Here is a 55,226-nt window from a genome sequence, read left to right as displayed (position 1 = left end):
CCGAAACTGCTTGTGGGCTACGGCCAGTAGACCGCGGCGGAGCCTTTGGAAGCGTTCGATGGCGCGTCTCCGCGTTAGCGATCCGCCAATTTGCATCCTGGCTGCGGCGCAATCTGGCCCAGCGCGCGGACGGTGACGAGTTCGCTCCCCCGTGTCCTGGCGATAAACATGTTCATCGTCGCGTAATGGTTCTGGTCGATCGTCACCGGCCCGGTCGGCGATGGAAAGACGAGCCCCGCCAGCGCGTCGATGATGGCCTCCTTGTCAACCTTGCCGGCGTTCTCGATCGCCGCCTTGAGCGCGATCAGCGTGTTGTAGTGGGTCATGACATAGTTCGACACCAGGACGTCGGCGCCGGCCTCAGAACGAACCTTGCCGACGAAGGCCTTGATGGCGGGATCGTCGCTGGTGGCGACCGAAGGCACCGCCGTATACATGTTCTGGCCTTTGCCGCGGAAAATGCCGAGATCGATTTCGGACAATCCAAGGAATGCGACCGTCGTCTCCTTGAACAATCCCTTTTCGTCGGCCTGCCGGATGAAATCGATGCCGTCGCCTTTCAGCGCGAACAGCAGCACCTTCGGCTTGGCCGCCGCCACCTGCGCGATCAGCGGGGTGAAATCCGTCTCGGTGCCCAGCGTATATTGCGTGCCGACGACCTTGCCGCCGAGCTTCTCAATCAACGGCTTTGCAATATCGAACATCTGGTGCGGCCAGACCCGGTCGGCGCCGAGCAGAAAATGGGTATTGCCGAAGGTCTGGTTCATGTAGGGCAGCAATTGGCCCATGTCCTGGTTGGGCACCGTCGAGAACGAGAAGACATAGCGGCTGCATTTGCCGCCTTCGAAGTTCGTGGCGTAGAGCAGCGGCGTTTTCTGGCTCTCCGCGATTGGCACGATCGCATTCAGGTTTGCCGAGGTGATGGGGCCAACTACCGCCACAACGCCATCAGTCTCGATCAACTTGCGCATCGCAGCCTCGGCGGAGGGCGGCCTTGTTTTGTCGTCGGCGTAGATCACCTCGACGGGTCTGCCGAGGATGCCACCCGCCGCATTGATCTCCTTGGCCGCGAGGTCGAGCCCGAGCTTGGCCTGCTGGCCGTAAAGCTCAACGCCGCCGGAAAACGGCAGCACCGCGCCGATGCGGATCGGTTCGGCGGCATCGGCGCTGCTGAGGCCTACGCCACATACCAGCAGCGCGAGCGCCGTGCGTTTGATCGACCGCAACGCCATACGCGTCCCCTCCGCAACCAAGAATCGGTTGCGAACGAGCCTACAAGGGATTCGTTAGGCCTGCAGCCGCGCGAACTCAGGCAGCGGCGAGCGACCGGTGCGTGAATTCACTTGCTTTCAACCGGCTTACCAGCGCCGAAAGTTCCTCGACCTCTCCCGACGTCAGGTCGGTCAGCGGCGAGCGCACCGGGCCGGAATCGCGACCGATCACTTTCATCCCGGCCTTGATCATCGAGACCGCATACCCGCGCTTGCGGTTGCGGATCGCGAGCAGCGGCATGATGAAATCGCGCAAGCCCGCCTGGACGGTTTCGCGGTCGCTACGCCGCACGGCCGCGTAGAATTTGGTCGAGAAGTCCGGCACGAAATTGAACACGGCTGAGGAATAGGTCGTGACGCCCATTTCGAGATAAGGCAGCGCGAAGGTTTCGGCTGTCGGCAATCCGCCGACATAGGTCAGCCGGTCCCCCATGCGCAGATAGATCCGCGTCATCTGTTCGATGTCGCCGACGCCGTCCTTGAACCCGACAAGGTTCGGGCAGCGTTCGCAAAGTCTTGCGATCGTGTCCTCGGTGAGGATGGCGTTGTCGCGGTTGTAGACGATGACGCCGAGGCTGGTCGCCTTGCACACCGCCTCCACATGAGCAGCCAGACCTGCCTGCTCGGAGAACACCAGATACGGCGGAAGCAGCAGGACGCCGTCGGCGCCGGCGTGCTCGACGGCAGCCGCCAGTTCCGTCGCCATCGCCGTGCCGTAACCGACGCCGGCCAGTACCGGCACGCGGCCGGCCGTCTGCTGCACGGCGGTTGCCACGACGTCGACGACCTCGGCGGGCGTCAGCGAGAAGAATTCGCCGGTGCCGCCGGCCGCGAACAGACCGGCCACCTCATAGCTGCACAGCCAGTCGAGATTCGAGCGATAGCGCGCCGCGTCGAATTTGTTGGCTGCGTCGAACGGCGTGACGGGAAACGACAGCAACCCGTTGCCGATCGTCAACGCCATTTCCTTCGGGGTCATTCTGCTCATCGCTGCGGTCCTCGCTGTGAAGACCTCAGGAGTAGACCGGGACTGATGCCGCCGCAGACCAATTGCTGGATCGAATGATCCATTGATTGGATGGTTCAGGCGCCAGAGCCTTTTCCGTCCCGATATAATCGGAACGGGGCTCTGGATTCTTGATTTGACGCGTTTTCTTAACGCGAACCGGTGTCCACTTCGCTGGAAAACGCTCTGCCCGCCAGATCGCGGGCGATCGCCGCGATCACCGGCAACAGCGGATTGTCGTTGTCGTCCCGCCAGACGAAGTAGAGTTCGGCCGCCCGCTGCTGGTCGTCCGCCAGCGGACGCAGGGCGACGCCCCTGAACTGCAGTTTCTCGGCTGCTTCCGGCACCAGGGCGACGCCGACGCCGGCTTGCACGATGGCCAGAATCGAATGGATCTGCGCGAGGTGCTGGACATAGACCGGCGCCAATGCTGCGCGCGAGAAAAGCTCCACCAGCAGATCATGGAAGTAACGGGCTTCATAGGGAGCATATGTGATGAACGGTTCGGCCGCGAGATCCCTGAGATCAATCGTCGTCGCCCCGGCGAGCTTGTGCCCGGCCGGCACCGCCGCGATCATCCGTTCGGCCTTGACCCGGAAAAACTGCAGGCCGGTGCGCGGGATCGGCGGCCGCAACAGGCCGATATCGATTTCGCCGGCACCGAGACGCTTGAGCTGGTCACCGCTGACCATTTCCTTGAGGATCAGCTCGACGTCAGGCAGTTGCTGGCGGCAGGCCGCGACCAGCTCCGGGACATAACTATAGGACGATGCGGCGGTGAAGCCGATATTGACCGAGCCGGCCTTGCCTTCCGCCACGCGCCTCGCCAGCAGCGCCGCGCTCTCCGTCAGCTTCAGGATCAGCCGCGCCTCAGTCAGGAAGCTTTGTCCGGCCGGCGTCAGCCGGACCAGGCGATTGCCGCGCTGAAGCAGTTTTACACCCAGGATCCGTTCGAGAATCTGGATCTGCCGGCTCAGCGGTGGTTGCGTCATGTTCAACCGGGCAGCGGCGCGGCCGAAATGCAGTTCCTCCGCCACGGCCACGAAGCAGCGCACCTGACTCAATTCGAACATCCCGCTCCCTTTATTCTCCGCCGCATACCGGCTCCGCCTCGCCTAGCCTAGCGCATGTCCGTGATTTGATCCAAAATTGGTATCGGACCATCCTCATTCTGGTTCGCTATTGGATCGGTCATCGCCTATCGTGCCATCAGCGCGGCCTAAGACCGCGATGCGCGACGCCGTAGAGCGCTTGCGCGAATTCGACCGGAGGAGAAACCAATGCTTCCACGTTTCGGGCGCCGCGCCGCCCTCGCCGCCGCAGCCATCCTGTTCGGCCAACTGCCGGGCATCGCTTCCGCCCAAAATTTCGACCGGCCGGTGCGCATCATCGTGCCGTTCGCACCCGGCGGAACCTCGGATATCCTGGCGCGGCTGATCAGCCCGAAACTGTCGGCGGCGATCGGTCAGAGCGTGGTGATCGAGAACAAGCCCGGCGCATCAGGCAATCTCGGCGCCGACACCGTCGCCAAGGCGACGCCTGACGGCACGACCCTGCTGCTGACCGATCTCGGTTCGCTCACGACGGCGCCCAGCCTGTTTTCGAACCTGACCTACAGTCTCGAAAAGGACCTCGCCCCCGTCACGATGGTGATGTTCGGCCCCTATGTGCTGGCCGTCCACGAATCGATCCCGGTCAAGACGGCGGCGGAGCTGATTGCCTATGCCAAGGCCAATCCCGGCAAACTCGCCGTTGCCAATTCCGGCGTCGGCGGCGCCAATCACATCACCGCCGTGGTGATGCAGAAGGAACTCGGCATCCAGTTCAAGCACGTGCCCTACAAGGGCGGTGCGGCAGCCACACGCGCCGTCGTCGCCGGCGAAAGCGGCGCCCTTATCAACGGCGCGTCGGCAACCCTTCCCTTCGTGAACAACAAGCAGTTGATTGGTCTCGCGGTCACCGGCGAGCACCGCGTCCCCTCCGCGCCCGATGTGCCGACCTTCAAGGAGGCCAAGCTGCCTGGCGGCGAGTTCGGCACCTGGCAAGGCATCGTCGTGGCAAGCGGCACGCCGCCGGCAGTGATTGCACGACTCAATGCCGAGATCGGCAAGATCCTGGAGACACCAGAACTCAAAGCCAAGATCGCCGAACAGGGCGGCGAAGTCCGCGCCGGCAGCACCGATGCGATGGCGACCTGGTTGAAGGATTCAACAAAGCGCTGGGGCGACATCATTCGCGAAGCCGGCATCAAGGGCGAATGACGCGACCGATAGGTGCGATGCGAGGCTTGCGATGAACGCCCGCCGGACGGATTGGCAGGACCTGCTCTTCGGCCTGTTCCTGATCGCTGTCGCTGCAATCGCGCTGGCGGCGACGCGCACTCTGTCGGGCGGCAATGCCGCCGACATGGGGCCGGGCTACATGCCGCGCGCCATCGCCATCATGCTACTGGGCTTCGGGCTCTGGTTCAGCGTCCGCGGGCTCCGCCGCCCCTTTGTCGGGATCGCGCCGGTCCGCCTGCAGCCGCTGCTCGCGATCACGGCGTCGGTTGCAGTGTTCGCACTGACAGCCACGCGCTTCGGCCTTGCGTTGTCGTCCTTTGCCGCAATCCTGATCGCTAGCCTCGCGACGCGCGAAGCGCGGCCGATCGAAACCCTGCTGTTCGCGCTGGGACTCTCGGCGGCCGCGGTGCTGCTCTTCGTCAAGGCGCTGGCCTTGCCGGTGCCGATCTGGCCTGGAGCATGGTTCTGACATGGAGCTTTTCGACAATCTGCTGATGGGGCTCTCTACCGCCCTGCAGCTGAACAATCTGCTGTTCTGCCTGATCGGCGTCGTCATCGGCACCGCGATCGGCGTGCTGCCCGGCATCGGGCCGATCCCGGCGGTCGCGCTGCTGCTGCCGTTCACCTTCGGCCTGTCGCCACCATCCGCCATGATCATGCTGGCGGGCATCTTCTACGGCGCGCAATATGGCGGCTCGACCACGGCCATCCTCGTCAACGTGCCCGGCGAAACGTCTTCGGTCGTCACCTGCCTCGACGGCCACGAGATGGCCAAACAGGGCAAGGCCGGGACCGCGCTCGCCATCGCCGCGATCTCGTCGTTCTTTGCCGGCACGGTAGCTACGGTCGTCATCGCCGTGCTCAGCCTGCCGCTGGCGGCGCTGGCGCTGAAATTCACTGCTGTCGAATATTTCAGCCTGCTCGTCCTCGGTTTGATCGCCGCCGTCGTGCTCGCGCACGGCTCCGTCGCCAAGTCGCTCGCGATGGTGCTGCTCGGCATCCTGCTCGGCCTCGTCGGCATCGACGTCAATTCTGGCGCGCCGCGGATGACCTTCGGGATCCCCGAGATCTCCGACGGACTCGACTTCGTGCCGGTCGCGATGGGGTTGTTCGGCCTTGGCGAGATCATCGCCAACCTCGAGCGTCCGGCGACGATGCGCGTCGTCAGCCAGTCGATCCGCAGCCTGATCCCGAGCCGGGCCGATCTTCGCGCCGCCTTCCCGGCGATGGTCCGCGGCACACTGCTGGGTTCCGTCCTCGGCGTGTTGCCGGGCGGCGGGGCGGCGCTGCCGCCGTTCTCATCCTATGCGCTGGAGAAAAAGCTCGCCCGCGATCCTTCCCGCTTCGGCAAGGGCGCGATCGAGGGCGTCGCAGGGCCGGAGGCCGCCAACAATGCCGGCGCGCAGACCAGCTTCATCCCGCTGCTCACGCTGGGCATCCCCGCCAATGCGCTGATGGCGCTGATGATCGGCGCGCTGATGATGCAGGGCATCCAGCCCGGGCCGCAGATCATGCGCGAACAACCGCAACTGGTCTGGGGCGTCATCGCCAGCATGTGGGTCGGCAATTTGATGCTGCTGGTGATCAACCTGCCCCTGATCGGCGTGTGGGTCTCGATGCTGAAGATTCCCTATCGCCTGCTGTTCCCGGCGATCGTGCTGTTCTGCTGCATCGGCACCTTCGGCATCGCCAACAATCTGTTCAACGTCTGGCTGATGCTCGGCTGCGCGGTGATCGGCTACTTCTTCATCAAGGTGGGCGTCGAGCCCGCGCCGCTGTTGCTCGGGCTCGTGCTCGGCCCGCAGCTTGAGGAAAATTTCCGGCGCGCGATGCTGCTGGCGGACGGCGATTTTTCGGTCTTCCTGCGCCGTCCGATCAGCGCCACGCTGCTCGCCCTGGTCGCGGTGCTGTTCCTGCTGATGATATTCCCCGCGATCCGGCGCAGCCGCCAGGAGGCGCTGGCGGAGTGACCGCAACATCACTCATTTCTCGCCTCGTTTCTTGCCTTGCGGATAGATGGTCTCACCGCGCTTGAGCATCGCGACAAACGTCTCGACCTTCTTCTTCCGTCCGGCTTCGGTTTTCATGTTGTGAGTCCGAAACGCCAGCGCGAAGCGGTTCTGCGCGCTGAGTTTCGCCAGCATGGCCTTTGCCTTGGGCTCCGCATCGATCGCGGCCTGCAGATCATCGGGGATCTTCATGTCCTTGCTGTTATAGGCGCGCGCCCAGCGCCCGTCGGACTTGGCCGCGTCGACTTCCTCTAAGCCGTGATCGGTCATCCGGCCTTCGTCGATCAGCCGCGCGACATTATCGACGTTGATCTGACTCCAGATGCTTTTCCTCGTGCGCGGCGTATAGCGCTGCATTAGCTCTTGTCGTCAAAACCCTTGCGCTGGCCATCGATCCATCCCCAGCACAGCACGACATCGATGGCCTGCTTGGGCGTGATCGATTTGAATCCTGAATCCACCTTGTGGATCTTGATCCAGATCTCGGCTTCCTTGTCGTGGTGCTTGCCGAGCCATTTGTAGAAACTCTCGGCGTCCTTGAATTCGCGGATCTTGTCGGGATTGATTTTAACGGGTGCCACCAGCGGACCTTTGATCGCAGAATCATTCGGTAGTTGAACGCTTCTATCATCGCGCACATCTACCGGGCTTCAGAAGCGGCGCAGCGCGCAGCCGGCCTTACTCTCCGTCGTAGATGTCATCCATAATGCCCCCAGGCAGCAGTAGCCGTGCGGTGACGAGCTTACACATCTCCCGGAGGTTTCCGGAATGTCGCGAAGCTTCCCTTTGAATTTACTAGGGAAATTACTGGGGAATCGCCCCGGAACGGCCTTTCGGCCTCGGCCAGCGCCCCGCCTGCCGGACACGAACACGTGAATAATATATCGTATACGATTAAATCGGACGCATTGACATTCGATGCTTTCGAGGCTTTATAGCGCGTACGCAACTAGATCGCATCCGATCTAACTCACAAAGGGAGAAGGACCATGACCAATGCAAGCAAGACCGCGAGCCCCGCCATGAAGCTCGAGGTCGTCGTTATCCCGGTTTCCGACGTCGATCGCGCCAAGGCGTTCTACGGCAGCCTCGGCTGGCGGCTCGATGCCGACTTCGCCGACGGCAAGGACTATCGCGTCATCCAGTTCACCCCGCCCGGCTCGGGCGCCTCTGTCATCTTCGGCAAGAACGTCACCGCGGCGGCCCCCGGCTCCGCACAGGGGCTCTACCTCGTCGTCTCCGACATCGAAGCCGCGCGCAAGGAATTGCAGGGTCGCGGCGTCGATGTGAGCGAAGTGTTCCACGCTGCCGACGGCGTGTTCACCGCCAAACATGAACCCTTCCTGCTTGGACGCGATCGCGCCAGCGGCCCGGATCCGGAGCGTCGCACCTACCAGTCCTATGCTTCCTTTAGCGACCCCGATGGCAATGGCTGGCTGTTCCAGGAAGTCACCGCCCGCGCCCCCGGACGGATCGAAGGCAACACGAATTTCTCGTCGGCGGCCGAAATCGCCAGCGCCCTTCGCCGCGCGGCGGCAGCCCATGGCGAGCACGAGAAGCGGAACGGCGGCCAGCACGATGTGAACTGGCCGGACTGGTACGCCGAGTACATCGCCAAGGAACAGGCCGGCGAGCCGCTGCCGCTGTGAGCAGCTTTTATCCCACGCGGACCGGCCGGGTCTCGGCCCGGTCCACGCGGGCTCGTGAACTTCCTCAACCCAAGGAGAATCGATATGAGCAACCATCTGTTGAAGACCCTGCAAATTGTAGCGAGCGCGGCGTTGATCGCGGCAAGCGTTTTGGCACTGCCCGCGGCGCAGGCGCAGCCGTCCGGCATCACGCGAACCGACCTGCAGCGGCATGATCTCAGCATTCCCGGACGCGAGGTCGTCCAGGTGCGCGTCGATTTCGCGCCGGGTGCGGCGTTCGGCAGGCATAGCCATCCCGGCGAAGAAATCGTCAATGTGCTGGAAGGCACGCTCGAATACGAGGTCGAGGGCAAGCCACCGGTTACCCTCAAGGCGGGCGATGTCCTGTTCATTCCGGCCGGTACCGTTCACGCGGCCAAAAATGTCGGCAGCGTCACCGGCAGCGAGCTCGCCACCTACATCGTCGAAAAGGGCAAGCCGCTTCTGACGTTGAAGAAGTGACGGCGACGGCTTCCCACGAGGAATACTGCGATGATCGACATAGCCCTCGCCCTCGCGGCAGGACTGCTGACGGCGGCGGCGCCGTGCATCCTGCCGCTGCTTCCGATCCTGCTCGGCACGTCCATCGGCCAACACGGCCGGTTGCGGCCATTGTTCATCGTGACCGGTTTCGTCATCGCCTTCTCCGGCTTCGCATTGCTGTTCAGCGCGTTCCCAACGGTGTTGGGGCTGTCGCATGACAGCTTGCGCAAGATTTCCATCGTGCTGCTCGGCGGCTTCGGCGTCTTGATGCTCTGGCCGCGGCCCTACGAATGGCTTGTAGCGCGGTTGAGCGGCCTGCTCTCGCACGCGGATGGCGCCGTGCGGGCTGCCGGACCGGGCAATTTCGGCGGCCTCGTTCTCGGCCTCTCGCTCGGCGTGTTGTGGACGCCCTGCGCCGGGCCGGTGCTCGGCTCCATACTCACGCTGATTGCAACGTCCGAAGACCTCGCGCGCGCCGGCGTGCTGCTCGTCACCTACGCAACCGGCGCGGCGATCCCGATATTGCTGATCGCTTATGGCGGGCAATACGCCACCACCCAGATGCGCAGGCTCGCGCCCTACACGCCTGCCCTGCAGCGCAGCTTCGGCGCGGCAGTACTGCTCGTCGCGTTCGCTTTCTACACGCAATACGACACCATCATCACGGTGTGGCTCTCGGACTTCTACCCGAACCACCAAACAGGACTATGACCATGCGCAAGTTACTCACCGTCATTGTGCTTCTGATCGTCGGCTTCCTCGTCGTCGTGCAGTTCAGCCCGTCGCTGACCCGCGGTGAGCAAACCACATCGGGCGAGCGCCGCACCGCGCCGGAATTTGCCGGGATTTCGGCCTGGCTGAATTCGCCGCCGCTGACGCTGGAAAGCCTGCGCGGCAAGGTCGTGCTGGTGCAGTTCTGGACCTATTCCTGCATCAACTGCGTGCGCACCCTGCCCTATGTGACGAAGTGGTACGACACCTACAAGGACAAGGGTTTCGTCGTGGTCGGCGTGCACACGCCTGAATTCGCCTTCGAGCGGGAGACGGCGAATGTCGAGACCGCCATCAAGCGCTTCGGCATCAAATACCCGGTTGCTCAGGACAATCAGTACCGCACCTGGCGCGCCTTCGGTAATCAGTATTGGCCGGCCGGATATCTGATCGACAGGTCCGGCACCATCGTCGCGACGCAGTTCGGCGAAGGCGGCTACCAGCAGATGGAGAACGCGATCGCCCGCCTCGTCGGCGAAGCCACGCCCTCCGCGCAGGCCAGTGATCCGGATCTCGCCGGCATCGAAACGCCCGAAATCTATCTCGGGTCGGAGAAGAACGACGGCGCCATCGTGGGCTCGCAGGATGCCGCAGCCGGAGAGCGATCCTACGCGCTGCCGGACAGCGTGCCGCAAGGACGCTTCGCGCTCGGTGGCGATTGGAAGCTGGTTGGCGACAGCGCCACCGCCTCGGCAGACGGTAGCGAGATCGTGCTCCGCTTCAACGCGCCCAAGGTCAATCTGGTCGCGGGCAGCCCATCGCCGCAAGCGGTCTCCGTCACCGTGGACGGCACGCCGCAACCGCCGGTCACCATCGATGGAAGCCGGCTTTATCCCATCTACAGCGGCAGCAGTGGCGAGCATGTGTTGCGCCTGATAGTGCCCAAGGCCGGCCTGAGCGCTTACAGCTTTACGTTCGGTTGATCGGCCAGATTCGGTCGCGCGCCGCTGGCGCAGGCCTGTTCGACGCAGCGGCTGGCGCGGAGGATTTTCTCCTCGCTGAACATCGGCCCCACGATCTGCAGGCCGATCGGCAAGCCGTCGACAAATCCGCACGGCACCGAGGCCGCGGGCTGGCGGGTGAGGTTGAACGGCCACGTCAATGGCGTCCAATCGAACCACTGGGGAAAGCGCGCCGGATCCGGCGTGTCGACGCCGGCGGCGAAGGCTGTGATGGGAATGGTCGGCGTCAGCAACAGATCATAGTGCTGATGGAAGTGATGCATCTGCTGGCTGAGCGTGCGCATGTCGACATAGGCCGCCTGCAATTCGCTCGCCGAAATATCCTGGGCGGCGATGACCAGCCGCAGCAGACCCGGATCGAGCGCCGCCAGTTGCTCGCCCTCGAAGCCCCGCACCACCGCAGCATGCGATGCGCCCCAGATCACTTCCAGCGCAGGCTGCGCCGCGGACAGATCCAGATCGACACTATTCACATCGGCGCCGGCCTTCACCAGCGCATCAATGGCCGGCTGCATGCCGGCGACGATTGCAGGCTCGGTGACCGGGAAGCCGAGATCGGGCGACCATGCGATCTTCATTCCCGCCACCCCCTGGTCGAGGCCGTCGAGATAGTCGATGCCGCGATAGGGAATGGCGAAGGAATCCCGCGCGTCAGGCCGCGCCAGCACGTTCAGCAGCAGCGCGCTATCGGCGACGTCGCGCGACAGGCCGCCATAGACCGCGAGCGTTCCCATCGGCCCCAGCAAATTCGGCACCACGCCGTAGCTCGCCTTCAAGCCAAACACGCCGCTGAACGCCGCGGGGATGCGGATAGAACCGCCGCCATCGCCGCCGGTGGCTAACGGCACGACGCCCGCCGCAACCAGGGCGGCCGAGCCGCCGCTGGAGCCGCCGGGCGTGCGGGAAGTATCCCAGGGGTTGCGCGTGATGCCGGTGAGCGGGCCGTGCGTAATCCCCTTCCAGCCGAATTCCGGAGTCGTTGTCTTGCAGAAGAACACCGCGCCGGCCTCACGCAGGCGCGCGACACCGGGCGTATCTTCGGCGCTGGGCGCCGTTGCGGTCGAATGCGAGCCGATGCGCATCGGCCAACCCGCGACATGTCCGGTGTCCTTGATCGCGACCGGCACGCCGTCGAGCGGCCCCATTGGCTCACCGCGACGCCAGCGTTTCGCCGACTCTGCAGCTAATCGTCTCCCCTGCGGCTCATCCAGCAGGCACGTGGCATTGAGAGCCGGATTGACCGCATGCAGTCGCGCCAGGGTCGCTTCCAACACATCGACCGGCGACAGGTCGCCGTTGGCGAAGCGCCGGGTCATCTCGCGGGCGGAAAGCCAGTTCAAATCGTCGGGCATCGCGCGGCCTACTCGGCCGCTTCACGCGCGGGGACGCTCGGCTCGATATCGCATTGCAGGATATCGGTGAAGCGGTTGAAGGCGCCACACAGCGAGATGCGCCAGGTCAGTTCGACAATCTGGGCTTCGGAGAAATGTTCGCGAAGGCGGGTAAAGATTTCGTCGCGGGTCTTGCTCCAGTTATTGTTCACCGCAACGGAATATTCGACCACGAGCTTGTCGACGTCGTCGAGTTCCGGATGGTCCTTGTAGTCGAGCAGCCGTTCGGCGCCCGCTTCCGATACGCCCTGGATCGCCAGTTTCGGCGCGTGGTGCGAAACGCAATAGTCGCACTTGTTCAACAGGGACACCGCGACCAGCGCGATCTCCAGATGCCGCTTCGACAAGGTGCCGCTCTCGGCGAGATCAACCAGCAGCGACCAGGTGTGCTTGAAGATCGGCGGCCGGTGCGCCATCACACCCGCCTGGTTCTCGAACGCGCCATAGGTCGTCATCTTGTCCCACAGCGGTTGCAGCTCGGCCGGGAGATCGGCTTTGGTCTTGATCGACACGCGTGACATGGATTTATCCTTAGTCGAGGATGGGAATTGCAGTGATGTTGCCACAAGCAGGAATCATTGGCGCGGGTCAGTCACGAATAGCAGCTCTGTCCGTGGCGAGTATTGTCAAACAGGACTCCACCCATGCGTCGTCCCGGCGAATCCCGGGACCCATACCGCGTGATCTCTCGGTGAAGCCTCGTTAGCAGAGACCATTCGCAAAACTTCTGCCTGTGGTTATGGGTCCCCCGATGCGCAATTGCGCATCTGAGCTCAAGGCCGGGACGACGGCGGTGTTTGTTGTTACACCACGGATCAAACACAGGTCCGCGTTCTCGCGGCCTGATATGCCCGAGCTTTGCCAGAAATTCCCTGCCCTCTCGTAAGAGCAACTGTGTTGGAAGTAGCCCGGTGCTCGGCCTGGACCGAGCGCGGTAGGCGCACTCGCTCAGCTCAGCGCGTGACGGCTGGGATCCCATTTCTGCCGTCGTGCGATCATGGTGTTGAGAATGACGATCAGCTTGCGCACGCAGGCGATGGAGGCCGTGCTGGCAGGACGCGAATGGCTCGCCGAGACATTTTCCGTCGCCGACATCCTCATGGCGGATGTGCTGCGCCTCGTCGCCCGGTTCGACGGCCTGGCGAAATATCTCGCCTGTCACGACTATGTCGCGCGCGCCGCGGCCCGGCCGTCTTTCGTAAAGGCGCACGCTGACCAGATGGCGCATTTTGCTGCGGCAGATGCCGCCTGAGATTTCTTCACAGCGTTTTCGAACCTCGTCGGCACCCAAGCGACGTCGTGTGACATCAGTCACAGCGACGCGAGGGGTGCTTGCGGCATTGATCTGCCCATCGACGGCGGAATGGTCCGCCCGATCTGAAAGGAGACGACAATGCAGAACATGGATCAGAAGAACTCGGAAATCCGCGAGTTGACGGAAGCAGAACTCGAGGCGATCAGCGGCGGCATCTTTGGCGACATTGGGCGCTGGATCCTTCGCCGCTTGAAAGGTGACGGCGACCTTCGCCGTGCGACCGACCGCCCGAACTGACATCATCTTCCAGCCTTACTCCCGCGACGCAAGCGGCGTTCGCGGGGGTCAGGCCGTGGGTTTTTGGCTGGCGGTGGGCGTCCGGCCGCATCTCGTCCGATTAAACTGTCAAACAGCTGATGATACGTGTCCGCGTTCTCGCGGCACGAAATGCCCGAGCTTTGCATTCAGTTTCGCCCTCTTCAAATAGAGGGCGCAGGGAAGACTGGGTGCGCGCTGCACCCGCGGTCTCGTGTGCGATTGTGCAACAAGATGGTGCACACGAGCATACAGGGCAGCGGGGAACACCCAGCCTTCCCTGCGCAATGGCTTTACGGCTTATGACGCGCTCTCCCCGGTGAGACGGCCTCTATTGCCACCGTCGCCTCTGGTCAGCGTTAGCCTCCCAAAAGCTTGACGCCGTTACGGGCGCCAGGACCACACGCTTTTGCCGTACGCCTCCGCCGCGCCCGTCAAGCACAACATCGGCGTCCATCGCAACCCGCCCAACGTTCGTGACGATGGCCGACGCCCCTCATGGCAGGACGGGATGGGCAAATATGTGCCGGTGATTTGGGGTGCCTGGAAAGGAAAATATTTTTGATTTACGGAAATTTTGGACTTGACATGAATTCTGACAATCAGAACTGATTTGCCCGTCGTCGGGTTGTTTTGTCGCAGGTCGCGATGCAACTTCGTTGTTGCGGACGAGACGGCGCAGCCGATGGCGGCGCCGGCCCACGGCTAAAGTCCGCGCGCCCCTCTGCGATTTCTCGGTTCGAATACATGTCGCGGGAGTTGCTTGACGGTGACCGGCCAGAAATTCAAGGGCCAGGTTTGTCACCGCCGGGCACGTCGTCTGCCGTCATCGGTGCCGCCATCAGCAGGCGACCAAAGCTCGGAACGGTCGATAACCGCTCCCACTCCTCGTAGCTCACAACCACCGCCTGCCGCTTACCGTGACGGGTAATGACAGCCGGCTCTCCCCGCATCGCTTCATCCACGAGCGCAGACAGGCTAGCCTTTGCGTCACGAAGTTGAATCTCGCGCATCGGAGCAGCTCCTATATGACCACAGTAGTCATATAACACTTGAGCGCCCTTTATTGCAGGGGCGGCGAAGGGACAGGCCGCCGTCAGCTCGCAGCCATAGGGCAGGTTAGTGAAGCGTAACCCGCCGCTTCGTCGTAGAACAATGCGGTGGATTACGCCTTCGGCTAATCCACCCTACGAGCTGACGTTATCGAGTTCATCGGGTGCTCAAATCATCGCCTTTCGCGCCACGACGAATGGCCGCGCGTCCTTGCCGCGCGAGGCGTGGCGCGCAAGTTCGATGATTTCAAATCCCGCCGACGCGATCTCGCGCTCCAGATCCTCCGCGGACAGGAACGTCACATGGGGCGCCTTGCCGATGAGCTGCGCCAAGGGCACCGCGATCCGCAGCAGCGGATTCATTTCCTTCAGGCATGGCGTCTTCGAAAGGAACAGCCCGCTAGGCCGCAGCAGCCGATGGATGCCTCGCAAGACCGCGGCGCGGTCGGCCACCAGATGCAGGACATTGAAGCCGAACGCGACGTCAAAACTTCCGTCGGGCCACTGCGCCGCCTCGGGCCGCGCCACCTCGAACGTGATATTGCCGCAGCCTTCGGCGTGAGCCTTCTCACGCGCGATCGCGATCATTTCGCCGGACAGGTCGGTCGACATGATGCGCCCGACCGATGGCGCAAGTCTAAGCGCCGTCGTTCCCGTCCCGCATCCGAACTCGAAAGCCGCCTCATTGCCGTTGAGATAATGTCGCGTTCGCTCCAGCGTGCGCTCATAGCCCGGCATATCGGCGATCGGATCGGCGGCATATTTGCGCGCGATGCGGTCCCAGAACTGCGCATCATTTGCGGTACGAAACATGGCGTCCCCCTATGCGGAGGCTTCTAGCATATAAGGACGGAGGAATTGGGAACTTCGGATGACAGCCCGTAGGGCGGGGATTGGAACTCGTACAGGGCGGGTTAGCGAAGCGTAACCCGCCGCTCCACTAATTTGTCACGGTGAAACAATGCGGTGGATTACGCCTACGGCCAACTCACCCTACGAGTTCTTCAAACTTTATGTCGAAGAGCCTTCGACGTTACGTCGTCTTGCGTTCGTTGCGCTTCGTTGAGGAGTCGATCAAACTCCAATCGCGTACTGTCACGCTTCGGAGTTATGATAATTCGACCCTTCTTTGCTGCATCCAATTTGCGATTAGAAGAATCACCCTTCTTAAGGAGATCATCGTAATCTTTTCTGCTATTCTGGGGCATTCGCAGTCTCCATACTTCGTTGATGGTCAGCTTGCTGCCTCAAAAAGAACCGCGAATTAAGCTTTGGATCAAAGTATAGCTTCCTCTTAGCCCAAACAAACCCCTCATGCTTGGTAATAATAGCAACATCTATTGGTCCACCGACCGATTCGCTAGGGCTGGTTACTTTTTCCTTCAAAGATTCCAGCATGACCAGCGTTTCGGCAAGCTCCGCTAGTTCATCAGTCGGCAGAGACCCTATGACACGCCTTAGTGGCCTCCCGTGCTTCTCAAAAACGTCAGCGGTCCACTTGTCAGTGTGACTCTTCACAGCCTCGTTTACTAGCGCTTCGAGATTTGGCGCGGTTGACCCGACCTTGCCGGCAAAATCATTCAGCACATCCCGGAGATGCGACTGAACAAGACTAAAAACATCAGGCCCGAATCCCATGGTGAACGTATCTGCCATCGCAGTAGTCGCGAACGCTTTGAAAAAACCAGAATCCCGCTGCGTAATCGCGTGATCTCCTTTCTCCAAGGAACAAAGCCAATCGCCAACAAAACCCAAGCAAGAGAATTCAACGTAAGACGGAAAAAAGTCTTCGGTACCGTACCCCGCAATCACGATGCCCGTTTGCGACAAAAATATCTGAGGCCTACGAAAGAGTGCATTAATCGCCAGATCTACGAGGTCCGTCTTGTCCAACGGTGCACTCTCTGAAAACACTTGCAGATTTGTTTCTGCCTCGGCTTCCAATCGCGCGAGGTGCTTAGCGCGAACTGCTGCGAGTTGTTCGACGGTTAAGGGTGGCGGCAACGGAAAAGCGTCCGTGATAGCGATAAAATCACTGAGCGCTGCTTTCTTCGCCTCTATAATCGCCGAGGGATCATCACCTGCTGCCTTCACACGATCGTCTTCGTTGATCGTATTCAAGAAGCGGATCATTATCTGATCGACGTTCTCGATAAGCAGTTCGTCAAGGTAACTTGCTGGATAAAGACCTCGATGGCCTTCAATGAAGCTCAGAAATTGAAGTCCATATTCACGAACTGTTCGGAATGAAGTTGACCCCAGCTGAGACCTGAACGTCTTGACGATAATCTCCCAAGGAATCCTCTGGAGATCAGCTGAATCATAGATCATCACGCCAATGGGCTCGCTATTCGAAATCTGGAATATCTTATTCGAGCCTTTAAAGTAGCGTTCTTCGTTCTTTCCGTTTTCCCAACGAGTTACAGTCGCCGCACTGTCCGACGCAAGCACGAGCGAGTGCCGGTTCATCACGCAAATTTCTGAGGTCACTTTTGCTCTCCGGCGAAATGTCGTGCCGAGCGGCAAGAAGAACCGATATATCTCAAGTTGTAAAGGCTCTCGCCCCTACTCCCACTCAATCGTCCCCGGTGGCTTAGACGTCACGTCATACACCACCCGGTTCACCCCCTTCACCTCGTTGATGATCCTTGTTGCGGTCTCGCCCAGAAACTTCATCTCGAAGGGATAGAAGTCGGCGGTCATGCCGTCGGTGGAGGTGACGGCGCGGAGGCCGACGACGTATTCGTAGGTGCGGCCATCGCCCATCACGCCGACGGTTTTCACCGGCAGCAGAACCGCAAAAGCCTGCCAGATCGCATCGTAGAGGCCGTGTTTCCTGATCTGATCGATATAGACGGCGTCGGCGTTGCGGAGGATGTCGAGCTTTTCCTTGGTGATGTCGCCGGGGCAGCGGATGGCGAGGCCGGGGCCGGGGAATGGATGGCGGCCCACAAAAATTTCGGGGAGGCCTAGTTCGCGGCCGAGCACGCGGACCTCGTCCTTGAACAATTCGCGCAAGGGTTCGACCAGCTTCATGTTCATACGATCAGGAAGGCCGCCGACATTGTGGTGGCTCTTGATGGTGACTGAAGGACCGCCGGTGAAGGAGACGCTCTCGATCACGTCGGGGTAGAGCGTGCCCTGCGCCAGAAAATCCGCGCCGCCGATCTTTTTCGCCTCGGCATCGAACACGTCGATGAACAGGCGGCCGATGGTTTTGCGTTTTACTTCGGGGTCGGTGACGCCTTCGAGTTCGCCGAGGAACTGTTTTGACGCGTCCACGTGCACCAGCGGGATGTTGTAGTGGTGCCGGAACAGGTCGACGACGGTCTTGGCTTCGTCCAGCCGCAGCATGCCGTGATCGACGAACACGCAGGTGAGCTGGTCGCCGACGGCTTCGTGGATCAGCACCGCGGCGACGGCCGAGTCGACGCCGCCGGAGAGGCCGCAGATCACCCTGCCCTTGCCGACCTGGGCGCGGATCTTTTCGATCGCCTCCTCGCGGAAGGCGCGCATGGTCCAGTCGCCGGTGAGGCCGGAAACTTTCCGGACGAAATTGCGGATCAGCTTTGCGCCGTCGGGCGTGTGCACCACTTCGGGGTGGAACATCAGGCCGTAATATTTGCGCGTCTCGTCCTGGATGATCGCGAACGGCGCGTTGGCGCTGACGCCCGCGACCGAAAAGCCCGGCGGCATTTTTGTGATGCGGTCGCCATGGCTCATCCAGACCTGGTGCTTCTCGCCCATGCCCCAGGTGGATTCGAACAGCTGGCTCGATGCCTTGACCTCGACATCGGCGCGGCCGAATTCGCGGTGATGGCCGCCCTCGACCTCGCCACCGAGCTGGGCGGCCATGGTCATCTGGCCGTAGCAGATGCCGAGCACGGGAACGCCGGAATCGAAGATCAGCTGCGGCGCGCGGGGCGAGCCGGCCTCATGCACCGATTCCGGACCGCCGGAGAGGATCACCGCTTTCGGCTTCATCTCCTGGAAGGCTTGCTCCGCCTTCTGGAACGGCACGATCTCGGAATAAACGCCCTCCTCGCGGACGCGGCGGGCGATCAGTTGCGTCACCTGACTGCCGAAATCGACGATCAGAATCTTGTCGTGCGCCGAGGCCACTGAAGGCGTCGACTCTGCTGCGGGCTGTGCTGCTGTCATGGACAGGAATTACGCGACGGGGGGCGTACTCGCAACCGCACAAACGGGGGACTCACATTCTTCTGCGGGGATGGACAGGCGCCATTATGTCAGTATTATTGACCTAATTTGGGTGACGGAAACGGAGGAAGCCATGGCAGGCCTGCCCCACGATGCCGCCGATCTCACCGCGCTGGGGCGGGAATGGATTTCTGCCTGGAATTCGCGCGATCTGGAACGCGTGCTGGCGATGTATGCCGAGGACAGCGAGATGACGTCCGACCGGATTCCACCGCTCGGCTTCGATGCCTCGGGCACGCTGCGCGGCAAGGATTCCCTTCGCGCCTATTGGGGCCTGGCTCTGCAGCGGCTGCCCGGTTTGCGTTTTGAGCTGATCGATATCTTTGTGAGCCCGGACAGCGTGGTGGTGTTGTATCAGAACGATCGCGGGGCGAGGATCTGCGAATATCTGCGGGTGAATGCAGAGGGCAAGATCAGGCAGGGGTCGGCCAATCATCTGGTGCATTGAATGACGGTGGCCGCGAACTCGGTGCACCTCTCCCGCTTGCGGGGGAGATCGGATCGCATCGCAAGATGCGATCCGGGTGGGGGCTCTCTCCACCATATGACTCGCGGAGGCACCCCCACCCCACCCTCCCCCGCAAGCGCGGGAGAGGGAGCGCACCGCCGTCGTGGATGCATGAGAGTCTAGGCAACGCACAGGACATCCCCCATGAAAATCCCCACCCTGCCCTTCACCGTTACCGACTGGAGCAAGGTCGAGCCGACGACGCACACGGGTGAGACCGGTCAGGCGATTTGGCGGACGCTCGATATCGGCGACTTGCGGGTGCGGATGGTCGAGTACACGCCGGGCTACCTCGCCGATCACTGGTGCGACCGCGGGCATGTGCTTTATGTGCTGGAGGGCGAGCTCGATAGCGAGCTTCGGGATGGGCGTAAATTCAAGCTGACGGCGGGGATGAGTTACCAGGTGTCGGATTTTGGCGATGCGGCGCACCGGTCGTCGACGACGACGGGGGTGAAGCTGTTTATTGTGGATTGAGGGGCACCGTCATTCCGGGATGGTCCGAAGGACCAGACCCGGAATCTCGAGATTCCGGGTTCACGCTTCGCGTGCCCCGGAATGACGGCGAGAGAGACTCACGCCTTCTTCAGCACCGACACGAAAAACCCGTCCGTTCCCGTCCGGCGCGGGGTCATCAGCCAGCCCTCCGACGTTTCCAGGGCAGCCTTGGCAAAATCTTCCGCCTTGTCCCATAGCACGCTCGCCGTCTGTTCCGGCGGCACCACCGAAAACTCCGGATGGCGCGCGACAAAACTGCGAACCTGCGCGCCGTTTTCCGGTGGCAGCACGGAGCACGTGATGTAGGCGATGCGCCCGCCCGGCTTTACCAGAGCGGCCGCGCGATCAAGCACTTCGGCCTGGTCCGTCAAGCGCACTTCGAGCGCGCCGGGGCGCATCCGCCATTTGGCGTCGGGGTTGCGGCGCCAGGTGCCGGTGCCGGTGCACGGCGCGTCGATCACGACCAGATCGGCTGAGGCGTGGATGTCGGCCAGCGGGTCGGCGTCGCCCTTCGGCGTGCGGACATCGGCGTTGTGGATGCCGGCGCGCGACAGCCGCTCGTGGATCGGCGCGAGCTGGCGCTTGTCGTGGTCGGTGGCGATCAAACGGCCCTTGCCCTGCATCATTGCCGCCAGCGCAAGCGTCTTGCCGCCGGCGCCGGCGCAGAGGTCGATCACCTGCTCGCCGGGTTTTGCCGCCGACAGCAATGCCGCAAGCTGCGAGCCTTCATCCTGCACTTCAACTGCGCCCTTGATAAAGTCTTCCTCGGCATGGATGCCGGGGTTGCGGGCATCGGCGCCGAGTTCGATGCGCAGGCCGATCGCGGACCATGGCGTCGGCTGCGCGCCGAGATGAGAAAGCCGCGGCAACATCTTCTCGCGGTTGGCTTTTAGGGTGTTAATGCGAAGGTCGAGCGGCGCCCGGCTGGCCATCGCGGTGGCCTCCGCGACGCGGTCCTCGCCGAATACTTCAGCCAGATGCCCATCCAGCCATTCCGGGTAATCGCCGGCGATGTGCGGCGGCGCATCGCTCAGGGAGCGCGAGGTCAGGGCCGTTCGTTCCGCCGCACTGAGCGGTTCGGGCGCAAAGCGCTCGCCGTGGCATAGATTGGAGATCGTCTCGGTGTCCATGCCGCGCTCAAGCCGAAGCATGCCGAGCACGCGGGCTCGCGGCGTATCCGCCTCCATCAGCCAGGCGCTCGAAGCGCGCCGGCGCAACACGTCCCAGACGAGGCCCGCGATCGCGGCGCGGTCGCCGGAACCGGCATAACGGTGCGCGGTGCCCCACTCCTTCAGCGCCTTGGCGGCGGGAACACGCTGGGCGTCGATGGTGTCGATCAGTTCGATGGCTGCGGACAGCCGGGCGGCGGGGGTCATTCAAAACTTTCGGTTCGAGAAGGGCGCAAGCCTTACTCTTTGAGCATGATCTTCTTCGGAAAACCGGTTCCCACTTTTCCGGATCATGCTCTCAAATCAGCAACAGCATCTTCAGCGCGAAGTAGATCCACATCGCCAGCAGCACAAGGACGCCGGCGAACCAGGCCAGCGAGCGGGTCCGGACATCGTTGGACGTCACGAAAATCCCGGCATGGGCAAAGCGCGTCACGACGAACACCCAGGACATCAGCAGGATGAAGAAATCGGCCTTGCGCAGCGGCAGCGCCAGCGCGATCAGGATGTAGAACAGGACCGGGATTTCGAACTGGTTGCTGTAACAATTGCCGATCTGGGTGGCCTTTTCGGGCCAGTTCGGCTGCCGCAGCGCGATGTCCTTCAGGGTGGTTTCCCTCGCTTTCAGGGCACCGGTCCGCGCCGTGGCCATCCACAGCAGCAGCGCAAAGGTGAGCCCGACCTGGGCAAAGACAGGCAGCAAGACCAGTTGAATCGACATCAGGACGCCCATGGGAATCTCCCCGCAGGGCGTTCGCCGCCCGGCCAACCAATAGCGGGCGTGCCGCCCTGTGACAAATCAGCAGCCGCGTCCGCTTGAACCGCAATCGGCACCGCCGTGACCAAAAGCTGGAGGGTTCAGGTCATTCCGGCTTCGGACGGCTCCGACGCGACCTTCGAGATGGCGCCATGAACATCACCTCACCGCTCTGGACCGGCGCGGCCCGCGTGGCCGAAGTGCCCGGCGATTCCATGACCTCCCTGCTCAGAATGGTCGGCGCCGGAACCGGCTGGTTCGACGACAGCATCGATGGCGGGCTTGGCATTGTCATGTCGACGCTGGCCGGTGTCGCCGCCGCGCTGGCGGTGGCCATCGTGCTGTCGGTCTATTTCCGCAGCGGCTACCGCAGCCCGCGCGACCTTTTCAAGCACGGCCTCGCCGCTGTTGTCGTGATCGCCCTCGTCGCCTTCGTGGTCTACGACGTCAGGCATGCCGCGCTGGCCTATCTCGGCATCAATCCGGCAAAACCCGCCGTGGAATTCGAAATCCGGCTGCCGAAGGCGGCGCTGACGGCAATTGCCGATACCCAGGTGGAACTGCTCACCGACCGGAACCAGAAGCTGGCCAAAGTGCAGGATGCGCTGGCCTCGACATCGGACGGCCGCAGCGTGCTCACGGGAACCGTCACGCTCGACTACCGCACCACCGAACGCATGGTGGTGATCAATCTGCCCGGGAGAGCGCAAACCCAGTTCAAGCTGCGGCTGCCGGCCAGCCCGACGCATTCCGACAAGTTCGGGCCGTGGCATCTGGCCGACGGCATCACGCTGGCCAGGGGCGACACCGTGACACCAGAGACGCATAACGCCTTCGCGATCCGCTACCGCGTGCTGTGAGCGGATGTAGCGCCGTCATGCGCGGCGCCCGTTGAAAACATCGCTCCATCCCCGTCATTGCGAGCGAAGCGAAGCAATCCATAGCGCAGCATAACGGATGGATGGATTGCTTCGTCGCTTTGCTCCTCGCAATGACGAAGTAGGCAACCGCATTTCAAACAATTTTTCAAACAAGCCTGCAAACAACCTTGCGCGCGCCGTCTATCGTGCGGACGATCACGACTTAAATTTCATCATTCCGTCGCCGACAAATCTATAATCAGGGACGAAAGGATTTTCGCATGAGCCAATTCCGCCTGACCCAGATTTCCGATACCCACCTCGCCCGCCGCCTCGCAAAGCTCACCGACAATTTTCATCGTGTGGCTGCGCATATCGACGCGACGCGGCCTGATCTTGTGATCAACAGCGGCGATCTTGCTTTCGATGCGCCGACCAGTCCGAACGATCTCACCTTCGCCAAATCGCTGCACGCCGAGCTTCCGGTCGCCTGTCGCTATCTGCCCGGCAATCACGACATCGGCGACAATCCGACCGCGGTTGGACCGGTGCCGTCGCATCCGGCGAGCGAACAGCATCTGCAAAGCTATCGCGCTGTAATCGGCGAAGACCGCTGGCGCTTCGACGAAGCCGGCTGGTGTTTTGTCGGGTTGAACTCGCTGATCATGAACACCGGACTTGGCAGCGAGGCCGAGCAGTTCGACTGGCTGGCGTCGGAGCTGTCACGCACGAACGGCAGGCCGGTCGCGCTGTTCGTGCACAAGCCGCTTTATCTCGACGCGCCCGACGATCCCGAGCTTGAGGCTTCAGCGATCCGCTACGTGCCGCAGCCGGCGCGGGCGCGGCTGATCGAGATGTTCGGCGCGGTCGATCTGCGCCTGATCGCCTCCGGCCATGTCCACCAGCGCCGCGATTTCACCTATGGCCGCGTCCGCCATGTCTGGGCGCCATCGGCCGGCTTCATCATTCCCGACAAGCGGCAGGAGCGGATCGCGCTGAAGGAAACCGGGCTGGTGGAGTATCGCTTTACGCCGGACAGTTTTGAAGTCCGCCACGTCCGCGCACCGGGCCAGATCGATGTCGACCTGGACGAGTTGCACCAAAAAGCGCCGGCCAGCTAGCCCGTGAACCCGTGAATTCAGAATGGTCGACGGCCGTCCGCTTTGGTGGTCGTTCCGTTTCGCGCGGCCGGCTGATCCTCGGCGCGGGCTAGGTTCGTCCGCTGTCGTCCCCTCGCTGGATATGCCTTTGCCTCCTTCTTGTGCCAAATCTGGCTAAAAACCGGTAATGACAACGTTGTCATTCTATCATACGGTGGATCCGACACCTTGGATCGCCACAGATGGAGCGACACATCCCCCTCGGCATCTCCCACCCCTGCAGCCAGTTCGATCGGTGGCGCGTGATCTTCGGTCCCGGTGCGGACGGGACCGTGAGGCCGGTCCTGCACACCCGTTTCGGTTGAGAGAACGGCGATGAACTTCCTGCCGCTTTGGCGCTATCGCGACCAATTGATCGATGGGACGCTCGTCACGCTCGAACTGACCGTCATAGCCGCCTGCTTCGGCCTCTTGATCGGCACCGCCGGCGCCGTCGCACTCAAGGGGCGCGTGAAGCCCACGCGCTGGCTGGTGCGCGGCTACATCGAGCTGTTCCGCAATACGCCATCGTTGATCCAGCTCTTCATCGTGTTCTTCGTGCTGCCGAATTTCGGCTTGAAGCTGCCGGCGTTCGAGGCGGCGGCGGTGGCGCTGTCACTCTACTTCGGCGCCTATTCGGTCGAGATCATCCGCTCAGGCCTCGACTCCGTCCCAAAAAGCCAGATCGAGGCCGGCCAATGCCTCGGTCTCAGCGGCTGGCAGGTGTTTTTCCATATCCTGCTGCCGCCGGCGCTGCGCAACGCCTATCCGGCGGTGACCAGCCAGTTCGTGCTGCTTCTGCTCGGGACTTCGCTCGCCTCGCAGGTCGCCGCCGACGAGCTGTTCCACGTCGCAGGCTTCATCGAGAGCCGCACCTATCGCAGCTTCGAAGTCTACGCGATCATCTGCGCGGTCTATTTCGCGATGGCGATGTCGTTCAAGATCCTGTTCGCGGTGGTGGGCGCCCTCGCCTTCCGCTGGCCCCGGCGGCGTTGAGGCAGGCCGCCGCATGCGATCCTTCACCTTCATCGATTTCGTCTCGCTGCTCTCGGCGCTGCGCTGGACGGTGGTGCTGGTCGTCCTCGCGCTCGGCTTCGGCGCGCCGCTCGGACTTGGGCTGGCGACGGGCCGGATCAGCCGCCTCGCCCCACTGCGCTGGATCTCGGCCGCAGCGATCCAGGTGATCCAGGGCGTGCCGCTGCTCGGCCTGCTCTTCTTCTTTTATTTCGGCATGCCGGTGTTCCTTGGCATCCAGGTGCCGGCGCTCGTCGCGGTTACGGTGGCCTACACGCTCTACACCGCGGCTTTCCTGGGCGAGATCTGGCGCGGCGGGCTCGAGGCCGTGAAACAGGCGCAATGGGAAGCCGGTGCCTGCCTCGGCCTGTCGCGCTGGCAGCAATTCCGCCACATCGTCGGGCCGCAGGCGCTGCGCCTGTCGCTGCCGCCGACGGTCGGCTTCCTCGTCCAGCTCGTGAAGGGCACCTCGCTCGCTTCGATCATCGGCTTCGTCGAGCTGGCGCGCGCCGGCCAGGTGGTGAGCGCCGCGACCTTCCAACCGCTCCTCACCTACGCCGTGGTCGCGGCGATCTACTTCGCAACCTGCCTGCCGCTCACGCTGTGGTCCCGTTCCCTGGAGGCTCGCCTCGATGGCTCTCGTTGAAATCCGCGACGTCCACAAGAAGTTCGGCCGGACCGACGTGCTCAACGGCGTTTCGCTCGACGTCGAAGAGGGCGAGATCGTCACGATCATCGGCCGCTCCGGCTCGGGAAAATCGACGCTGCTCCGTTGCATCAACGCGCTCGAGACGGTAGATGCCGGCGAGATTCACGTCGAGGGACAAAGGGTCCACGCCAGGATGCCGGACTTGCGGCAGTTTCGCCAGCGCGTCGGCATCGTCTTCCAGGCCTTCAACCTGTTTTCCCACCTCAAGGTCGAACGCAACATCACGCTGGCCCCATTGCTCACCGGCCGCATCGGCAAGTCCGAAGCGCGCCCGCTTGCCCTGGATGTCCTCGCCCGCGTCGGCCTCGCCGACAAGATCGACGCCTGGCCGGAGCAGCTCTCCGGCGGTCAACAACAGCGGGTAGCGATTGCCCGCTGCCTTGCCATGGCCCCGCACCTCATGCTGTTCGACGAGGTGACTTCGGCGCTCGACCCCGAACTGGTCGGCGAGGTCTTGAAGGTGATGGAGGCGATGGCGCGCCAGGGCATGACGATGATCCTCGTCACGCACGAGATGGGATTTGCCCGCAACGTCGCCGACCGCATCGTCTTCATGCACCAGGGCCGCGTCTGGGAACAGGGACCGCCGTCGAAACTGTTCGTCCGACCCGAGACCCCCGAGCTCGCAAGTTTCATCGCCTCGGTGAAATGAGCACCTTCCAAGCAAACCGGCCATCGTGCCGCCACCAGGAGAGAGTTATGAGAAGATTGAAATCCCTCTTCGCTATCGCCGCCACGGCGCTCGCCGTCCTCGCAGCGCCAGGTCTTGCCAGTGCCGACAAGCTGAAGGATGTGCTCGGTGCCGGACGTCTGCGCGTCGGCATCCTTACCGACGCTGCACCCTGGGGCTTCAAGGACGACAAGGGTGAAATCGCCGGCCTCGACGCCGATCTCGCCAGGCTGATTGCGGCCGATATGGGCGTGAAGCTCGAACTCGTCCCGGTGACGGGCGCGGCGCGCATCCCGAGCCTGTTGTCCGACAAGATCGATGTCCTGATCGCAGGTCTTGGTGCAACGCCGGAACGCGCCCAGCAGATCATGTTCTCCCAGCCCTACGCGGTGGTGAATCTCGGCGTTTATGGTCCGAAGTCGATTGCCGCAGCGACCGGCAAGAAGGCCGAAAACCTCGAACGCCATACCGTCGCGGTGGCCAAGGGGACGACGCTCGACGTCTGGCTCACCGACAATGCGCCAAAGGTGAAGCTGGTGCGCTTCGAGGACACTCCCGCGGCGATCGCCGCCTATCTCGCCGGCCAGGCCGACAGCTTCGCCGAGAACAGCGCGATCGCGCTCAAGGTGAAAGAGCAGAATCCAACCAAGGAGGTCGAGCTCAAGTTCCTCATCCGTCAGTCGCCGGCGCATATCGGCTTGCGGCAGGGCGAGCAGAATCTGCTCAACTGGATCAACACCGCCCTCTTCACCAACAAGCTGAACGGCAAGCTCGGCGAACTGCAGCTGAAGTGGTTCAAGGAAGAGCAGTCACTGCCGACCTTGTGAGTTCAGGCGAACTTCTTTTTTCTCGAGGAGCTGCAAACATGATTGAACGTTATTTGGTCGGCCCGCGCATGAGCCAGGCCGTTGTCTGCGCCGGCATGGTGCATATCGCCGGCCAGGTGGCCGACGACCGCAAGGCGGGGATCGTTTCCCAGACGACCCAGGTGCTCGGCAAGATCGAGGCGCTGCTGAAGCAGGCGGGATCCGATCGCTCCAAGCTGGTCGCGGTCAACGTCTTCCTGCCGCACATCACCGACTTCGAGGCGATGAACTCGGTGTGGGACGCCTGGATCGATCCCGCCAATCCGCCTGCACGCGCCTGCGTCGAGGCGCGGCTCGCCGACCCCGATTTGCGCGTCGAGATGACGGCCGTCGCCGCCGTCTGAGACGCGCTTCGTGCACTCCTTCAACCTTCGGCCGGCGTCGGTGACGACGCGGCCCTGAGGCATCCAATGCATACCGGACTTTTCCACGAGATCGACTTCGACGCCGACCACAAATGGTCCGGCCACCTCAGCATCCCGTTCTCGATCGATCGGTCGCCCTATTTCCAGGTCAAGATTCCGATCTTCCGGATCCGCAACGGTGCGGGCCCGCGAGTTCTGCTGATGGCCGGTAACCACGGCGACGAATACGAGGGTGAGATCACGCTTGCGCGGCTGTTTCGCCGGCTCGATCCCGCCAACATGAAGGGCGAGGTGACCATCCTGCCTTTCGCCAATCTCCCGGCGGTGATGGCAGCCCGCCGACGCTCGCCGCTTGACGAGGGCAATCTCAACCGCGCCTTCCCTGGCGACTCCTCGGGCACGCCAACTTTCCGGCTCGCTCATTTCCTCGAACATGAACTCTTCCCCCGCCACGACGTGATCTTCGACATCCATTCCGGTGGAACGTCGATGGCGCATCTGCCTTGCGCCCTGATCGAGCGGCAAGGCCCGCCGGACATGTTCGCCCGCGCGCTCGGTCTCATGGAGGGGCTCGGAATGCCGTTCGCCTTTGTCGCCGAAAACGGCGCCGAAGCCCCGACCTCGATGGCAGCTGCCGCGCGGGCCAGAGCGATCGGCATCTCCGGCGAATTCGGCTCCGGCGGCACGGTCACGCCTCAGACGATGGCCCTGACCGCCCGGGCCGTGGACCGCCTGCTGCTCGCGCTTGGCATCATCGAAGCACACGTGCTCGGCCCACACGTACCCATCGAAGGACAAACCGAACTGCTGGCGCTGGAGAGCCACGCCCAGGCGGTGTTCGCGACACGGCGTGGCTGGTTCGAACCGGCGGTCGTGGTCGGCGCGCGGGTCAGGGATGGCGACGTGGCGGGCTGGTACCACGATTTCGAACGACCCGAGGCGCCGGAGGAAGTGCTGCACTTCCCCGCCGCCGGGATCGTGATCTCGCAACGTCTCCACACCGACTGCCAGAGCGGTGATTGCCTGGTCCAGGTTGGCCGGCCGTTGACACGGGATGAGGTTTCGGGCCGATGAGATTTTGATACGCGAAACGACTCTAGACAACACTAGCCCCTGGATTCGATGGCCGATCCGCCCCTGACAACCTTCGATGATGTCGTGCGAATTCCGGCACCGCCCGGGCGCGGCACTACGGTCGGACGACCGCCGCGCATCGAAGAGGTGGCGGAACGCGCCGGGGTCTCCCCGATCACGGTGTCGCGGGTGCTGCGTCATCCCGAGAAGGTCAATCGCGAGACCCGCGACCGCATTCTGGGGATCATCGAGGCGACCGGATACGCTTCCAACCCTCACGCGCGGGCGTTGCGTTCGGGCCGCTCCAACGTCGTCATGGCCTTCGTCTCCAACATCCTCAGCCAGCAGTTCGGCTTGGCCGTGCGCAGCTTCGCAGCGGCGCTCGAGCCGGAAGGATACGAAGTGTTGGTCGGTCAGACCTCATACTCCTATGCCCGGGAAGTGGCGATGCTGCAGTCGCTGCGCGGCATCCGGCCGGCGGCCGTGCTGTTTACCGGCGTGATCGAGCTCGAAGAGAACCGGGCCGCCCTGCAGGAGCTGGCCATTCCGGTGATCGAGACATGGGCCTATCCGCGTGATCCGATCGACATGCTCGTCGGATTCTCCAATGCGGATGCCGGAGCGATGGCGGCACGGCGGCTGGCGGCCGCCGGACATCGCCGCGTTGCCTTCATCGGTCGCAGCAGCGGCCGCGGCGCGCTGCGCCGCGACGGTTTTCGCGCAGCCGCTGGAAAACTCGGCATCGAGATCGTGCACGAGATCGCCGTCGGCGAGGTCACCGGTCTTGTCGACGGCCGCACCGCCTTCGGCGCCCTTCTCGCCCGCGGCGATCCGGTCGACGCCGTCTTCTGCGCCAACGATCTATTGGCGACGGGAGCGCTGATCGAAGCGCGCTCCCGCGGCCTGTCCGTGCCGCGCGATCTTGCGTTGCTCGGCTTCGGCGACAACGACGTGGCGGATCAGATGACGCCGGGCCTCACCACGATCGCATTTGATTCCGCGGCGATCGGCCGGATCGCCGGCGAACTTCTGCTGGCGCGTTTGGCCGGTTCGCCGCATGCCGTGCAGCAACACGCGGTCGAACTCTTCTTCGTCGAACGCGGCAGCATCTAGAGCCCCGTTCCGATGGAATCGGAACGGGGCTCTAGATTCTTGTCTTGACGCGTTTTCTTCACGCGAACCGGTATCCACTTCGCTCGAAAACGCTCTAAAGACCGATTCCCTACGCCTTGTCCGGCCCGACGCGCACCAGTTGCTTGCCGAAATTGGCGCCCTTGAGCAGGCCCATGAATGCGGCGGGCGCACTGTCGAGGCCTTCGGTGACGAATTCCTTGTGCTTGATCTTGCCTTCGCGGAACCATCCCGACATGTCGCGCAGGAAGTCACCGTGGCGCGCGGCAAAATCGCTGACGATGAAGCCACGGATGGTGAGGCGCTTGGTCAGCACCGCGCGCATCATCTTGCCGGCCCATTTCGGCGAGGTCTCGCCGAAATTGTTGTACTCGGCGATCAAGCCGCACACCGGCATCCGCGCGAACGCGTTGAGCTGCGGAAACACCGCATCGAACACCGCGCCGCCGACGTTTTCAAAATAGACGTCGATGCCCTTCGGGCAGGCGTCCTTCAGTTTGGCGGCGAGATCGGGATCGCGATGGTCGAGGCAATCGTCGAAGCCGAGCTCCTTTTTGACGTAGTCGCATTTGTCCTTGCCGCCGGCGATGCCGATCGCCCGCGCGCCCTTGATCTTCGCAATCTGGCCGACGGCCGACCCGACGGCGCCGGAGGCCGCCGCCACCACCACGGTCTCGCCCGCCTGCGGCTTGCCGATATCGAGCAAGCCGGTATAGGCGGTCATGCCGGGCATGCCGAGCACGCCGACCGCGGTCGAGATCGGTGCGAGCTTCGGATCGATCTTGGCGAGGCCCTTGCCGTCCGAGATCGCATGCGTCTGCCAGCCGGCGCGCGACAGCACGATGTCCCCTTTCGCGAAACCGGGATTGTTCGAGGCGATCACCTCACTGACCGTGCCGCCTTCCATCACGCCGTCGATCGGCACCGGCGCCGCATAGGACGGGCCGTCACTCATCCGCCCGCGCATGTAGGGATCGAGCGACAGCCAGATGGTGCGCAGCAGGACCTGGCCCTCGCCGGGCGTCGGCACTGAATATTCCTCGAGGCGGAAGTCGGATGGTTTTGGTTCGCCCACGGGGCGGGACGCGAGAACGATGCGTTTTGCGGATTGGGACATGGTTGGTTCCTCCGATTGTTATTTGTCGTCATTGCGAGCTATCGAGGCACCGTCATTCCGGGGCGATGCAAAGCATCGAACCCGGAATCTCGAGATTCCGGGTCTGGTGCTTACGCACCATCCCGGAATGACGGTTTCAAACTCTTCAATACCACCTGTATCGGAAAATATCAGGCCGCGATTTTCGCCAGCGCCGCCTCGAACGCCGCCGCAGCGCTTGGCAGATCCGAAAACGCCAGTCCGCTATCCGCGGTCTGCTTCTGGGCTTCCGTTGCGGTGGGACGCACTTCCGCAATCGGTTTTGCCCCATCAAGCAAGGCCGCCGGCGCAATCACGTGAAACTCATGGGTTTCGACCGGCTGATCCTTCAACAGGAAGACGCTGAGCGAGACGATGTCGGTACCCCGCCGATAGGAAATGTAGCGGTCGACCGCCACCGAACCGTCGCGCTGCATGCCGCCGAGTTTTGCAAAACCCTTGGAGTCGAGCAGCTTGTGGGCCTTGAAGCCCTTGATGCCTACCGACTTCGCTTTCGCGGTCTCTTCCGACAGATCGAATTTGGCGGCCATCGCCTTGCCGATTTCGGCGAGTTGCTGCGACATCGCGTGCTCGAACTCTTTTGCCTCGGTGCGCGGCTTCGATGCCTTGCCCGGCCTGGCCGCGTTGCGCTTTTGCAGCTCGGCGTTGCACCGCGCGATGATATCAGCCGCGGCTTTCCGCTCGGCGTTGACGAGCAGATTCTTCAAATCCTGATTTGAAAGCGCGGCAATCCTGTCGTCCGACCAATCGACCATGATGTTCAATTTCTTTCAAAAACAGCGCTGCTAGCGCATGAAGGCAGCGTCATTCCGGGATGGTCCGGACCAAGTCCGGGATCTCGAGATTCCGGGTTCGATGCTGCGCATCGCCCCGGAATGACGGGCCTTGACTAAACTCCGCCCGGATAGTTCGGGCTTTCGCGGGTGATGGTGACGTCGTGGACATGGCTTTCGCGCAGGCCCGCGCCGGTGATGCGCACGAACTGCGCCTTCTCGTGGAATTCGGCGAGGTTGCGCGCGCCGACATAGCCCATTGCCGCGCGAAGACCGCCGGCGAGCTGGTGCATGACGTTGCCGACCGGGCCCTTATACGGCACCTGGCCCTCGATGCCCTCGGGCACCAGCTTGAGCGTGTCCTTGATGTCCTGCTGGAAGTAGCGGTCCGCCGAGCCGCGCGCCATCGCGCCGACCGAGCCCATGCCACGATAGGCCTTGTAGGAACGGCCCTGCCACAAGAACACTTCGCCCGGGGTCTCGTCGGTGCCGGCGAGCAAGGAGCCGACCATGGCGATGTCGGCGCCGGCGGCGAGCGCCTTGGCCAGATCGCCGGAATATTTGATGCCGCCGTCGGCGATCACGGGGATGTCGGATTTCTTGGCGGCTTCGACCGCATCCATGATCGCTGTCAGTTGCGGCACGCCGACACCGGCGACGATGCGCGTGGTGCAGATCGAGCCCGGCCCGATGCCGACCTTGATCGCATCCGCACCGGCATCGATCAGCGCCTGCGCGCCTTCCTTGGTGGCGATATTGCCGGCGATGACCTGCACGGCGTTGGAAAGCCGCTTGATGCGATTGACGGCTTCCAGCACCCGCGAGGAGTGGCCGTGCGCGGTATCCACCACAATAAGGTCGACACCGGCGTCGATCAGCAGCTCGGTGCGCTCAAAGCCGCCCTCGCCGACCGTAGTCGCCGCCGCGACGCGAAGCCGTCCCTGCGCGTCCTTGCAGGCGAGCGGATGCGCGACCGCCTTTTCCATGTCTTTCACGGTAATCAGGCCGACGCAGCGATATTGCTCGTCGACCACCAGCAGCTTTTCGATGCGATGCTTGTGCAGCATCCGCTTCGCCTCGTCCTGGCTGACGCCTTCGCGCACCGTGACGAGGCCTTCATGCGTCATCAGCTCGGAGATTTTTTGCCTGGGGTCGGTGGCAAAACGGACGTCGCGGTTGGTGAGGATGCCGACCAGCTTGCCGGGAACGCCCTTGGAGGCACCGGTGACCACGGGAATGCCGGAGAAGCCGTGATCGGTCATCAACGTCATCGCGTCCGACAGCATGGCGTCGGGGCCGATGGTCAGCGGATTGACCACCATGCCGGATTCGTACTTTTTGACCTGCCGCACCTGGGCGGCCTGGCCTTCGGGATCGAAATTGCGGTGAATGACGCCGACGCCGCCGGCCTGCGCCATCGCGATCGCCATCCGCGCTTCGGTCACGGTATCCATTGCGGAAGCAATGATCGGGATGTTGAGCGGGATTGCGCGGGTCACGCGGGAGCGGATATCCGCCTCCGAGGGCAGGATGTCGGAAAGACCGGGTTTGAGCAGCACGTCGTCGAACGTGTAGGCTTCGCGGATAGCCTGAAGTCCCTGCGCCATTTGCCAACTCCTTTCGGCGGCCTTCCGCCGCATATTATTTAAGATGAACGTCGCCTTCGGCTGCGCGAGCGGCGCTGCCGTCGAATCGAAGCCCATCGGTGGGGTTGACGGTGGTCGATAGCATGGCAGGCGGCCGAATCAAAGCGTTTGGCCGCTATGCACAGGCTTTTCCCGAAAAGCCCTTAGTTAAAGGGCCTTAACGTTGATATCCCGGCGGCGGGCCGTGCTGGCGGATCGCCTCCACCACCTCCCGGTGCCGGCGGTCTTCCCGCCTCATGTGAACCGCGATGAGCGCATGCGCCGACGGCACCAGCAACAGGACGTGGAAAAACAGGCCGAAAACCAGGCAAAACACCAGCAGAACGAGGTTGAAGATCGCCGAAAATGGCTGTCCGTTCAGGAGCAGCCCAAGTGGCGGCAACAGCGCGGCGAGCAGGTAGATCATCGTCGGGTCTCCGGTGGCGCCAGTTGGCGGCGTCACGCAGGATTTAGGTGGTTTGCACGGTTCCGCAATGGCCAGCGCCCCCACTCAGATCTCATTCGATCAGGAGGTCGACTGGCACGCCGAGCGCCCGGGCGAACTTCTTCTGCAGTTCGGCCGGACCTTTACGTCGGCCGGTTTCAATCTCTGACAGGTAGTTCTGGCTAATTCCGACCGCCACCGCCAACTCGCCTTGAATCATGTCGCGCCATTCGCGGATAACCCGCACCGCATTGTCTCCGCTTGCGAGACGATCAGTCACGGCTTTCGGCAGAACGACTTCACGGCCTTCCTTGAGATTACGCGTGGAATTGCGGACGATCCGGCTCGCGGCAGCATCTTCCTGTGCCTCGGCGGCGAGAGCTACCAACTGATCATATTCATTGCGCGGCAGCACGGCGAGATCATCACCACTGGGCGTGCGGATAAACTGGACAGAGCTTTTTGCGGTACTGGCTTTCGCCATCGTGTCCTCTCAATCATAAATATCGCGGCGGTGTCCGACCGCGTGAATTGTGATGGTGTTGTCGCTGACCGTGAACACGACGCGCCAATCACCGGAGCGCAACCGCATTCCAGCGACGCCCTTGAGCGCTTTCACATCACCGACGCCGGTTTCCGCGAAAGCCTTCAATTTGAGATCGATCTGCGCGCGTGTCGTCGCGGTAAGTTTCCGCCATTGGCGGACAGCGGCCGAGGTAAACTCGATCTCTTTCACGAACCAAAAATCGCACAATGCGATGGAAAAATCAAGCCACCAATCGCATAATGCGATATCTTGAATCACGCAGGATTTAGGTGGTTTGCACGGTTCCGCAATGGCTTGTCCGACAGCGGGGTGATACAGCCCAATTCACCCCGCCTGCCCTCCCGCACCCCGATTCCCGATGGACAAACAGCGCCTGATCCCGCTCATCGTGGCCACCGCCCTGTTCATGGAAAACATGGACGCGACGGTCATTGCGACGTCGCTGCCGGCGATCGCGGCTGACATCGGCACCAGCCCGCTGACGCTGAAACTTGCGATCACGTCCTACCTGCTCTCGCTCGCGGTGTTCATTCCTGCCAGCGGCTGGACCGCCGACCGCTTCGGCGCGCGGATGGTGTTTTCCATCGCCATCGGTGTCTTCATGCTGGGATCGATCGGCTGCGCGATGTCGACGTCGGTCACGCATTTCGTGATCGCGCGCATCCTGCAGGGTCTCGGCGGCGCGATGATGACGCCAGTCGGACGACTGGTGCTGCTGCGCTCGATCGACAAAAGCGGGTTGGTGCAGGCGATGACATGGGTGACGGTGCCGGCGCTGATCGGCCCGGTGATCGGGCCGCCGCTCGGCGGCTTCATCACCACCTATTTCTCCTGGCACTGGATCTTCCTGATCAACATTCCGATCGGGCTGCTCGGCATCTTCATGGCGATGAAATATATCGACCCGATCCGCAGCGAAGACCCGGAGCGGTTCGATCTCTACGGGCTGGTGCTGGCGGGCATTGGCCTCGCCGGCATCGCCTTCGGCCTCTCGGTCGCCGGGCTCAATCTCCTGCCGTGGACGGTCGTCGCGGGCCTGGTTGCGGTCGGTTCGATCTCGATGGCGCTCTATGTGGTGCATGCGCGGAAGACGGGTTCGCCGGTGCTGGATTTTTCCATGCTGCGGCTGCAGACGCTGCGCGCCAGCATCTACGGCGGCTTCCTGTTCCGGCTCGGGATCGGCGCGCTGCCGTTCCTGCTGCCGCTGCTGATGCAGGAAGGTTTTGGGCTGACGCCGTTCCAGTCCGGCCTCGTGACGTTCTCCTCCGCGGTCGGCGCCATGGGCATGAAGACGCTGGCCGCGCGCATCATCCGCACCTTCGGATTTCGCAACATGATGGCGGTCAACGCCATCATCAGCTCGGTGTTTCTCGCCGCCTGCGCCCTGTTCACCGTGTCGACGCCGCTGACGCTGATCTTCCTCATCCTCGTGGTCGGCGGCTTCTTCCGCTCGCTGCAATTCACCGCGATCAACACCGTCGCTTATGCAGAAGTCGAACCGGCGCAGATGAGCCGCGCCACCACGCTTGTGAGCGTCAACCAGCAGCTGGCTACCTCGGCCGGCGTCGCCGTCGGCGCGTTCTCCGTGGAATCGACCATGCTGTGGCATCACGCCACTGAACTGGATGCAACCATGTTCGGCCCGGCTTTCATCGTGGTCGCGATCATCTCGGCGGTGTCGGCCTGGTTCTTCTGGCAGATGCCCGATGACGCCGGGCACGAAATTTCGGGCCGCAAAGCGGTCGAGATTTCCAGCCGCAAGGGCGCAGAAAAGGCCGCGACCAAAGCCGCCAGCGAAGGCCCCGAGGACACGCGCGATCAGCGGCTGGGATAGATCCGTCACACCCAGTTGATCCCGATACCGGAACATATCCGCGCGCAATCGTTTTTCCTTTCGTACCTGGAAAGGAAAGACACCATGAAACTCGGAACTATCGGATTGGCCGCAGCGCTGACATTTGCGAGCACACTGGCTATCGCACAAACTGGAACCGGCTCGACCGGTGGCAGCACGGCGACCGGCGGATCGACCACAAGCGGCACAACCACGGGGCCGTCGGTCAACAGCACGACGACAGGCAGTTCCACTACCGGCTTGAGCAACGATGCCGGCAGCGCCGCCGCCGGCGCGAACAGCGCGCGGAATCCATCAGGAAATCCCGCAATCAATACCTCCCCCAGCGGATCGCCGGTAACTCCTGCTCCGGGTTCGGGCGTGGGACGATAGCGCCGTGTCGTGACATACGGTTGTATGTGATTTTTATCACTGCGATCCATCGATACACTGGCAAGAATTTCCCTCCTGGCGAGATGGGCTCGCCAGAAATCAAGGAGGGAAACGTCTATGACCAAAGCGAACACGGAAGCTTCAACCAATCGTCTCGACGACACCGATCTGGAACTCGTGAGCGGCGGTGAACGCACCCTTTACGAGAACCTCCATCGGCTGTGGTTCGCGGCAAGCTGCGTCCTCTCAGGCAGCACGCTGACCGTGAAGGGCGATCAGTTGCACTGCAGCTGATACGCTGGCGCGAATAGCGCTTCTGACTCTAACGGCCTCGGCGCCGAAGCTTGAAAGGCGCTGAGGCCGTCATTGCGAGTTTTTGGAAGCTGAGCGGCGACGCCGCGCATGGACCGGCGCCTTCTGCGGACGCGCCAAGCCGCCCCGCCGGCGAAACTGCCTGCGCTTCATTCGATCGCCCCGTCGACGGGCAATCGCGTCGATTTCAGCATGTTTGCACCCGGCCCAATGAAGGCGCAACGCACCGAAGCGCTTACCTACCTGTGGCACAGACCTTGCCTGCAAATGAGCATCTTTGTTCTGCAGAGGGATCGCTGCCCATGTCGCATTCATCGTTTTTCCTCAGCCGCCGGCAGTTTCTGCAGACCACCCTGGCCGGCGCGACAGCTGCAGGTTTCCACGGTTCGGACGTCGCTGCGCAAGGCCGCTCGGAAACATTGCTTGTCGTGCAGGAGCTCGGCCCCAATTCGCTTGATATGCAGGGCGTCGGTTCGAACCAGACCGTCAACGGGCTGTCCTGGAATTGCTACGACCGGCTCCTGACCTACGCGTCAAAAACGCTGCCCGACGGGACGCTGTCCTACGACCGCGAAAAACTCGCGCCTGAACTGGCCGAGAGCTGGGAAGTTGCTGCCGACGGCATGTCCTGCGCGTTCAAGCTGCGCAAGGACGCGAAGTTTCACGACGGCACGCCGGTCACGGCCAGCGACGTCAAATGGTCGTTTGATCGCGCGGTCAAGGTCGGCGGTTTTCCCACCTTTCAGATGTCGGCGGGCTCGCTGGAAAAAACCGAACAGTTCGTCGTCGTCGACGACCACACTTTCCGGATCGACTATGTCCGCAAGGACAAACTGCTGCTGTTCAACGTCGCCGTCGTGGTCCCCTTCATCATCAATTCGCAACTGGCGAAGAAGAATGCGACGCCAGAGGATCCCTGGGCATTGAGCTGGCTGAAGAACAACGAGGCCGGCGGCGGCGCCTACAAGCTTGACAGCTGGAAGCCCGGCACCGAGACCATCCTGACGCGCTTCGACGACTGGAAGAGCGGCCCGCTTCCGAAAATCAAACGCATTATCATGCGGGACATCCCTTCCGCCGGCACGCGGCGGGCCACGCTGGAACGCGGCGATGCGGATCTGTCGAGCGGCTTTGCCCCGCGTGATTTCGATCAGGTCATCAAGGACGGCAAGGTCAAGGTCTCCGGCGTGCCGATCCCGAATGCGCTTTGGTCGTTGGCGCTGAATACCGCCAAGCCGCCGTTCGACAATGTCAAACTGCGCCAGGCGCTCGCCTGGGCGATGCCTTACGAACAGATCCAGAGCAGCGCCTTCTTCGGCCGCGCCGTTCCGATGTATGGCGGCCCCACTGAGGTCTCAAAGCCGGTATGGCCACAACCCTTCCCCTATGTCACCGACCTCGACAAGGCCAAGGCGCTGATGAAGGAGGCCGGTTTTGAGACCGGGTTCGAGACGACGCTCTCGCTCGACACCGGCACGGCAACGGTCGGCGAGCCCACCATCGTGCTTATTCAGGAGAGCCTTGCCAAGATCGGTATCAAGACCGACATCAACAAGATTCCGGGCGCCAACTGGCGGACGACGCTGAACAAGAAGGAATTGCCACTGGCGCTCAACCGATTCAGCGGCTGGCTCGATTATCCCGAATATTACTTCTACTGGAATTTCCACGGCAACAATTCGATCTTCAACATCTCGTCGTACCAGAACAAGGAGATGGACAAGCTGATCGACAAAGCGCGCTTTGCGACCAATGCCGCGGAATACGAAACGACCGTGAAGGCGTTCATTGCGCTGTGCATGCGCGACGTTCCGGTGATTCCGCTTAACCAGCCGATCCACGACGTCGCGATGCAAAAGAACATCGGCGGCTACGAATTCTGGTTTCACCGCGAGCCCGACTTCAGGCAGTTCACCAAGGGTTAGAGCGTTTTCCAGCGAAGTGGACTCCGGTTCGCGTGAAGAAAACGCGCCAAAACAAGAATCGAGAACCCCGTTCCGATTGCATCGGAACGAAAAGGCTCTAGCCGCCGTGGACTGGCCAAGCGCTCCCATTTGAAGCGGAAACAAGCCCTGTCTTGCTGTGTGACGTTGGTCACGGCAAGGGGCCGGCCGATGCCGTATCCCCGTGATCACGGATGGCGGGAATGGTCTCGCTCAAGGACACACGGGAGACGACAATGGTGAACTCTAGGAATTCAGATCAGTCGGTTCGTCTGCTCGACGACGCCGCGCTGGAAGCGGTGGCAGGCGGGGTCAAGGATGGCTGCATTCCGGGACGCCCGGTGCCCAAGCCGCCGTACCCGACCGGCGACTGGACGTTCAAGGACGTCTTCGCGCGTTGGACCATCGGCTAACGATCAATCCCAAACCAACAGGAGACTGACATGACCAAGAATGAACTGAGCCTCGATGAACTGAACAAGGTCGCTGGCGGCATGATCAAGCAGACCGGACCGCGGCTTCCGACCGGGACCGGCCCGACCTTTCCGACCGGCCCGTTTCCGTTCCCGTTCCCGTTTCCGATTCCGTTCGGTCCCTGGAACAAATATTGATCATTCGCGGCATCAGACCGACAGGAGGCCGCCACATCAGGCGGCCTCTTTTGTTGAAAGTCTTTCGTCATTGCGAGCGAAGCGAAGCAATCCATGCTTCCGACCGGGCACGATGGATTGCTTCGCTTCGCTCGCAATGACCGGAAACTTATTGCTGTGACTTCGCGCCGCCGCGAAAGCCCATTGCCAGCACGTAGCGCTCGGATGAGTCCTGGCGGCTTGACGCCGGTTTGACGTGTTTGACGGTGGCAAAATCGCGCTTCAGCTGCGCCAGCAGTTCGCCTTCGGCGCCGCTCTGAAACACTTTTGCGACGAAAGTGCCGCCGGGATTGAGCACCTCGGTGGCGAACGCCGCCGCGGTTTCGACCAGCCCGATGATGCGGAGCTGATCGGTCTTGCGATGGCCCGTGGTATTGGCAGCCATGTCGGACAGCACGACGTCGGCGCGGCCGCCCATCATCGCCAGCAGTTTTTCCGGCGCGTCATCGCTAAGGAAATCGAGCTGCGCGAAGGTGACACCCGGCACTTCCGGCATCTCCAGCAAATCGATCGCGACCACTTTGCCCTTCCCGTTGGCCGCCCCGATGCGTTTGGCCGCAACCTGGCTCCAGCCGCCGGGGGCAGCGCCCAGATCGACCACGGAGATGCCTGACTTCAGGAAGCGGTGCTTGTCGTCGATCTCGATCAGCTTGTAGGCCGCGCGCGAGCGCCATCCGTCCTTTTTGGCCTGCGCCACATAGGGATCGTTGAGCTGCCGTTCCAGCCAGAGCTTTGATGACAGCTTGCGCTTGCCACCAGACTTGACCGTGACGTGCAACCGGCCGGTGGTGTCTTTCGCCATACGGATGCTTGCCTTTGGATACTATTGAAACGCGATACAGTGGTTCTCCCTCTCCCCGTTCTTCACGGGGAGAGGGTTGGGGTGAGGGGCTCTATCCGCGAAATTGGTTCCAGTTGATGGACCTGTACCCCCTCTCCCGGATCACATCTGCGATGTGATCCGACCTCTCCCCGCAAGCGGGGCGAGGTAAGCCAGGCCGCACGTGCGCCGCCTTAGCACGACCGCAGCGCGCCGTCCTCCCGCATCATTTCGACCAGCATGCCCTCGCGCAGGCCGCGGTCGGCGACGCGCAGCCGCGGCAGCGGGAACGCGTCGCGGATCGCGTCGAGAATGGCGCAACCGGCCAGCACCAGATCGGCGCGCTCAATGCTGATGCAATTGTTGTTGGCGCGCTCCTGATAGCTCATGCCGAGCAGCCGCTGGATCACCGAGGTGACGTCGGAATTGTTCATCCAGATGCCGTCGATGCGGCGCCGGTCGTAGCGCTGCAAATTGAGAAACACGCCGGCCAGCGTCGTCACGGTGCCCGACGTGCCGAGCAGATGCATGTCACGCAGATCACCGCCGTGCTCGGCCGCAAACGGCGCCACATATTGCGCGACCTCGGCGATCATCCGCGAATAGGATTCGGCCGTGACGTCCTTGCCGCCGAAATGCTCGGCGATGGTGACGACGCCGAGCGGGATCGACATCCAGGCCTTGATCCGCGGGACGGCGTTTTCTTCCCCTGGATCGCGCTCGATCCGGACCAGTTCCGTCGATCCGCCGCCGATATCGAACAGGATGGCGCCCCGCCCTTTGGGGTCGAGCAGCGGCGAGCAGCCGATCACCGCGAGCGTCGCCTCGGTCTCGCGATCGATCACCTCGAGCCGGATGCCGGTGTCTTTTGCCACCCTCTCGCGAAAGCTTTCGGCATTGGCCGCGGCGCGGCAGGCTTCGGTTGCGATCAACCGCAGGCGCCGAGCCTTGCGGTAGCGGATCTTGTCGCTGCAGATACTCAAGGCCGCAATGGCACGGTCAATCGCCGCTTCGCTGATGGAACCGGTCGAGGAGATGCCCTCGCCCAGCCGGATGATCCGCGAGAACGAATCGACCACGCGGAAGCCGTCGCCGGCCGGACAGGCGATCAGGAGCCGGCAGTTGTTGGTGCCAAGGTCGAGCGCGGCGTAGACGCCGCTTTCCGCCCCTGCCACAGCAGACCCTGACGGGCTTGCGCGGGCCGCAAGGCCATCGGCAAGCCGCGTATCCTCGTTCATCAAAACTGTCTTTCCGCGGCTTTGCTGCCGCCGAAGAATGAGCGCTCACGGAAACTTTAGCAGCGCCAAGGGCCTACGCAACATCCCATCACATAGGACCATGCCCAAACAGGCGTTGTCGCTGGGGGATCGGTGGGTTATTTGGTTCCGAGCCCGCGAAAGTCGCGGAAATCCAAGCATTTCAGGTATTTTTCGATGCAAGATCATACGTCGCCATCGTCGCTGGAAAACGCTATCGCAGTGCAAAAATACGGCGTCGGGCAGCCTGTGCGCCGCAAGGAAGACGACACGCTGGTTCGCGGCAAGGGCAAATACACCGATGATTTCAGCCTGCCGGGCCAGGCCTATGCCTGGATCGTGCGCTCCAGCCACGCCCACGGAATCATCCGCAGCATCGATATCAAGGCGGCGCGGACCATGCCGGGCGTGCTCGGCGCCTGGACCGGCCAGGACCTCGTGGCCGCCGGCTACAACCCCTTCACCTGCGGCCTGCCGCTGAAGAGCCGCGACGGCTCGCCGCTGCTGCAGACCAACCGCATGGCCTTGGCGACCGACAAGGTGCGCTTCGTCGGCGATCCCGTGGCCTATGTCGTCGCCGAAACGCTGGCGCAGGCGCGTGATGCGGCGGAAGCCGTCGAGTTCGATATCGAGCCGCTGCCCGCGGTGACCAGTGCCGAGGAAGCGGCAAAGCCCGGCGCGCCGCAGCTCTACGATCACATCCCCAACAACACAGCGCTCGACTATCACTATGGCGATGCAGCGAAGATCGATGCGGCATTCGCCGGCGCCGCGCATGTAACAAAGCTCGATATCGTCAACACCCGCGTCGCCGTGGTGTCGATGGAGCCGCGCGTGGCGCTGGCTTCCTACGACAAGGCCAGCGAGCGCTTCACGATCCAGGTGCCGACCCAGGGCGTTTCCGGCAACAAGGTCACGTTCGCAAAGATCCTGAACGTGCCGAACGACAAGGTTCGTATCCTGACCGCCAATGTCGGCGGCTCGTTCGGCATGAAGAACATGAACTATCCGGAATACACCTGCATCGCGCATGCCTCGAAGGTGCTGGGCCGCCCGGTGAAGTGGACCGACGAGCGCTCGACCAGCTTCCTGTCCGACAGCCACGGCCGCGCGCAGATCATGCATTGCGAACTGGCGCTCGACGCCGAGGGTAAATTCCTCGCCGTGCGTCTCCAAGGCTACGGCAATCTCGGCGCCTACATCACCGGCGTGGCGCCGGGCCCGCTGTCGCTCAACACCGCCAAGAACCTTGCGAGCGTCTATCGTACGCCGCTGCTCGGCGTCGACATCAAGACGGTGCTGACCAACACCACCTTGATGGGCGCCTATCGCGGCGCCGGCCGGCCCGAGGCCAATTACTATATGGAGCGGCTAATCGACCGCGCCGCCGATGAAATGGGCATCAACCGGCTCACCCTGCGCAAGCGCAACTTCATCAAGCCGGCGCAACTACCGTTCCCGGCGGCATCCGGCGTCACCTATGACAGCGGCGATTTCCAGGGCGTGTTTGCGAAAGCGCTGGAATTGTCCGACCACGCCAATTTTGCCAAGCGTAAAAAGGAAAGCAAGAAGCAGGGCAAATTGCGTGGGATTGCCGTCGGCTCCTATCTCGAAGTCACCGCACCGCCGAGCGGTGAACTCGGCAAGATCAATTTCGAGCCGGACGGATCGGTGAAGCTGACCACCGGCACGCTCGATTACGGCCAGGGGCATGCCACGCCGTTTGCGCAGGTACTGTCCGCAGAGCTCGGTGTACCCTTCGAGAAGGTCACGCTCGAACAGGGCGACAGCGATCTCGTGCGTTTCGGCAACGGCACCGGTGGCTCGCGCTCGATCACCGCGACCGGTCAGGCGATCGTCGAAGCCGCGGCGCTCGTGGTCGCCAAGGGCAAGCAGGCGGCGGCGCATCTGATGGAAGCCAGCGAGGGCGACATCGAATTCGGCAATGGCCGCTTCACCATCGCCGGCACCGACCGCTCGATCGGCATCATGGAGCTGGCGCAGCGGCTGCGCGACGGCAAGGTGCCGGAGGGCGTGCCCGATACGCTCGACGTCGACCACGCCACCAAGGACACGCCGTCGACCTTCCCCAATGGCTGCCACGTCGCTGAGGTCGAGATCGATCCCGACACCGGGGTTACGAAAATCGTGCGCTACACCGGGATCAGCGACTTCGGCACCATCGTCAATCCGATGATCGTCGACGGCCAGCTGCATGGCGGCGTCGCGCAAGGCATCGGCCAGGCGCTGATGGAGGAAGTCAGCTACGATTCCAGCGGCCAGCCGATCACCGGCTCGTTCATGGATTATGCGATGCCGCGCGCCGGCGACATCCCGCTGATGGCAACCGCCGATCATCCCTCGCCCGCCAAATCCAATCCGCTCGGCACCAAGGGCTGCGGCGAAGCCGGCTGCGCCGGCAGCCTCGCCTGCATCGTCAACGCTGTCATCGATGCGCTGTCGGAGTACGGCATTTCGGAGATCGATATGCCATTGACATCGGAACGCGTCTGGCGTGCGATCCAGGAGGCCAAGGCGAGGAAGGCGGCATAGGATGCAACCAGCCATCATCGGTGAACTCCGCGCAGCGTTCGACGCGACAACGGTCCTGACCGACGCCGATATCGATGCGCGCTATCACACCGACATGGCCGGCATTGCCGTCGCGCCGCCGCTCGCGGTGATGCGGCCGCACTCGACCGAGGACGTCTCGCGATTCCTGGCGATCTGCCACCGGGCGCGCGTTGCGGTCACGACCCAGGGCGGCATGACCGGACTCGTCGGCGCCACGATGCCGATGGCCGGCGAAATCGTGCTGTCGATGGAACGCATGAACGCGATCGAGGAGGTCGATACCGGCGGCGGGGTCGTCATCGCCCAGGCCGCCGTGCCGCTGCAGCGCGTGCATGAGCGCGTCGCGCAAGACGGCTTCATGTACCCTCTCGATCTCGGCGCCCGCGGCAGCTGCACGATCGGCGGCAACATCTCGACCAACGCCGGCGGCAATCGGGTGATCCGCTATGGCATGACGCGCGATCTCGTGCTCGGGCTCGAAGCGGTGCTCGCTGACGGCACCGTGCTCAAGGGCGTGCGCAAATACATCAAGAACAACACCGGCACCGACCTCAAGCAATTGTTCATCGGCACCGAAGGCACGCTCGGCGTGGTGACGCGCGCCGCATTGCGGATTTTCCCGGCGCCGGCCGAACAGCAGGTGGTGCTGTGCGCGCTGCCGAGTTTCGACAAGGTCCGGGCGATGCTCGACCTGGCGCGCAAGCGGCTTGGCGGCGAACTGACCGCGTTCGAGGTGATGTGGAACAGCTATTACCGCCTTGTGACGCAGCTGGTGCGAGGCGTCGCCGCGCCGCTGCCGGCCACCCATCCCTTCTACCTGCTGATGGAATCCTCGGGCAGCAATGCCGAGCGACTCCGCGCCGACGTTGAAAGTCTGCTCGAAGAGGCGCTCGGTGAAGGCATCATCCTCGATGCGATCATTGCCAATTCAGGTGCTTCTACAGCCGCGATCTGGCGGGTTCGCGATTCCAGCGTCGAACTCAGCCGGGCGACCGCGCCGATCGTCGGCTTCGACATCAGCCTCGCCATCGACCAGATGGAACCGTTCACGGAAGCCGTCGCAAAGGCGATCAAGGCGGTCGACAAGGACGCCTACACCATCGTGCTCGGGCATGTCGGCGACGGCAACCTGCACGTCAACACAAAATACTCGCCTCCGGCCGACAAGCATGAAGAGATGAAGAAGCTGGTCTTCGGCCTCACCAGCGAGTTCGGCGGTTCGATCTCGGCCGAGCACGGCATCGGCATCTCCAGGCGGCCATATCTCAAGCTCAGCCGCACCGCAGAGGAGATCGAGACCATGCGCACGCTGAAGCGCGCGCTCGATCCGCATCACATCCTCAATCCCGGTCGCGTCTTCGAAATGTGAAGAGCGCCGACTAGGCGGCGAGCTTCAAAGCGCGCTCCAGGAGCTCCAGCCGGTCCTGGCCCCAGAAGATCTCGCCCGAGGGCAAGACGTAACTGGGCGCGCCGAACACGCCCGCCTTCAGGGCATCCTGCGTGTATTGCTCATACAGCGCATCGAGTTCGGCGTCCGATGGGCCGCCGGCCCGCAGCGCGGCGGCATCGAGGCCGGCGCGTTGCGCTGATGATGCCATCACCGCGGGGTCCGCAAACGATTCCTCGCGCTCCCAGATGGCGCGCGCCAGCTCCAGCGACAATTTATGAGCGTCCTTGCCCTGCAGCTTGGCCGCGATCACGAGGCGCGTCGCCGCCGCGTCATCGCTGGGGAAGAATTTAGGCTCGACATTGAGCGGAAGCCCCCGCACCTCGCGCCAGCGCCTGAGCTCCATCAGCCGGTAAGCCTGCCGCTGCGGCGAGCGCTTTGGCAGCGGCAGCCCGCCGGTCTGCTCGAAAATCGGGCCGAACTTGGCGGGCTTGACGTTGACTTGTGCGCCATAGCGCCGCGCGATTTCGGCGAACGGGCCGCTGCCCATGTAGGTCCAGGGCGAGTTCAGCGACAGATAGTAGTCGATGGTAATGGCCATGGTTACGCCGCCACCTGTTCGCGCGGCTGGTAGATCGCGGTGTGGTGGCAATGCGCCAGCGGCGTCTGGCCGTTGGCTACCACCAGTGCGTCGAGTTCGACGAAACGGTGCCCCTTCTTGTCGTAATTGCCGATCACTTTGGCGCGGGCGGTCAATTCATCGCCGATGCGGGCCGCGGACAGGAGCTGCATCCTTGTGCCGACATGAATCCATGGGCCCATGATGGCGTTGTCGACCAGCACCATGTTCATCACCCGCGGCAACAGGCCGGGGTGGCCGAGTCCTTCCTGCGCGTAGATCGCTTCGGTTTCGCGAATATCCGCCAGATATTGTTTTGCCGCGTCCGTCGCCCAGGTGCGCGGCGCCGCGCCGAGCCATTTACCCAGCGCATAGGAGGTCGCGTCGACCGGCTTGCGCTCGCCCACCGCCGCGACCTCGACAAAGTCGGAAAGCGAGAATGATGGCGCTGCCGATGGCAGCGAAGCCGTGCCGGTCGCACAAATATCTCCCCGGCTCTCGACCTCGATCGCGAGCACGCCGTTGCTTTCTTCGCCCATGACATCGGCCTGCTCGCCGTCATAGACCGGCTTGACGAAGCGCGCCTCGATCAGTCCACGCTCGAGAAAGGCCCGGCCCCATTTTGCGACCGGCAGGTGCATCATGTAGGCCATGACATCGACGCCGGGCACCAGACCGCCGCTAAACCCATAGCGCTTCGCCACCGTGTCATCGTGCATCTTGTTCTCGGAATGCCTGGAAGTGTTGTAGGCCGAGACGCGATACGGCCCGATCCGGCTTGTCATGCCCGTTTCCTCTATTTTCTTGTTGTTTCCGGGCGTTATCGTACGCAAAGAAAGTGTCGTGGCAAGCGTGTTCCCCGGCCTGTTTTCCTCGCATTTTTCCGCCCCATGGAGTACCACGCGCGGACGAGACGAACTGACCGAATCCACCCCGATGAACTGACCTGAAGTGCCTGACTTGAACCCACCCCGCATCTATGTCGACGCCGACGCCTGCCCGGTCAAGGACGAGATCTACAAGGTCGCGAGCCGGCACGGCCTGCCCGTCAGCGTGGTCGCGGGCAATTTCATCCGCGTGCCGCAGGACCCGCTGATCGAGCGGATCGCCGCCGGCGCCGGGATGGATGCCGCCGACGACTGGATTGCGGAACGCGCCGGCAGAGGCGATATCGTCATCACCTCCGATATTCCGCTGGCGAGCCGTTGCGTGAAAGCCGGCGCCGAGGTGCTGGCACCGAACGGCAAGCCGTTCACCGAACAGTCGATCGGCATGACGCTCGCGGTACGCAACCTGATGACCGACCTGCGCTCATCAGGCGAAGTGACGGGCGGCCCGCGATCCTTTGCGCCGCGCGATCGCTCGGCGTTCCTCTCCGCGCTCGACCAGACCATCCGGCGCATCCAGCGTCAGCGGGCTTTGCCGCCTGCGCCGAACCAGAATTGAGCTGAACGATGGCGCCGCCGCTGATCCAGTTGAAAGATATCGCGCTGACCTTTGGCGGCACGCCGCTGTTATCCGGCGTGGAACTGTCCGTATCGACGGCCGAGCGCGTGTGTTTGATCGGCCGCAACGGCTCCGGCAAATCGACGCTGCTGAAGATCGCCGCCGGGCTCGTCGAGCCCGACAGCGGCAGCCGCTTCGTGCAGCCCGGCGCCACCATCCGCTATCTGCCGCAGGAGCCTGATTTCGGCGCGCACAAGACGACGCTGGCCTATGTCGAGGCCGGACTCAATCCGGGCGACGACCATTATCAGGCGCGCTATCTCATCGAGCAGCTGGGCTTGAGCGGCGATGAAGATCCCGCCCATGTCTCGGGCGGTGAAGCCCGCCGCGCGGCGCTGGCGCGGGTGTTGGCGCCCGCCCCCGACATTTTGCTGCTGGACGAGCCGACCAACCATCTCGATCTCACCACCATCGAATGGCTGGAAGGCGAGCTGGAGAGCCGCCGCTGTGCGCTGGTCATCATCAGCCATGACCGCCGCTTCCTCTCCAACCTGTCGCGCTCCACCGCCTGGCTCGACCGCGGCCAGATCAAGCAGATCGATCGCGGCTTTTCCGCTTTCGAGGCCTGGCGCGACGAGGTGCTGGCCGAGGAAGAGCGCGACCAGCACAAGCTCGATCGCAAGATCGTCAACGAAGAGCATTGGCTGCGCTACGGCGTCTCCGGCCGCCGCAAGCGCAACGTCAAGCGGCTCGGCAATCTGCATGCCCTGCGCGACCAGCGGCGCACTTATCGCGGCGCGACCGGGAACGCGAGCCTCGCCGCCGCCGAAGCGGACAAATCGGGCAAGCTGGTGATCGAGGCCAAGAACATCGGCAAATCCTTTGGCGACCGCAAAATCGTCGACGGATTCTCGATCCGGGTCCAGCGCGGCGACCGCATCGGCATCGTCGGCCCGAACGGCGCCGGCAAGACCACGCTCATTGACATGCTGACCGGCGGCAGCCCGCCCGACAGCGGCACGATCCGGCTCGGCGCCAATATCGAAATGGCGACGCTGGACCAGCACCGCGAAAGCCTCGACCCCAAATCGACGCTGGCCGACGCCCTGACCGGGGGCGGCAGCGACCACGTCATGATCGGCGGGAAGCCGAAGCATGTCGTCAGCTACATGAAGGACTTTTTGTTCGCGCAGGAGCAGATGCGCACGCCGCTGGAGGTACTGTCGGGCGGCGAACGCGGGCGGCTGATGCTGGCGCGCTCGTTGGCCAAGGCATCCAACCTGCTGGTGCTCGACGAGCCGACCAACGATCTCGACCTCGAAACCCTCGACGTGCTCGAGGAAATGCTCGGCGACTACGAAGGCACGGTGATCCTGATCAGCCATGACCGCGACTTTCTCGACCGCGTCGTGACCTCGGTGATCGCGCCCGAAGGTGACGGAAGCTGGATCGAATATGCCGGCGGCTACACCGACATGCTGGCGCAGCGCGGCGCGGACCTGAAGCGCGAGGCGGTAAAGGTCGCCGATGAGAAACGGGAAGCGAGGGTTGCCGCTGGATCGCCCCAGGCCGGACCGAAACGGCGCCTGAACTTCAACGAAAAGCACGCGCTGGAAACGCTGCCCAAGACCATGGCGAAGCTGCAAGCCGAGATCGCCAAGCAGCAGCGCATCCTCGACGATACCGATCTCTACAAGAAGAACCGCAAGAAGTTTGATTCCGCCTCCGATGCGCTTACAAAGGCGCAGAAGGACTTGCAGGAAGCCGAGGACAAGTGGCTGGAGCTTGAAGTGCTTCGGGAAGAGATTGAACAGGCTTAAAGGCTAATGTTTCCTTCCGTCATTGCGAGGAGCGAAGCGACGAAGCAATCCATACTTGCTTTGCCGCACCATGGATTGCTTCGCTTCGCTCGCAATGACGGGGATGAACTGGAGTGAAAAAATGACCACACCTCTCGCCGCCAAGATCGCCCGTGAATACGGCACCCCCGCCGCCGTGATCGACATGGACCGGGTCGAGCGCAACATCGCGCGCATCCAGGCGGCTTGCGATGCCGCAGGCGTCGCCAACCGGCCGCATATCAAGACCCACAAGAGCCCGCTGCTTGCGACCATGCAGATCAAGGCCGGCGCCAAGGGCATCACCTGCCAGAAGCTCGGTGAAGCCGAAGTGATGGCAGACGCCGGGATCGACGACATCCTGATCAGCTACAATCTGATCGGTGAGGAGAAGATGGCCCGGCTCGGCGCGCTGCAGGGCAAGGCCCACATGACGGTCGCCTGCGACAATTCCGTCGTGGTGGCGGGCCTGCCGCAAGCGGCCGCAGCATCCGGCCGCCCGCTGTCGGTGGTGGTTGAGTGCGACACAGGCCGCAAGCGTGCCGGCGTCGAGACGCCTGCCGAAGCCATTGCGTTGGCACGCGAGATCGCAGCGTCAAAAGGGCTGAAATTCGCTGGCTTCATGCTGTACCCGACAGAAACCGGCTGGGCGGAAGCGCAGAAGTTCTTTGACGAGGCGCTGGCAGGCGTCCGCGCGCTCGGCCTCGACGTCACCATGGTCTCGACCGGCGGCTCGCCGAACATGAAGAATGTCGGCAAGCTCAAGGGCGCCACCGAGCATCGGCCCGGCACCTACATCTACAACGACCGCATGCAGGTCGCCGCCGGCGTCGCCAGCTGGGACGATTGCGCGCTCAGGATCTATTCGACGGTCGTCAGCCGCGCCGGTCCGGATCGCGGCATTCTCGATGCCGGCTCCAAGACACTGACGTCCGACACCGGCGGGCTCGAAGGCCACGGCCTGATCCTCGAGCATCCCGAGGCGAAAATCGCGCGTTTTGCCGAAGAGCATGGCTTCCTCGACCTCACCCGCAGCAATACACGCCCGAACGTCGGCGACGTCGTGCGGATCGTGCCCAACCATGTCTGCGTCGTCGTCAACATGATGGACGAAGTGGTGATGGTGCGCGGCGAGGAGATTCTTGGAACGCTGCCGGTCGCGGCGCGGGGGAAGCTGCGGTAGTTGCCGGTCCGTAGGATGGGTAGAGCGGAGCGAAACCCATCCTCTATCCCAGTGACGTGATGTGATGGGTTTCGCTTACGCTATACCCATCCAACGATCGAGCCACTTCAACACGCCCCTACCCGCCGCAGCACCCGTTGCAAACGACGCCTGCAGCAGATAGCCGCCGGTGGGAGCTTCCCAATCGAGCATTTCACCGGCCGCGAATACGCCGGGCAAACGACGGATCATGGAATCGGCGTCGAGTTCATCGAAGGCGATACCGCCTGCGGTCGAGATCGCGCGCGCGATCGGCGCGACGCCGTTGAGTTCTATGGGCACGGCGTTGATCAGACGCGCTAGGTTGGCCGGTGACAATGACGCCAGCGCCACGCCGGTTGTCTTCGCCGCCTCCTGCAGCAATCCAATCGCGACCGGCGAGAGATGCGCGGCCTTGCGCAGGAAGTTCGACTGGGATTGTTTGCCCTTTGACGCGGACAGCCGCGCGGTCAATTCCTCGATCGCCAGATCGGGCCGTAGCGCGACGTGCAGCGTCGCCTTCCCTGCGCTGAGGATCGCTTCGCGCAAGTCCGCCGAGAGCGCATAGATCGCGCCACCTTCGATGCCCGTGCGGGTGATAATGGCCTCACCGCGAACGCTGTGTGCGCCAGACGTCAACGCCACGCCCTTGAGCGGCTGGCCTTCGAACCGATCTCGGAAAATGTCCGACCAGGCGATGGTGAAGCCGGAATTGGCGGGACGAAGCATTGATATCGTCACGCCCTTGGCGGCAAGCGTTTCCGCCCATGCACCGTCGGAGCCGAGCCGTGGCCAGCTAGCGCCGCCGAGCGCCAGCACGGTTGCTGTCGCCTCGATCTCGCGTTGGCCATCGGGTGTTTGAAAAAGCAAGCGGCCGTTGTCATCCCACCCGGTCCAGCGATGGCGCAGCCCGAGCTGAACGCCCTGCGAGTCCAGCCGCCGCAGCCATGCCCGCAGCAGCGGTGAGGCCTTGAACGCCTTTGGGAAAACCCGGCCGCTGGAGCCGACGAAGGTCGGCTGCCCCAGCGCCTCGCTCCAGTCGCGCAGCGCCTGCGGCGGAAAGGCGTCGATGGCCGCCTTCAGGTTCGGCATTGCTTCGGCGTATCGCGCAAGAAACGCGGGCAGCGGTTCGCTGTGCGTGAGATTGAGCCCGCCCCGCCCGGCCATCAGCAGCTTGCGGCCGGCGGACGGCATCGCGTCATAGACGGTGACGGCAGCACCGCCTTGCGCGAGCACTTCGGCGGCCATCAGGCCGGCGGGGCCGGCGCCGATGATGGCGACTTGGGTTTGAGTCGAGGACATTTCGTAATGTAGGCCGGATCACGCGCAACAAGAACAGTCGTCATGCCCGGGCTTGTCCCGGGCATCCACGACTTGCTTTCGATGCGGCCCTAGAGACGTGGATGGCCGGGTCAAGCCCGGCCATGACGATGGGATGGTTCGTCATTCCGGGATGGTGCGCTAGCACCAGACCTCAGGGGCGCAATTGCGCCCTGGGGAATCTCGAGATTCCGGGCTCGACGCTTCGCGTCGCCCCGGAATGACGGCGAGCGCTACAGCTTGATCCCCGCTCTTGCCGCCGCCTGCCCCACATACTTCTGCGTCTGTTCGAACGCGCCCTGCAGCGCTTTCGCCGTCGACATGTCGCCGATCGCGGCAAAGTTCGCCGCGATGGCGTCCGGTGTCCAGTCGGACTGGGCCAGGTTGATGCCTTCGGTCTCGACGACCTTGATCACCGCAAACGAGCCGGCACCGGCGCCCATGATGGTGCGGGTCGGCGCGTCCTCGCTGAGCAAAAATTCCACCGCCGGCGTGATCGCCTCGGGGCGCATCAGCGCCAGCGCCTGCGGTGGCAGCAGTTCCTCGGTCATGCGCGTCGCCGCGGTCGGCGAGATGGTGTTGACGCGGATGTTGTTCTTGCGGCCCTCCTCCGCCAGCACGTTCATCAGGCCGATCATGCCGGCTTTGGCCGCGCCGTAATTGGCCTGGCCGAAATTGCCGAACAGGCCGGATGAGGAGGTGGTGACGACGATGCGGCCGTAATTGCGCTCGCGCATGCCGGCCCACACCGCCTTGCAGCAATAGAAGGTGCCGGTGAGATGGACATCCAGCACTTTCGCGAAATCGGCGACTTCCATTTTTGTGAACGACTTGTCGCGCAGGATGCCGGCATTGGCGCACAGCAGATCGACGCTCCCCCACTCTTTGGTGGCGCGCTCGACCATCTCCGTGACCTGTTCGAAATTCGAGACGTCAGCGCCGTCGGCGATCGCTGTACCGCCGGCTTTGCGGATTTCCTCGACCACGGTCTCGGCCGGGGTCAGCGAGCCACCGGTGCCGTCGCGCGCGCCGCCGAAATCATTGACCACCACCTTGGCGCCACGGCTGGCCAGCCCCAGCGCATGCGCCCGTCCCAGACCATTGCCCGCGCCGGTGACGATTGCGACGCGTCCGTCAAACCTGATTGTCATGCTTGCAGTTCCTACTTCTCGTCATGGCCGGGCAAAAGCGCGAAGCGCGTCTCCGCCCAGATGACCCGGGCATCCATCCAAAATCGAGAGGTTTTTGAGCAGTGATGGATTGCCGGGTCAAGCCCGGCAATGACGGGCGAAACCTTACGCGAAATAGATCAAGCCGAGCCAGTTGGCGACCAAAGCGGGTTTTGCTTCACCCTCGATCTCGACGGTGACATTGGTGCGCGACTGCAGTTCCTTGGGCTTGCGCAAAATTGCCTCCAGCAGCGTGAAACGGCCGCGGACGCGGGAGCCCGCGCGCACCGGCGACATGAAGCGCAGCCGGTCGAACCCGTAGTTGACGCCCATCGTGGTGCCTTCGATGACCGGCATCACCTCGTAGGACATGATCGACAGCAGAGACATCGTCAGAAAGCCGTGCGCCACCGTTGTGCCGAACGCGGTTTCCTTTTTGGCGCGCTCGGGATCGACATGGATGAACTGGTGGTCCTCGATCACGTCGGCATAGACGTTGATCCTGGCCTGATCGACCAGGTGCCACGACGACACGCCGATCTCCTTGCCGACCATGGCCTGGTAGGCCTCAAACGAGACCGGCGGTTTCTTCCAGACTTCATTCATTACTCAGGTCTCCAATCCGGCGGTCCGCACCTTCTGCAGCTCCGGAAACTGTTCTTCGCGGAATTCCGTCCCGCGCAGCGCATCGGCGCGGTTGTCGTCGTGCTCCAGCCGGCGCAATTGCACGCGGCGGATCTTGCCCGAGATCGTCTTTGGCAATTCGGTTACGAGCTCAATGCGGCGGATGCGCTTGAACGGCGCCAAGCGGGTGTGCAGGTGGTTGAAGATCGACAGCGCGGTCTCCGGCGTGCGCTCGACGCCCGCGACCAGCAGCACATAGGCCTTCGGGATTGCGAGCCTGATCGGATCGGGACTGGGCACGACCGCGGCTTCCGCGACCGATTCATGCTCCAGCAGCACGCTCTCCAGTTCGAACGGACTGATGCGGTAGTCGGACGATTTGAAGACGTCGTCGGAGCGGCCGACAAAGGTCAGGTAGCCCTCGTCATCGGCAAACACGACGTCGCCGCTGCGATAGAGGTCGCCATCGGCGCCGCTCAGTTTGCCGTCCTCGCCCTGATAGCCCTGCATCAGGCCGGCCGGACGGTCCGCGCCGAGCACCAGCGTGACCTCGCCCTCTTTGGTCGCGTGGCCATCATTGTCGGTGATCTGCACGCGATAGCCGGGCAATGGTCGGCCCATCGATCCGACCTTGACGTTCTGGCCCGGCGAATTGCCGGCGAGCGCCGTGGTTTCGGTCTGGCCATAGCCGTCGCGGATGGTCAGGCCCCAGGCGGTGCGGACCTGATCGATGACTTCGGGATTGAGCGGCTCGCCGGCGCCGCAGACTTCGCGCAAGGAGACTTTGAAGGCCGCAAGCTTCTCCTGGATGAACAGCCGCCACACCGTCGGCGGTGCGCACAAGGTCGTCACGCCACAACGGCCGATGGTCGCGAGCAACGCCTTGGCGTCGAAGCGCGGCTGATTAACCACGAACACGGTGGCGCCGGCATTCCAGGGCGCGAACAAGCAGCTCCAGGCATGCTTGGCCCAGCCCGGCGAGGAAATGTTGAGATGCACGTCGCCCGGCTGCAGCCCGAGCCAGAACATCGTCGACAACGCGCCGACGGGATAACTGCGCTGGCTGTGCCGCACCAGCTTTGGCTTTGCCGTGGTGCCCGAGGTGAAATAGAGCAGCATGGGGTCGTCGGCGTTGGTCGGACCATCGGCTGCGAATGTTTCCGAAGCGCCGGCGGCCTCTTCGAACGGCAACCAGCCCTCGTGCTTCGATGTCGCGCCGACGACGATGCGCACCAGGCCTTCGGCGCCGAGACTGGCAAATTTCGCGACCTGATCCTGCGAGGCCACCACCACCTTGGCCCGGCCACGGTCGAGCCGGTCGCGCAGTTCATCGGGTGTGAGCAGCGTCGTCGCGGGGATCACGACGACGCCGAGCTTCATCGCCGCTAGCATGGTCTCCCACAGCGGCACGACATTGCCGAGCAGCAGCAGTAGATGATCGCCGCGCTTCAGGCCCTGCGCGCGCAGGAAATTGGCGACCTGGTTGGAGCGGCGCGACAGCGCGGCAAAGGAAAGCTTTGTCTCCTTGTCGCTGCCGGCGTCGACGATCCACAGCGCCGCGCGGTCCTTGCTGTCGGAGTTACGCGCCAGTTCGGCATCGAACCAGTCCAGCGCCCAGTTGAACGGAACCGGATCCGGCCAGCGGAACCCCTTTACCGCGGTGTCGTAGTCGGTGCGGTGCTTGAGCAGAAAGGCGCGCGCTTCCTGGAAACTCGTCATCGGCTCTCCGTTATTTTCCGGCGAGACTCCGAACGTGCTGGATAATCCCGGAAAAATCCACCCCGCCATGGCCGGCGGCGTCGAACGCCTTGTAGATCTCCTGCGCGTG

At 63.0% G+C, this 55,226-nt stretch carries 57 protein-coding genes and 2 pseudogenes (2 of these 59 cut by a window edge); 31 read left to right on the top strand and 28 right to left on the bottom strand.

All coding sequences use genetic code 11. The features are described 5' to 3' along the window. Positions 1-30, top strand: the 3' end of a protein-coding gene (locus tag JQ629_RS12410; RefSeq protein ID WP_212412913.1) for a TRAP transporter large permease. 1,263 nt of this gene lie to the left of the window's left edge; 30 of the gene's 1,293 nt are visible here — the last part of the coding sequence; its start codon lies beyond the left edge, outside the window; the stop codon is at positions 28-30. 44 nt (positions 31-74) lie between these two features. Here JQ629_RS12410 and JQ629_RS12405 read toward each other — a convergent pair whose 3' ends face one another. The 3 genes from JQ629_RS12405 to JQ629_RS12395 all read right to left on the bottom strand — a co-directional run bounded on the left by JQ629_RS12405 (position 75) and on the right by JQ629_RS12395 (position 3,350). Further along, a complete protein-coding gene (locus JQ629_RS12405) occupies positions 75-1,232 on the bottom strand; it encodes a substrate-binding protein (RefSeq protein ID WP_212412912.1) in 1,158 nt (385 codons plus the stop codon). A gap of 76 nt (positions 1,233-1,308) precedes the next feature. Beyond that, positions 1,309-2,259, bottom strand: coding sequence for a 5-dehydro-4-deoxyglucarate dehydratase (gene kdgD, locus JQ629_RS12400; RefSeq protein WP_212412911.1), 951 nt, complete (start codon positions 2,257-2,259; stop codon positions 1,309-1,311). A 167-nt stretch (positions 2,260-2,426) separates the two neighbouring features. After that, a complete protein-coding gene (locus JQ629_RS12395) occupies positions 2,427-3,350 on the bottom strand; it encodes a LysR family transcriptional regulator (RefSeq protein WP_212412910.1) in 924 nt (307 codons plus the stop codon). A gap of 207 nt (positions 3,351-3,557) precedes the next feature. Here JQ629_RS12395 and JQ629_RS12390 point away from each other — a divergent pair, with 207 nt between their 5' ends. Genes JQ629_RS12390 through JQ629_RS12380 form a run of 3 tightly spaced genes read left to right on the top strand, consistent with a single transcriptional unit; the run spans position 3,558 to position 6,529 of the window. Beyond that, positions 3,558-4,538 carry a Bug family tripartite tricarboxylate transporter substrate binding protein gene (locus tag JQ629_RS12390; RefSeq protein ID WP_212412909.1) on the top strand — a complete coding sequence of 327 codons (981 nt, stop codon included), beginning with the start codon at positions 3,558-3,560 and terminating at the stop codon, positions 4,536-4,538. Positions 4,539-4,569: 31 nt separating this feature from the next. Continuing rightward, on the top strand, positions 4,570-5,028 hold the full coding sequence (locus JQ629_RS12385) for a tripartite tricarboxylate transporter TctB family protein (RefSeq protein WP_211994526.1): 459 nt from the start codon (positions 4,570-4,572) through the stop codon (positions 5,026-5,028). Between the two features lies 1 nt (position 5,029). After that, positions 5,030-6,529 carry a tripartite tricarboxylate transporter permease gene (locus tag JQ629_RS12380; protein ID WP_212412908.1) on the top strand — a complete coding sequence of 500 codons (1,500 nt, stop codon included), beginning with the start codon at positions 5,030-5,032 and terminating at the stop codon, positions 6,527-6,529. Positions 6,530-6,541: 12 nt separating this feature from the next. Here JQ629_RS12380 and JQ629_RS12375 read toward each other — a convergent pair. Next, a pseudogene (locus JQ629_RS12375) lies at positions 6,542-7,149 on the bottom strand (YdeI/OmpD-associated family protein). Positions 7,150-7,557: 408 nt separating this feature from the next. Between JQ629_RS12375 and JQ629_RS12370 the strand changes: the two are divergent. The 4 genes from JQ629_RS12370 (at position 7,558) to JQ629_RS12355 (ending at position 10,433) form a co-directional block, all read left to right on the top strand. After that, positions 7,558-8,217 carry a VOC family protein gene (locus JQ629_RS12370; protein WP_212412907.1) on the top strand — a complete coding sequence of 220 codons (660 nt, stop codon included), beginning with the start codon at positions 7,558-7,560 and terminating at the stop codon, positions 8,215-8,217. An 84-nt stretch (positions 8,218-8,301) separates the two neighbouring features. After that, positions 8,302-8,718 (top strand): cupin domain-containing protein, encoded by a 417-nt coding sequence (locus JQ629_RS12365; RefSeq protein ID WP_212412906.1) that lies wholly within the window; start codon positions 8,302-8,304, stop codon positions 8,716-8,718. A gap of 30 nt (positions 8,719-8,748) precedes the next feature. Further along, positions 8,749-9,450, top strand: a complete 702-nt coding sequence (locus JQ629_RS12360) for a cytochrome c biogenesis CcdA family protein (RefSeq protein ID WP_212412905.1) — start codon at positions 8,749-8,751, stop codon at positions 9,448-9,450. Between the two features lie 2 nt (positions 9,451-9,452). Further along, complete coding sequence (locus tag JQ629_RS12355) at positions 9,453-10,433, top strand: thioredoxin family protein (RefSeq protein ID WP_249135003.1); 981 nt, start codon at positions 9,453-9,455, stop codon at positions 10,431-10,433. On the opposite strand, the gene JQ629_RS12350 is transcribed toward JQ629_RS12355, so the two are convergent. Beyond that, positions 10,412-11,824 (bottom strand): amidase, encoded by a 1,413-nt coding sequence (locus tag JQ629_RS12350; protein WP_212412903.1) that lies wholly within the window; start codon positions 11,822-11,824, stop codon positions 10,412-10,414. The genes JQ629_RS12355 and JQ629_RS12350 overlap by 22 nt on opposite strands. 8 nt (positions 11,825-11,832) lie before the next feature. Further along, positions 11,833-12,384 carry a carboxymuconolactone decarboxylase family protein gene (locus JQ629_RS12345; protein ID WP_212412902.1) on the bottom strand — a complete coding sequence of 184 codons (552 nt, stop codon included), beginning with the start codon at positions 12,382-12,384 and terminating at the stop codon, positions 11,833-11,835. 503 nt (positions 12,385-12,887) lie between these two features. Here JQ629_RS12345 and JQ629_RS12340 point away from each other — a divergent pair. After that, positions 12,888-13,115, top strand: a pseudogene (locus JQ629_RS12340) (glutathione binding-like protein); the annotation flags it as partial. Positions 13,116-13,256: 141 nt separating this feature from the next. Beyond that, entirely contained in the window at positions 13,257-13,415 is a 159-nt protein-coding gene (locus tag JQ629_RS12335; protein ID WP_212412901.1) for a hypothetical protein, read from the top strand. A gap of 803 nt (positions 13,416-14,218) precedes the next feature. Here the strand turns inward: JQ629_RS12335 and JQ629_RS12330 are convergent. The 4 genes from JQ629_RS12330 to guaA form a co-directional block, all read right to left on the bottom strand. Then, entirely contained in the window at positions 14,219-14,446 is a 228-nt protein-coding gene (locus JQ629_RS12330; protein WP_212412900.1) for a type II toxin-antitoxin system Phd/YefM family antitoxin, read from the bottom strand. Positions 14,447-14,653: 207 nt separating this feature from the next. Continuing rightward, positions 14,654-15,298, bottom strand: coding sequence for a class I SAM-dependent methyltransferase (locus JQ629_RS12325; RefSeq protein WP_212412899.1), 645 nt, complete (start codon positions 15,296-15,298; stop codon positions 14,654-14,656). Between the two features lie 381 nt (positions 15,299-15,679). Then, positions 15,680-16,975, bottom strand: coding sequence for a hypothetical protein (locus tag JQ629_RS12320; protein WP_212412898.1), 1,296 nt, complete (start codon positions 16,973-16,975; stop codon positions 15,680-15,682). A 75-nt stretch (positions 16,976-17,050) separates the two neighbouring features. Next, the gene (guaA, locus tag JQ629_RS12315) at positions 17,051-18,646 is read right to left on the bottom strand and encodes a glutamine-hydrolyzing GMP synthase (RefSeq protein WP_212412897.1); all 1,596 of its coding nucleotides are present in this window, start codon (positions 18,644-18,646) and stop codon (positions 17,051-17,053) included. 133 nt (positions 18,647-18,779) lie between these two features. On the opposite strand from guaA, the gene JQ629_RS12310 reads away from it, so the two are divergent. Both JQ629_RS12310 and JQ629_RS12305 read left to right on the top strand, forming a co-directional pair. Further along, complete coding sequence (locus JQ629_RS12310; RefSeq protein ID WP_212412896.1) at positions 18,780-19,154, top strand: nuclear transport factor 2 family protein; 375 nt, start codon at positions 18,780-18,782, stop codon at positions 19,152-19,154. A gap of 204 nt (positions 19,155-19,358) precedes the next feature. Beyond that, the gene (locus JQ629_RS12305) at positions 19,359-19,691 is read left to right on the top strand and encodes a DHCW motif cupin fold protein (RefSeq protein WP_212412895.1); all 333 of its coding nucleotides are present in this window, start codon (positions 19,359-19,361) and stop codon (positions 19,689-19,691) included. Positions 19,692-19,789: 98 nt separating this feature from the next. Here the strand turns inward: JQ629_RS12305 and JQ629_RS12300 are convergent, their stop codons facing one another. Together JQ629_RS12300 and JQ629_RS12295 are read right to left on the bottom strand one after the other, a co-directional pair. Beyond that, complete coding sequence (locus JQ629_RS12300) at positions 19,790-21,088, bottom strand: RsmB/NOP family class I SAM-dependent RNA methyltransferase (protein ID WP_212412894.1); 1,299 nt, start codon at positions 21,086-21,088, stop codon at positions 19,790-19,792. Between the two features lie 91 nt (positions 21,089-21,179). Further along, on the bottom strand, positions 21,180-21,602 hold the full coding sequence (locus tag JQ629_RS12295; RefSeq protein ID WP_212264972.1) for an MAPEG family protein: 423 nt from the start codon (positions 21,600-21,602) through the stop codon (positions 21,180-21,182). Between the two features lie 188 nt (positions 21,603-21,790). Here JQ629_RS12295 and JQ629_RS12290 point away from each other — a divergent pair, with 188 nt between their 5' ends. From JQ629_RS12290 to JQ629_RS12250, 9 genes are all read left to right on the top strand, one after another. Next, on the top strand, positions 21,791-22,498 hold the full coding sequence (locus JQ629_RS12290) for an acriflavin resistance protein (protein WP_349631255.1): 708 nt from the start codon (positions 21,791-21,793) through the stop codon (positions 22,496-22,498). Positions 22,499-22,779: 281 nt separating this feature from the next. Then, positions 22,780-23,619: a metallophosphoesterase family protein gene (locus JQ629_RS12285; protein ID WP_212412893.1), complete on the top strand. Its 840-nt coding sequence runs from the start codon at positions 22,780-22,782 to the stop codon at positions 23,617-23,619. Between the two features lie 354 nt (positions 23,620-23,973). Continuing rightward, a complete protein-coding gene (locus tag JQ629_RS12280; RefSeq protein WP_212412892.1) occupies positions 23,974-24,633 on the top strand; it encodes an amino acid ABC transporter permease in 660 nt (219 codons plus the stop codon). A 13-nt stretch (positions 24,634-24,646) separates the two neighbouring features. Continuing rightward, on the top strand, positions 24,647-25,297 hold the full coding sequence (locus JQ629_RS12275; protein WP_212412891.1) for an amino acid ABC transporter permease: 651 nt from the start codon (positions 24,647-24,649) through the stop codon (positions 25,295-25,297). Beyond that, entirely contained in the window at positions 25,284-26,012 is a 729-nt protein-coding gene (locus JQ629_RS12270; RefSeq protein WP_212264902.1) for an amino acid ABC transporter ATP-binding protein, read from the top strand. The genes JQ629_RS12275 and JQ629_RS12270 overlap by 14 nt, the downstream gene beginning before the upstream one ends. Positions 26,013-26,059: 47 nt before the next feature. Beyond that, positions 26,060-26,857 (top strand): transporter substrate-binding domain-containing protein, encoded by a 798-nt coding sequence (locus tag JQ629_RS12265; protein WP_212412890.1) that lies wholly within the window; start codon positions 26,060-26,062, stop codon positions 26,855-26,857. A 38-nt stretch (positions 26,858-26,895) separates the two neighbouring features. After that, complete coding sequence (locus tag JQ629_RS12260; RefSeq protein ID WP_211994495.1) at positions 26,896-27,240, top strand: RidA family protein; 345 nt, start codon at positions 26,896-26,898, stop codon at positions 27,238-27,240. A 66-nt stretch (positions 27,241-27,306) separates the two neighbouring features. Beyond that, complete coding sequence (locus tag JQ629_RS12255) at positions 27,307-28,335, top strand: succinylglutamate desuccinylase/aspartoacylase family protein (protein ID WP_212412889.1); 1,029 nt, start codon at positions 27,307-27,309, stop codon at positions 28,333-28,335. A gap of 48 nt (positions 28,336-28,383) precedes the next feature. Then, positions 28,384-29,448, top strand: a complete 1,065-nt coding sequence (locus JQ629_RS12250) for a LacI family DNA-binding transcriptional regulator (protein WP_212412888.1) — start codon at positions 28,384-28,386, stop codon at positions 29,446-29,448. A 109-nt stretch (positions 29,449-29,557) separates the two neighbouring features. On the opposite strand, the gene curA is transcribed toward JQ629_RS12250, so the two are convergent. The 6 genes from curA to JQ629_RS12220 form a co-directional block, all read right to left on the bottom strand. Further along, the gene (gene curA, locus JQ629_RS12245) at positions 29,558-30,583 is read right to left on the bottom strand and encodes an NADPH-dependent curcumin/dihydrocurcumin reductase (RefSeq protein ID WP_212412887.1); all 1,026 of its coding nucleotides are present in this window, start codon (positions 30,581-30,583) and stop codon (positions 29,558-29,560) included. Positions 30,584-30,753: 170 nt separating this feature from the next. Next, the gene (locus tag JQ629_RS12240) at positions 30,754-31,377 is read right to left on the bottom strand and encodes a hypothetical protein (RefSeq protein WP_212412886.1); all 624 of its coding nucleotides are present in this window, start codon (positions 31,375-31,377) and stop codon (positions 30,754-30,756) included. 134 nt (positions 31,378-31,511) lie between these two features. Continuing rightward, positions 31,512-33,002, bottom strand: a complete 1,491-nt coding sequence (guaB, locus tag JQ629_RS12235) for an IMP dehydrogenase (RefSeq protein WP_212264907.1) — start codon at positions 33,000-33,002, stop codon at positions 31,512-31,514. Positions 33,003-33,198: 196 nt separating this feature from the next. Further along, the gene (locus JQ629_RS12230) at positions 33,199-33,447 is read right to left on the bottom strand and encodes a hypothetical protein (RefSeq protein WP_212264908.1); all 249 of its coding nucleotides are present in this window, start codon (positions 33,445-33,447) and stop codon (positions 33,199-33,201) included. Positions 33,448-33,538: 91 nt separating this feature from the next. Beyond that, complete coding sequence (locus tag JQ629_RS12225; RefSeq protein WP_212412885.1) at positions 33,539-33,949, bottom strand: helix-turn-helix transcriptional regulator; 411 nt, start codon at positions 33,947-33,949, stop codon at positions 33,539-33,541. 9 nt (positions 33,950-33,958) lie between these two features. Continuing rightward, positions 33,959-34,201, bottom strand: a complete 243-nt coding sequence (locus JQ629_RS12220; RefSeq protein ID WP_212412884.1) for a type II toxin-antitoxin system RelE family toxin — start codon at positions 34,199-34,201, stop codon at positions 33,959-33,961. A 169-nt stretch (positions 34,202-34,370) separates the two neighbouring features. Here JQ629_RS12220 and JQ629_RS12215 point away from each other — a divergent pair, with 169 nt between their 5' ends. Next, a complete protein-coding gene (locus JQ629_RS12215; RefSeq protein ID WP_212412883.1) occupies positions 34,371-35,846 on the top strand; it encodes an MFS transporter in 1,476 nt (491 codons plus the stop codon). A 5-nt stretch (positions 35,847-35,851) separates the two neighbouring features. Here JQ629_RS12215 and JQ629_RS12210 read toward each other — a convergent pair whose 3' ends face one another. Beyond that, on the bottom strand, positions 35,852-36,373 hold the full coding sequence (locus JQ629_RS12210; protein WP_212412882.1) for a hypothetical protein: 522 nt from the start codon (positions 36,371-36,373) through the stop codon (positions 35,852-35,854). Here JQ629_RS12210 and JQ629_RS12205 point away from each other — a divergent pair. From JQ629_RS12205 to JQ629_RS12190, 4 genes are all read left to right on the top strand, one after another. Next, positions 36,357-36,533 carry a hypothetical protein gene (locus tag JQ629_RS12205; protein WP_212034130.1) on the top strand — a complete coding sequence of 59 codons (177 nt, stop codon included), beginning with the start codon at positions 36,357-36,359 and terminating at the stop codon, positions 36,531-36,533. The genes JQ629_RS12210 and JQ629_RS12205 overlap by 17 nt on opposite strands. 320 nt (positions 36,534-36,853) lie before the next feature. After that, positions 36,854-38,476, top strand: a complete 1,623-nt coding sequence (locus tag JQ629_RS12200) for an ABC transporter substrate-binding protein (protein WP_212412881.1) — start codon at positions 36,854-36,856, stop codon at positions 38,474-38,476. A gap of 254 nt (positions 38,477-38,730) precedes the next feature. After that, positions 38,731-38,907, top strand: coding sequence for a hypothetical protein (locus JQ629_RS12195; protein ID WP_212412880.1), 177 nt, complete (start codon positions 38,731-38,733; stop codon positions 38,905-38,907). A gap of 30 nt (positions 38,908-38,937) precedes the next feature. After that, entirely contained in the window at positions 38,938-39,105 is a 168-nt protein-coding gene (locus tag JQ629_RS12190) for a hypothetical protein (RefSeq protein ID WP_212412879.1), read from the top strand. 148 nt (positions 39,106-39,253) lie between these two features. On the opposite strand, the gene JQ629_RS12185 is transcribed toward JQ629_RS12190, so the two are convergent. Both JQ629_RS12185 and JQ629_RS12180 read right to left on the bottom strand, forming a co-directional pair. Beyond that, positions 39,254-39,946, bottom strand: coding sequence for an RlmE family RNA methyltransferase (locus JQ629_RS12185; RefSeq protein ID WP_212034132.1), 693 nt, complete (start codon positions 39,944-39,946; stop codon positions 39,254-39,256). A 212-nt stretch (positions 39,947-40,158) separates the two neighbouring features. Continuing rightward, the gene (locus tag JQ629_RS12180) at positions 40,159-41,202 is read right to left on the bottom strand and encodes a Ppx/GppA phosphatase family protein (protein ID WP_212412878.1); all 1,044 of its coding nucleotides are present in this window, start codon (positions 41,200-41,202) and stop codon (positions 40,159-40,161) included. 195 nt (positions 41,203-41,397) lie between these two features. Between JQ629_RS12180 and JQ629_RS12175 the strand changes: the two genes are divergently transcribed. Both JQ629_RS12175 and JQ629_RS12170 read left to right on the top strand, forming a co-directional pair. Further along, on the top strand, positions 41,398-43,773 hold the full coding sequence (locus JQ629_RS12175; RefSeq protein ID WP_212412877.1) for a xanthine dehydrogenase family protein molybdopterin-binding subunit: 2,376 nt from the start codon (positions 41,398-41,400) through the stop codon (positions 43,771-43,773). A gap of 1 nt (position 43,774) precedes the next feature. Next, entirely contained in the window at positions 43,775-45,163 is a 1,389-nt protein-coding gene (locus JQ629_RS12170) for an FAD-binding oxidoreductase (protein ID WP_212412876.1), read from the top strand. A gap of 10 nt (positions 45,164-45,173) precedes the next feature. Here the strand turns inward: JQ629_RS12170 and JQ629_RS12165 are convergent, their stop codons facing one another. Together JQ629_RS12165 and JQ629_RS12160 are read right to left on the bottom strand one after the other, a co-directional pair. Then, complete coding sequence (locus JQ629_RS12165) at positions 45,174-45,782, bottom strand: 2-hydroxychromene-2-carboxylate isomerase (RefSeq protein ID WP_212388741.1); 609 nt, start codon at positions 45,780-45,782, stop codon at positions 45,174-45,176. Positions 45,783-45,784: 2 nt separating this feature from the next. After that, the gene (locus JQ629_RS12160) at positions 45,785-46,585 is read right to left on the bottom strand and encodes a hypothetical protein (RefSeq protein WP_212412875.1); all 801 of its coding nucleotides are present in this window, start codon (positions 46,583-46,585) and stop codon (positions 45,785-45,787) included. 175 nt (positions 46,586-46,760) lie between these two features. Between JQ629_RS12160 and JQ629_RS12155 the strand changes: the two genes are divergently transcribed. The 3 genes from JQ629_RS12155 to JQ629_RS12145 all read left to right on the top strand — a co-directional run bounded on the left by JQ629_RS12155 (position 46,761) and on the right by JQ629_RS12145 (position 50,267). Continuing rightward, positions 46,761-47,246 (top strand): YaiI/YqxD family protein, encoded by a 486-nt coding sequence (locus tag JQ629_RS12155; RefSeq protein ID WP_212388745.1) that lies wholly within the window; start codon positions 46,761-46,763, stop codon positions 47,244-47,246. 8 nt (positions 47,247-47,254) lie between these two features. Then, a complete protein-coding gene (locus JQ629_RS12150) occupies positions 47,255-49,066 on the top strand; it encodes an ABC-F family ATP-binding cassette domain-containing protein (protein WP_212412874.1) in 1,812 nt (603 codons plus the stop codon). A gap of 121 nt (positions 49,067-49,187) precedes the next feature. Then, positions 49,188-50,267 (top strand): D-TA family PLP-dependent enzyme, encoded by a 1,080-nt coding sequence (locus tag JQ629_RS12145; protein ID WP_212412873.1) that lies wholly within the window; start codon positions 49,188-49,190, stop codon positions 50,265-50,267. A gap of 75 nt (positions 50,268-50,342) precedes the next feature. On the opposite strand, the gene JQ629_RS12140 is transcribed toward JQ629_RS12145, so the two are convergent. From JQ629_RS12140 to mmsB, 5 genes are all read right to left on the bottom strand, one after another. Then, complete coding sequence (locus JQ629_RS12140; RefSeq protein ID WP_212412872.1) at positions 50,343-51,587, bottom strand: BaiN/RdsA family NAD(P)/FAD-dependent oxidoreductase; 1,245 nt, start codon at positions 51,585-51,587, stop codon at positions 50,343-50,345. 251 nt (positions 51,588-51,838) lie between these two features. Beyond that, positions 51,839-52,756 (bottom strand): SDR family NAD(P)-dependent oxidoreductase, encoded by a 918-nt coding sequence (locus JQ629_RS12135; RefSeq protein WP_212412871.1) that lies wholly within the window; start codon positions 52,754-52,756, stop codon positions 51,839-51,841. Between the two features lie 144 nt (positions 52,757-52,900). Then, a complete protein-coding gene (locus JQ629_RS12130; RefSeq protein WP_212412870.1) occupies positions 52,901-53,380 on the bottom strand; it encodes a MaoC family dehydratase in 480 nt (159 codons plus the stop codon). A 3-nt stretch (positions 53,381-53,383) separates the two neighbouring features. Beyond that, entirely contained in the window at positions 53,384-55,117 is a 1,734-nt protein-coding gene (locus JQ629_RS12125; RefSeq protein WP_212412869.1) for an AMP-binding protein, read from the bottom strand. 10 nt (positions 55,118-55,127) lie between these two features. Continuing rightward, positions 55,128-55,226, bottom strand: partial view of a 3-hydroxyisobutyrate dehydrogenase gene (mmsB, locus tag JQ629_RS12120; RefSeq protein WP_212412868.1) — the end only. 789 nt of this gene lie beyond the right edge of the window; 99 of the gene's 888 nt are visible here — the last part of the coding sequence; its start codon lies beyond the right edge, outside the window — the gene reads right to left on this strand; it ends in the stop codon at positions 55,128-55,130.

This window comes from Bradyrhizobium sp. AUGA SZCCT0222 (assembly GCF_018130205.1).
Lineage (GTDB): Bacteria > Pseudomonadota > Alphaproteobacteria > Rhizobiales > Xanthobacteraceae > Bradyrhizobium.
The sequence above is the reverse complement of the archived record's forward strand: the minus strand, read 5'-3'. Positions and strand labels throughout refer to the sequence as shown.

Excerpts from the sequence above, each read along its gene's own strand:
- JQ629_RS12365 (WP_212412906.1), top strand. The coding sequence starts at position 8,302 with ATGAGCAACCATCTGTTGAAGACCCTGCAAATTGTAGCGAGCGCGGCG.
- JQ629_RS12385 (WP_211994526.1), top strand. The coding sequence starts at position 4,570 with ATGAACGCCCGCCGGACGGATTGGCAGGACCTGCTCTTCGGCCTGTTC.
- JQ629_RS12330 (WP_212412900.1), bottom strand. The coding sequence starts at position 14,446 with ATGCGCGAGATTCAACTTCGTGACGCAAAGGCTAGCCTGTCTGCGCTC.
- JQ629_RS12180 (WP_212412878.1), bottom strand. The coding sequence starts at position 41,202 with ATGAACGAGGATACGCGGCTTGCCGATGGCCTTGCGGCCCGCGCAAGC.
- JQ629_RS12185 (WP_212034132.1), bottom strand. The coding sequence starts at position 39,946 with ATGGCGAAAGACACCACCGGCCGGTTGCACGTCACGGTCAAGTCTGGT.
- JQ629_RS12125 (WP_212412869.1), bottom strand. The coding sequence starts at position 55,117 with ATGACGAGTTTCCAGGAAGCGCGCGCCTTTCTGCTCAAGCACCGCACC.
- JQ629_RS12350 (WP_212412903.1), bottom strand. The coding sequence starts at position 11,824 with ATGCCCGACGATTTGAACTGGCTTTCCGCCCGCGAGATGACCCGGCGC.
- JQ629_RS12305 (WP_212412895.1), top strand. The coding sequence starts at position 19,359 with ATGAAAATCCCCACCCTGCCCTTCACCGTTACCGACTGGAGCAAGGTC.
- JQ629_RS12200 (WP_212412881.1), top strand. The coding sequence starts at position 36,854 with ATGTCGCATTCATCGTTTTTCCTCAGCCGCCGGCAGTTTCTGCAGACC.
- JQ629_RS12270 (WP_212264902.1), top strand. The coding sequence starts at position 25,284 with ATGGCTCTCGTTGAAATCCGCGACGTCCACAAGAAGTTCGGCCGGACC.
- JQ629_RS12355 (WP_249135003.1), top strand. The coding sequence starts at position 9,453 with ATGCGCAAGTTACTCACCGTCATTGTGCTTCTGATCGTCGGCTTCCTC.
- JQ629_RS12290 (WP_349631255.1), top strand. The coding sequence starts at position 21,791 with ATGAACATCACCTCACCGCTCTGGACCGGCGCGGCCCGCGTGGCCGAA.
- JQ629_RS12230 (WP_212264908.1), bottom strand. The coding sequence starts at position 33,447 with ATGATCTACCTGCTCGCCGCGCTGTTGCCGCCACTTGGGCTGCTCCTG.
- JQ629_RS12195 (WP_212412880.1), top strand. The coding sequence starts at position 38,731 with ATGGTGAACTCTAGGAATTCAGATCAGTCGGTTCGTCTGCTCGACGAC.
- JQ629_RS12260 (WP_211994495.1), top strand. The coding sequence starts at position 26,896 with ATGATTGAACGTTATTTGGTCGGCCCGCGCATGAGCCAGGCCGTTGTC.
- guaA (WP_212412897.1), bottom strand. The coding sequence starts at position 18,646 with ATGACAGCAGCACAGCCCGCAGCAGAGTCGACGCCTTCAGTGGCCTCG.
- JQ629_RS12145 (WP_212412873.1), top strand. The coding sequence starts at position 49,188 with ATGACCACACCTCTCGCCGCCAAGATCGCCCGTGAATACGGCACCCCC.
- JQ629_RS12250 (WP_212412888.1), top strand. The coding sequence starts at position 28,384 with ATGGCCGATCCGCCCCTGACAACCTTCGATGATGTCGTGCGAATTCCG.
- JQ629_RS12275 (WP_212412891.1), top strand. The coding sequence starts at position 24,647 with ATGCGATCCTTCACCTTCATCGATTTCGTCTCGCTGCTCTCGGCGCTG.
- JQ629_RS12170 (WP_212412876.1), top strand. The coding sequence starts at position 43,775 with ATGCAACCAGCCATCATCGGTGAACTCCGCGCAGCGTTCGACGCGACA.
- JQ629_RS12390 (WP_212412909.1), top strand. The coding sequence starts at position 3,558 with ATGCTTCCACGTTTCGGGCGCCGCGCCGCCCTCGCCGCCGCAGCCATC.
- guaB (WP_212264907.1), bottom strand. The coding sequence starts at position 33,002 with ATGGCGCAGGGACTTCAGGCTATCCGCGAAGCCTACACGTTCGACGAC.
- JQ629_RS12130 (WP_212412870.1), bottom strand. The coding sequence starts at position 53,380 with ATGAATGAAGTCTGGAAGAAACCGCCGGTCTCGTTTGAGGCCTACCAG.
- JQ629_RS12285 (WP_212412893.1), top strand. The coding sequence starts at position 22,780 with ATGAGCCAATTCCGCCTGACCCAGATTTCCGATACCCACCTCGCCCGC.
- JQ629_RS12345 (WP_212412902.1), bottom strand. The coding sequence starts at position 12,384 with ATGTCACGCGTGTCGATCAAGACCAAAGCCGATCTCCCGGCCGAGCTG.
- JQ629_RS12280 (WP_212412892.1), top strand. The coding sequence starts at position 23,974 with ATGAACTTCCTGCCGCTTTGGCGCTATCGCGACCAATTGATCGATGGG.
- kdgD (WP_212412911.1), bottom strand. The coding sequence starts at position 2,259 with ATGAGCAGAATGACCCCGAAGGAAATGGCGTTGACGATCGGCAACGGG.
- JQ629_RS12140 (WP_212412872.1), bottom strand. The coding sequence starts at position 51,587 with ATGTCCTCGACTCAAACCCAAGTCGCCATCATCGGCGCCGGCCCCGCC.
- JQ629_RS12370 (WP_212412907.1), top strand. The coding sequence starts at position 7,558 with ATGACCAATGCAAGCAAGACCGCGAGCCCCGCCATGAAGCTCGAGGTC.
- JQ629_RS12295 (WP_212264972.1), bottom strand. The coding sequence starts at position 21,602 with ATGTCGATTCAACTGGTCTTGCTGCCTGTCTTTGCCCAGGTCGGGCTC.
- JQ629_RS12135 (WP_212412871.1), bottom strand. The coding sequence starts at position 52,756 with ATGACAATCAGGTTTGACGGACGCGTCGCAATCGTCACCGGCGCGGGC.
- JQ629_RS12205 (WP_212034130.1), top strand. The coding sequence starts at position 36,357 with ATGACCAAAGCGAACACGGAAGCTTCAACCAATCGTCTCGACGACACC.
- JQ629_RS12190 (WP_212412879.1), top strand. The coding sequence starts at position 38,938 with ATGACCAAGAATGAACTGAGCCTCGATGAACTGAACAAGGTCGCTGGC.
- curA (WP_212412887.1), bottom strand. The coding sequence starts at position 30,583 with ATGTCCCAATCCGCAAAACGCATCGTTCTCGCGTCCCGCCCCGTGGGC.
- JQ629_RS12380 (WP_212412908.1), top strand. The coding sequence starts at position 5,030 with ATGGAGCTTTTCGACAATCTGCTGATGGGGCTCTCTACCGCCCTGCAG.
- JQ629_RS12150 (WP_212412874.1), top strand. The coding sequence starts at position 47,255 with ATGGCGCCGCCGCTGATCCAGTTGAAAGATATCGCGCTGACCTTTGGC.
- JQ629_RS12160 (WP_212412875.1), bottom strand. The coding sequence starts at position 46,585 with ATGACAAGCCGGATCGGGCCGTATCGCGTCTCGGCCTACAACACTTCC.
- JQ629_RS12265 (WP_212412890.1), top strand. The coding sequence starts at position 26,060 with ATGAGAAGATTGAAATCCCTCTTCGCTATCGCCGCCACGGCGCTCGCC.
- JQ629_RS12310 (WP_212412896.1), top strand. The coding sequence starts at position 18,780 with ATGGCAGGCCTGCCCCACGATGCCGCCGATCTCACCGCGCTGGGGCGG.
- JQ629_RS12405 (WP_212412912.1), bottom strand. The coding sequence starts at position 1,232 with ATGGCGTTGCGGTCGATCAAACGCACGGCGCTCGCGCTGCTGGTATGT.
- JQ629_RS12300 (WP_212412894.1), bottom strand. The coding sequence starts at position 21,088 with ATGACCCCCGCCGCCCGGCTGTCCGCAGCCATCGAACTGATCGACACC.
- JQ629_RS12175 (WP_212412877.1), top strand. The coding sequence starts at position 41,398 with ATGCAAGATCATACGTCGCCATCGTCGCTGGAAAACGCTATCGCAGTG.
- JQ629_RS12165 (WP_212388741.1), bottom strand. The coding sequence starts at position 45,782 with ATGGCCATTACCATCGACTACTATCTGTCGCTGAACTCGCCCTGGACC.
- JQ629_RS12225 (WP_212412885.1), bottom strand. The coding sequence starts at position 33,949 with ATGGCGAAAGCCAGTACCGCAAAAAGCTCTGTCCAGTTTATCCGCACG.
- JQ629_RS12395 (WP_212412910.1), bottom strand. The coding sequence starts at position 3,350 with ATGTTCGAATTGAGTCAGGTGCGCTGCTTCGTGGCCGTGGCGGAGGAA.
- JQ629_RS12215 (WP_212412883.1), top strand. The coding sequence starts at position 34,371 with ATGGACAAACAGCGCCTGATCCCGCTCATCGTGGCCACCGCCCTGTTC.
- JQ629_RS12255 (WP_212412889.1), top strand. The coding sequence starts at position 27,307 with ATGCATACCGGACTTTTCCACGAGATCGACTTCGACGCCGACCACAAA.
- JQ629_RS12240 (WP_212412886.1), bottom strand. The coding sequence starts at position 31,377 with ATGGTCGATTGGTCGGACGACAGGATTGCCGCGCTTTCAAATCAGGAT.
- JQ629_RS12360 (WP_212412905.1), top strand. The coding sequence starts at position 8,749 with ATGATCGACATAGCCCTCGCCCTCGCGGCAGGACTGCTGACGGCGGCG.
- JQ629_RS12335 (WP_212412901.1), top strand. The coding sequence starts at position 13,257 with ATGCAGAACATGGATCAGAAGAACTCGGAAATCCGCGAGTTGACGGAA.
- JQ629_RS12325 (WP_212412899.1), bottom strand. The coding sequence starts at position 15,298 with ATGTTTCGTACCGCAAATGATGCGCAGTTCTGGGACCGCATCGCGCGC.